52 protein-coding genes, 1 pseudogene and 3 other annotated features (1 of these 56 running past the window's edge) are annotated in these 57,671 nt (G+C 45.6%); of the genes and pseudogenes, 10 read left to right on the forward strand and 43 right to left on the reverse strand.

The genetic code is table 11. The features are described 5' to 3' along the window. Positions 1 to 43 precede the first annotated feature (43 nt). The 7 genes from P22_RS17855 to P22_RS17885 all read right to left on the reverse strand — a co-directional run bounded on the left by P22_RS17855 (position 44) and on the right by P22_RS17885 (position 5,767). Complete coding sequence (locus P22_RS17855) at positions 44 to 664, reverse strand: superoxide dismutase (RefSeq protein ID WP_054261596.1); 621 nt, start codon at positions 662 to 664, stop codon at positions 44 to 46. 242 nt (positions 665 to 906) lie between these two features. After that, on the reverse strand, positions 907 to 1,539 hold the full coding sequence (gene dhaL, locus P22_RS17860) for a dihydroxyacetone kinase subunit DhaL (RefSeq protein WP_054261597.1): 633 nt from the start codon (positions 1,537 to 1,539) through the stop codon (positions 907 to 909). A 17-nt stretch (positions 1,540 to 1,556) separates the two neighbouring features. Further along, positions 1,557 to 2,561: a dihydroxyacetone kinase subunit DhaK gene (locus tag P22_RS17865; RefSeq protein ID WP_054261598.1), complete on the reverse strand. Its 1,005-nt coding sequence runs from the start codon at positions 2,559 to 2,561 to the stop codon at positions 1,557 to 1,559. Between the two features lie 58 nt (positions 2,562 to 2,619). Continuing rightward, positions 2,620 to 3,285 (reverse strand): class II aldolase/adducin family protein, encoded by a 666-nt coding sequence (locus tag P22_RS17870; protein ID WP_054261599.1) that lies wholly within the window; start codon positions 3,283 to 3,285, stop codon positions 2,620 to 2,622. A gap of 89 nt (positions 3,286 to 3,374) precedes the next feature. After that, positions 3,375 to 4,724 (reverse strand): PTS galactitol transporter subunit IIC, encoded by a 1,350-nt coding sequence (locus P22_RS17875; protein WP_054261600.1) that lies wholly within the window; start codon positions 4,722 to 4,724, stop codon positions 3,375 to 3,377. A 246-nt stretch (positions 4,725 to 4,970) separates the two neighbouring features. After that, positions 4,971 to 5,252, reverse strand: coding sequence for a PTS sugar transporter subunit IIB (locus P22_RS17880; protein ID WP_054261601.1), 282 nt, complete (start codon positions 5,250 to 5,252; stop codon positions 4,971 to 4,973). A 53-nt stretch (positions 5,253 to 5,305) separates the two neighbouring features. Beyond that, positions 5,306 to 5,767, reverse strand: a complete 462-nt coding sequence (locus P22_RS17885; protein ID WP_054261602.1) for a PTS sugar transporter subunit IIA — start codon at positions 5,765 to 5,767, stop codon at positions 5,306 to 5,308. A gap of 378 nt (positions 5,768 to 6,145) precedes the next feature. On the opposite strand from P22_RS17885, the gene P22_RS21495 reads away from it, so the two are divergent. Next, entirely contained in the window at positions 6,146 to 8,935 is a 2,790-nt protein-coding gene (locus tag P22_RS21495; protein WP_054261603.1) for a sigma-54-dependent transcriptional regulator, read from the forward strand. 24 nt (positions 8,936 to 8,959) lie between these two features. On the opposite strand, the gene P22_RS17895 is transcribed toward P22_RS21495, so the two are convergent. The 9 genes from P22_RS17895 to P22_RS17935 all read right to left on the reverse strand — a co-directional run bounded on the left by P22_RS17895 (position 8,960) and on the right by P22_RS17935 (position 16,251). After that, the gene (locus P22_RS17895; RefSeq protein ID WP_054261604.1) at positions 8,960 to 9,622 is read right to left on the reverse strand and encodes an energy-coupling factor transporter transmembrane component T family protein; all 663 of its coding nucleotides are present in this window, start codon (positions 9,620 to 9,622) and stop codon (positions 8,960 to 8,962) included. Continuing rightward, entirely contained in the window at positions 9,615 to 10,436 is an 822-nt protein-coding gene (locus tag P22_RS17900; RefSeq protein ID WP_054261605.1) for an energy-coupling factor ABC transporter ATP-binding protein, read from the reverse strand. Before P22_RS17900 ends, P22_RS17895 begins: the two co-directional genes overlap by 8 nt. Beyond that, complete coding sequence (locus tag P22_RS17905; RefSeq protein WP_054261606.1) at positions 10,429 to 11,295, reverse strand: energy-coupling factor ABC transporter ATP-binding protein; 867 nt, start codon at positions 11,293 to 11,295, stop codon at positions 10,429 to 10,431. The genes P22_RS17900 and P22_RS17905 overlap by 8 nt, the downstream gene beginning before the upstream one ends. Then, a complete protein-coding gene (locus P22_RS17910) occupies positions 11,283 to 11,852 on the reverse strand; it encodes a tryptophan transporter (protein ID WP_054261607.1) in 570 nt (189 codons plus the stop codon). The genes P22_RS17905 and P22_RS17910 overlap by 13 nt, the downstream gene beginning before the upstream one ends. Positions 11,853 to 11,912: 60 nt before the next feature. Continuing rightward, positions 11,913 to 12,179: a binding site (T-box leader), on the reverse strand. A gap of 84 nt (positions 12,180 to 12,263) precedes the next feature. After that, the gene (locus P22_RS17915) at positions 12,264 to 13,064 is read right to left on the reverse strand and encodes an aminotransferase class IV (protein ID WP_054261608.1); all 801 of its coding nucleotides are present in this window, start codon (positions 13,062 to 13,064) and stop codon (positions 12,264 to 12,266) included. Positions 13,065 to 13,074: 10 nt separating this feature from the next. Further along, entirely contained in the window at positions 13,075 to 14,442 is a 1,368-nt protein-coding gene (gene pabB, locus P22_RS17920) for an aminodeoxychorismate synthase component I (protein WP_054261609.1), read from the reverse strand. Then, entirely contained in the window at positions 14,423 to 15,028 is a 606-nt protein-coding gene (locus P22_RS17925; RefSeq protein ID WP_054261610.1) for an anthranilate synthase component II, read from the reverse strand. Before P22_RS17925 ends, pabB begins: the two co-directional genes overlap by 20 nt. A 303-nt stretch (positions 15,029 to 15,331) precedes the next feature. Further along, the gene (locus P22_RS17930) at positions 15,332 to 15,799 is read right to left on the reverse strand and encodes a GNAT family N-acetyltransferase (RefSeq protein ID WP_054261611.1); all 468 of its coding nucleotides are present in this window, start codon (positions 15,797 to 15,799) and stop codon (positions 15,332 to 15,334) included. 122 nt (positions 15,800 to 15,921) lie between these two features. Further along, a complete protein-coding gene (locus P22_RS17935; protein ID WP_054261648.1) occupies positions 15,922 to 16,251 on the reverse strand; it encodes a YnfA family protein in 330 nt (109 codons plus the stop codon). Between the two features lie 200 nt (positions 16,252 to 16,451). Between P22_RS17935 and murI the strand changes: the two genes are divergently transcribed. Beyond that, entirely contained in the window at positions 16,452 to 17,246 is a 795-nt protein-coding gene (gene murI, locus P22_RS17940; protein WP_054261612.1) for a glutamate racemase, read from the forward strand. Between the two features lie 7 nt (positions 17,247 to 17,253). Here the strand turns inward: murI and P22_RS17945 are convergent, their stop codons facing one another. Next, positions 17,254 to 18,042, reverse strand: a complete 789-nt coding sequence (locus tag P22_RS17945; protein WP_054261613.1) for a histidinol-phosphatase HisJ family protein — start codon at positions 18,040 to 18,042, stop codon at positions 17,254 to 17,256. 628 nt (positions 18,043 to 18,670) lie between these two features. On the opposite strand from P22_RS17945, the gene P22_RS20780 reads away from it, so the two are divergent. Next, a complete protein-coding gene (locus P22_RS20780) occupies positions 18,671 to 19,132 on the forward strand; it encodes a hypothetical protein (RefSeq protein WP_054261614.1) in 462 nt (153 codons plus the stop codon). A 267-nt stretch (positions 19,133 to 19,399) separates the two neighbouring features. Continuing rightward, on the forward strand, positions 19,400 to 21,043 hold the full coding sequence (locus tag P22_RS17955; RefSeq protein WP_054261615.1) for an AsmA family protein: 1,644 nt from the start codon (positions 19,400 to 19,402) through the stop codon (positions 21,041 to 21,043). A 166-nt stretch (positions 21,044 to 21,209) separates the two neighbouring features. Here P22_RS17955 and P22_RS17960 read toward each other — a convergent pair whose 3' ends face one another. From P22_RS17960 to P22_RS17975, 4 genes are all read right to left on the reverse strand, one after another. After that, positions 21,210 to 21,641, reverse strand: a complete 432-nt coding sequence (locus tag P22_RS17960) for an energy transducer TonB (RefSeq protein WP_172675874.1) — start codon at positions 21,639 to 21,641, stop codon at positions 21,210 to 21,212. Positions 21,642 to 21,877: 236 nt separating this feature from the next. Beyond that, positions 21,878 to 23,092, reverse strand: coding sequence for a hypothetical protein (locus P22_RS17965; protein WP_069972864.1), 1,215 nt, complete (start codon positions 23,090 to 23,092; stop codon positions 21,878 to 21,880). 6 nt (positions 23,093 to 23,098) lie between these two features. After that, positions 23,099 to 24,085: an acyl-CoA dehydratase activase-related protein gene (locus P22_RS17970; RefSeq protein ID WP_082378555.1), complete on the reverse strand. Its 987-nt coding sequence runs from the start codon at positions 24,083 to 24,085 to the stop codon at positions 23,099 to 23,101. Positions 24,086 to 24,098: 13 nt separating this feature from the next. Next, positions 24,099 to 25,076, reverse strand: a complete 978-nt coding sequence (locus P22_RS17975) for an acyl-CoA dehydratase activase (RefSeq protein WP_054261616.1) — start codon at positions 25,074 to 25,076, stop codon at positions 24,099 to 24,101. A gap of 382 nt (positions 25,077 to 25,458) precedes the next feature. Between P22_RS17975 and P22_RS17980 the strand changes: the two genes are divergently transcribed. Then, on the forward strand, positions 25,459 to 26,043 hold the full coding sequence (locus tag P22_RS17980; RefSeq protein ID WP_054261617.1) for a helix-turn-helix domain-containing protein: 585 nt from the start codon (positions 25,459 to 25,461) through the stop codon (positions 26,041 to 26,043). Between the two features lie 68 nt (positions 26,044 to 26,111). Here the strand turns inward: P22_RS17980 and P22_RS17985 are convergent, their stop codons facing one another. The 3 genes from P22_RS17985 to ahpC all read right to left on the reverse strand — a co-directional run bounded on the left by P22_RS17985 (position 26,112) and on the right by ahpC (position 30,090). After that, on the reverse strand, positions 26,112 to 27,590 hold the full coding sequence (locus P22_RS17985; protein WP_054261618.1) for an Lsa family ABC-F type ribosomal protection protein: 1,479 nt from the start codon (positions 27,588 to 27,590) through the stop codon (positions 26,112 to 26,114). A 394-nt stretch (positions 27,591 to 27,984) separates the two neighbouring features. Further along, positions 27,985 to 29,514 (reverse strand): alkyl hydroperoxide reductase subunit F, encoded by a 1,530-nt coding sequence (ahpF, locus tag P22_RS17990; protein ID WP_054261619.1) that lies wholly within the window; start codon positions 29,512 to 29,514, stop codon positions 27,985 to 27,987. Positions 29,515 to 29,526: 12 nt separating this feature from the next. After that, positions 29,527 to 30,090, reverse strand: coding sequence for an alkyl hydroperoxide reductase subunit C (gene ahpC / locus P22_RS17995; RefSeq protein ID WP_054261620.1), 564 nt, complete (start codon positions 30,088 to 30,090; stop codon positions 29,527 to 29,529). 323 nt (positions 30,091 to 30,413) lie between these two features. On the opposite strand from ahpC, the gene P22_RS18000 reads away from it, so the two are divergent. The 3 genes from P22_RS18000 to P22_RS18015 all read left to right on the forward strand — a co-directional run bounded on the left by P22_RS18000 (position 30,414) and on the right by P22_RS18015 (position 36,343). Next, a complete protein-coding gene (locus tag P22_RS18000) occupies positions 30,414 to 31,445 on the forward strand; it encodes a glycosyltransferase family 9 protein (RefSeq protein ID WP_054261621.1) in 1,032 nt (343 codons plus the stop codon). Positions 31,446 to 32,520: 1,075 nt separating this feature from the next. Further along, entirely contained in the window at positions 32,521 to 35,115 is a 2,595-nt protein-coding gene (locus P22_RS18010) for a response regulator (protein ID WP_172675875.1), read from the forward strand. Position 35,116: 1 nt separating this feature from the next. After that, positions 35,117 to 36,343: a response regulator gene (locus tag P22_RS18015; RefSeq protein WP_054261624.1), complete on the forward strand. Its 1,227-nt coding sequence runs from the start codon at positions 35,117 to 35,119 to the stop codon at positions 36,341 to 36,343. Between the two features lie 365 nt (positions 36,344 to 36,708). On the opposite strand, the gene P22_RS18020 is transcribed toward P22_RS18015, so the two are convergent. From P22_RS18020 to P22_RS18055, 8 genes are all read right to left on the reverse strand, one after another. Continuing rightward, positions 36,709 to 37,140 (reverse strand): EamA family transporter, encoded by a 432-nt coding sequence (locus tag P22_RS18020; protein ID WP_054261625.1) that lies wholly within the window; start codon positions 37,138 to 37,140, stop codon positions 36,709 to 36,711. A 55-nt stretch (positions 37,141 to 37,195) separates the two neighbouring features. Then, positions 37,196 to 38,194 carry an ABC transporter substrate-binding protein gene (locus tag P22_RS18025; RefSeq protein ID WP_054261626.1) on the reverse strand — a complete coding sequence of 333 codons (999 nt, stop codon included), beginning with the start codon at positions 38,192 to 38,194 and terminating at the stop codon, positions 37,196 to 37,198. Positions 38,195 to 38,302: 108 nt separating this feature from the next. After that, positions 38,303 to 38,514: a binding site (T-box leader), on the reverse strand. Positions 38,515 to 38,571: 57 nt separating this feature from the next. Continuing rightward, positions 38,572 to 39,363: an ABC transporter ATP-binding protein gene (locus P22_RS18030; protein WP_054261627.1), complete on the reverse strand. Its 792-nt coding sequence runs from the start codon at positions 39,361 to 39,363 to the stop codon at positions 38,572 to 38,574. Then, on the reverse strand, positions 39,364 to 40,194 hold the full coding sequence (locus P22_RS18035) for an ABC transporter permease (RefSeq protein WP_235814716.1): 831 nt from the start codon (positions 40,192 to 40,194) through the stop codon (positions 39,364 to 39,366). Between the two features lie 135 nt (positions 40,195 to 40,329). Beyond that, on the reverse strand, positions 40,330 to 41,325 hold the full coding sequence (locus tag P22_RS18040) for an ABC transporter substrate-binding protein (protein ID WP_054261629.1): 996 nt from the start codon (positions 41,323 to 41,325) through the stop codon (positions 40,330 to 40,332). A 111-nt stretch (positions 41,326 to 41,436) separates the two neighbouring features. After that, positions 41,437 to 41,650 (reverse strand) — a binding site (T-box leader). Between the two features lie 253 nt (positions 41,651 to 41,903). Beyond that, a complete protein-coding gene (locus P22_RS18045; protein WP_054261630.1) occupies positions 41,904 to 42,515 on the reverse strand; it encodes a DNA-3-methyladenine glycosylase in 612 nt (203 codons plus the stop codon). Positions 42,516 to 42,623: 108 nt separating this feature from the next. Next, the gene (locus P22_RS18050) at positions 42,624 to 43,370 is read right to left on the reverse strand and encodes a Fic family protein (RefSeq protein WP_054261631.1); all 747 of its coding nucleotides are present in this window, start codon (positions 43,368 to 43,370) and stop codon (positions 42,624 to 42,626) included. Next, positions 43,358 to 43,630, reverse strand: coding sequence for a helix-turn-helix domain-containing protein (locus P22_RS18055; RefSeq protein WP_054261632.1), 273 nt, complete (start codon positions 43,628 to 43,630; stop codon positions 43,358 to 43,360). The genes P22_RS18050 and P22_RS18055 overlap by 13 nt, the downstream gene beginning before the upstream one ends. 142 nt (positions 43,631 to 43,772) lie before the next feature. Between P22_RS18055 and P22_RS20965 the strand changes: the two genes are divergently transcribed. Beyond that, the gene (locus P22_RS20965) at positions 43,773 to 44,099 is read left to right on the forward strand and encodes a hypothetical protein (RefSeq protein ID WP_072169827.1); all 327 of its coding nucleotides are present in this window, start codon (positions 43,773 to 43,775) and stop codon (positions 44,097 to 44,099) included. Between the two features lie 242 nt (positions 44,100 to 44,341). Here the strand turns inward: P22_RS20965 and gndA are convergent, their stop codons facing one another. The 6 genes and pseudogenes from gndA to P22_RS18080 form a co-directional block, all read right to left on the reverse strand. Continuing rightward, positions 44,342 to 45,748: an NADP-dependent phosphogluconate dehydrogenase gene (gene gndA / locus P22_RS18060; protein WP_054261633.1), complete on the reverse strand. Its 1,407-nt coding sequence runs from the start codon at positions 45,746 to 45,748 to the stop codon at positions 44,342 to 44,344. Between the two features lie 127 nt (positions 45,749 to 45,875). Continuing rightward, positions 45,876 to 46,907 carry a 2-hydroxyacid dehydrogenase gene (locus P22_RS18065; protein WP_054261634.1) on the reverse strand — a complete coding sequence of 344 codons (1,032 nt, stop codon included), beginning with the start codon at positions 46,905 to 46,907 and terminating at the stop codon, positions 45,876 to 45,878. 11 nt (positions 46,908 to 46,918) lie between these two features. After that, complete coding sequence (locus tag P22_RS21300) at positions 46,919 to 47,731, reverse strand: xylulokinase (RefSeq protein ID WP_255351816.1); 813 nt, start codon at positions 47,729 to 47,731, stop codon at positions 46,919 to 46,921. Beyond that, a pseudogene (locus P22_RS21305) lies at positions 47,705 to 48,424 on the reverse strand (L-fuculokinase); the annotation flags it as partial. The gene P22_RS21300 and the pseudogene P22_RS21305, both read right to left, overlap by 27 nt. An 18-nt stretch (positions 48,425 to 48,442) precedes the next feature. Then, positions 48,443 to 49,537, reverse strand: coding sequence for a zinc-dependent dehydrogenase (locus P22_RS18075; protein ID WP_054261635.1), 1,095 nt, complete (start codon positions 49,535 to 49,537; stop codon positions 48,443 to 48,445). 17 nt (positions 49,538 to 49,554) lie between these two features. Then, the gene (locus P22_RS18080; RefSeq protein ID WP_054261636.1) at positions 49,555 to 50,874 is read right to left on the reverse strand and encodes a gluconate:H+ symporter; all 1,320 of its coding nucleotides are present in this window, start codon (positions 50,872 to 50,874) and stop codon (positions 49,555 to 49,557) included. Positions 50,875 to 51,219: 345 nt separating this feature from the next. On the opposite strand from P22_RS18080, the gene P22_RS18085 reads away from it, so the two are divergent. Beyond that, entirely contained in the window at positions 51,220 to 52,083 is an 864-nt protein-coding gene (locus P22_RS18085; RefSeq protein WP_054261637.1) for a MurR/RpiR family transcriptional regulator, read from the forward strand. Between the two features lie 641 nt (positions 52,084 to 52,724). Here the strand turns inward: P22_RS18085 and P22_RS18095 are convergent. From P22_RS18095 to P22_RS18115, 5 genes are all read right to left on the reverse strand, one after another. Next, positions 52,725 to 53,561: a helix-turn-helix domain-containing protein gene (locus P22_RS18095; RefSeq protein ID WP_054261639.1), complete on the reverse strand. Its 837-nt coding sequence runs from the start codon at positions 53,559 to 53,561 to the stop codon at positions 52,725 to 52,727. 305 nt (positions 53,562 to 53,866) lie between these two features. After that, a complete protein-coding gene (locus P22_RS18100) occupies positions 53,867 to 54,340 on the reverse strand; it encodes an HIT family protein (RefSeq protein WP_054261640.1) in 474 nt (157 codons plus the stop codon). Between the two features lie 129 nt (positions 54,341 to 54,469). Next, on the reverse strand, positions 54,470 to 55,024 hold the full coding sequence (locus P22_RS18105) for a flavodoxin family protein (RefSeq protein WP_054261641.1): 555 nt from the start codon (positions 55,022 to 55,024) through the stop codon (positions 54,470 to 54,472). 22 nt (positions 55,025 to 55,046) lie between these two features. Next, complete coding sequence (locus P22_RS18110; protein WP_054261642.1) at positions 55,047 to 55,682, reverse strand: O-methyltransferase; 636 nt, start codon at positions 55,680 to 55,682, stop codon at positions 55,047 to 55,049. Positions 55,683 to 56,131: 449 nt separating this feature from the next. Next, a protein-coding gene (locus P22_RS18115; protein ID WP_235814713.1) for a DHA2 family efflux MFS transporter permease subunit crosses the window boundary here: on the reverse strand, positions 56,132 to 57,671 show its 3' portion. It continues 11 nt past the right edge of the window; only the last 1,540 of its 1,551 coding nucleotides appear in the window; its start codon lies beyond the right edge, outside the window; the stop codon is at positions 56,132 to 56,134.

A 57,671-nucleotide genomic window follows, 5' to 3' on the forward strand; every position in this document is an offset into this window, starting at 1 on the left:
CCGAGATACTCTCTTCTAAGATTACCGTTTTACGTCATTCTCTTTACCGAACCGACAGCTCATAACGCTTAGCAACTTCCTGCCAGTCAATTACTTCAAAAAAGGCTTTGACATAATCGGCCCGCAAGTTTTTGTATTTCAAGTAATATGCGTGCTCCCACACATCAATCCCCAGAATAGGCGTCCACTTCCCGGCCGATTCCATAAGCGGGTTATCCTGATTGGGCGTTGAAGTAATTGCCAGTTTACCGGCTGCATCGCTGGAAAGCCAGGCCCAGCCGGAACCGAAGCGTCCGATAGCGGCAGCCGATATTTTTTCCTTAAATTCAGCAAAACTGCCAAAATCACGTGCTATCTGTCCGGCCAGTGCCCCTGCCGGCTCTTTACCGCCACCAGACGAAATGGTCGAGAAGTACAGATTATGATTGTAGAAACCGCCCCCGTTGTTTTGAACGGCCGTCCGCAGTCCGGCATCGGTAATCACGTTCAAATTCGCCAGGATTTCCGTATCGGTTTTACCGGACAACTCCGGCAGTTTTTCCAGCGCCGCATTAAAGTTATTGGTATAGGTCGCATGATGCTTTGTATAATGTGTCCGCATCGTCAATTCGTCAATAAAAGGCTCCAAAGCCTCAAAACCATATTTTAATTCTACCTGTTTCATATTGCAAGCCTCCTTCATTTCTGAGTATTTAACTCTTTATTTGCTTATATCATACTATTTTAGTCGGAAATAATCAACCTATTTTTTCTAAAAAAGTAAATTTTGTTGATAATAATTATTTTTTGTAGTAATGGTAGTAATTATTTCCTTGACTAAATAAAAACTCCTGCCAAATCCCTACCATAGGATCGACAGGAGCCTTATTCCGTTTCCACTGTTATGCTTACTACAAAACAGGCGGTTTAGCTTAAATTCTTAGTCATTCCTTTTATAATAAACATAACCGCCGAAGCACCCGGATCAGGGCGCCCGATCGACTTTTCACTATAATACGCCGCCCGGCCGTGAACAGATTGCAGGGTCTTCGTTTTCTCCACTCCGGCACAAGCTGCCTGATAAGCATCCACACCGGCATCACGAACGGATTTCTTACTTTCCACTGCCGCTGCCAGCGCTTCCACCGCCGGTGCCAGCGCATCCAGCATGGTTTTATCGCCTATCTTGCTTTGCCCCCGCTCCATCACCCCCTGTATGGCGGCACGGCCCATTTCAACAAGGTCCGTTAATGCCAGCGCCTCCTTACCCTTGGCTTTCGCTGCCGCTTTAATAAAACAGGTGGCTATCAGCGTCCCCATGGTAGAAGGTACAACGGAGTTCATTTTCATGCCCAGCTTCATAAAAATTTTGCCCATATCGGTTTCTGCGATTTGATCAACTTCCTCATAAACAGCCTGAAACCCGGTACACATGGTAAGTCCCAGATCGCCATCACCCATTGAACCATCCAGTTCAATTAAATAGTCTTTTTCGGTTTTCAATACCTCTACAATTGCGCCAAGCACCGGTTTTAAAGATGCTTTCGTAATTTTCTCCATAGTTGGTTCACCTCTTTCTATCGTGACTGTGCAAAAAAGGGAGAATAGCAGGGTGCATCGATGAATTCCTTTAATTCTTTGTCTAATTTCAGCAAGCTAATGGACATCCCCGCCATTTCCAGTGAAGTCGCATATTCTCCGATATACTTCCGGTAAATGGTGATTCCCCGTTCTTTTAGCAGTTGGTGCGCTTTACGATAGGCTAGATACAATTCTTCTTTCGGTGTCCCGCCAAGACCATTTACCAGTACCGCAACTTCATCACCGTTCTGATAAGGCAAATCTTCTATGATCTTATTGACAATATTGGTTACCACTTCATCAATCGATTGCAGCTTGGTTCGGTGAATTCCCGGTTCCCCGTGTATTCCCATACCGATCTCCATTTCGTCCTCACCAATAGAAAAGGTTGCTTTTCCGGCTTCCGGAACAATACAGGGAGTTAAGGCCACGCCCATCGTCCTGGTGTTGTCCACTGTCTTTTGGGCAATTCGGGTTACTTCGGCTAACGAAAGCATCTTTTCCGCAGCCGCACCGGCAACCTTATAGGCAAAAAGCAGTCCGGCAACGCCGCGGCGCTTATCCTCCCTGCCTTTCGGCGCGGAAGCGACATCATCGGTCACCAAAACTTCCGTGACTTCAATGCCCTCCATTTCATCCAAATCTTTGGCCATGCCAAAATTCATGATATCGCCGCCGTAACGCCCATAAAGATGCAATACGCCGGCGCCGGCATGAATGGCCTTATCCACTTCATGCATGGCTTCCGCGCTGGGGGACGCAAAAACATTACCTATGGTTACCCCGTCTGCCAAACCATACCCCACATAGCCCAGGAAAACCGGTAAATGACCGGAACCGCCACCGGTGGCAATAGCCACCTTGCCTTCCTTGGGGGCATCGGCCCGCACCAGGCAATGCCAACTGTCATTCACCATCTTTAAACTCTCCGGATGGGCAAGAACAATGCCTTCCACTGTTTCGCGCGCAAAATCCTCCGGTCTATTAATTAACTTTTTCATGGTTTTGCTCCTTTGCTCTTAAAAGTATTTGACAGTGCCGACGGGCATGACCGTCCTGTTATTTTTTCAGCAGTTTGATTTGTTTAGGGTATTCCCACTGCTGCAATTCCGCCAATGGCACAACGGGAGGTTCTTTGCCATTGTTAAGCATCAGTGTCCTATAGTAAATCTCGGCCAGTTCTTCCACGTAATGTGCTTTTAGCAAGGCTTCTTTCAACACTTTATCCACTGCAATAACACCGTGGCTTTCCATTAAGGCAACATCGGCAATTTGCAAAGGTTCGACAACACTTTGCGCCAGTTCCGGCGTACCGGGACGGCCATAGGGAGCAAGGGGAACATATCCTTTTTTGCAGCCAAGCCCGGCTACTTCATAAACAATGGCCGGTATTTCTTTTTTCAATACCGCAAACGAAGTGGCAAACCGCGAATGGGTATGGGCAACCGCGTGTACGTCCGGTCTCGACTTATAGGCTGCCAAATGCATTAACGTCTCACTGGTGGGCCGTAAGCCGGTTTCCGCTTCAATGACATTGGCTTCCAAATCGATGACAATAATGTCATGATAGCTGAGTTCCTCCCGGTCGACACCGGTCGGAGTAATACATACGTAGCCACTTTCCGGATCGCGGGTGCTGAAATTTCCAGCCCGGTGCTTGCACAATCCGGACCGGTCCGCACTCAAAGCATACTTTACCACCTGTTTCTTCAATTCTTCCAGCATGACTCTCACTCCAGTTCTGTTATTAGTATGAGTTTTCATTTTTTAGCAAAGTTTCACAAAGATCTGTCAAGTTCTACATTCACTGCCCGCTATTTTGTTTCCTCCAGCTTCGCATTAACACTTTGCATATATTTGTAATACCAGGCAAAGGCTGCTGCAAACAGCACCAGTGCTGCAATGCCTGCCATCTCCCCATTAAACGCATGGGCCAGTGCCCAGCGGAACTCGGGTGCCTCCAGTTGAATCCAGGTAATAAACTGCCCGGCATTCACCTGAAGCGTACCGGTGGAAACAGCCATTTTGGTAATCATCGGGGCAAAGCTGGTGGCTACCGCCAGATACATCGGCGTAGCAATCGCCGAGATAATAATCATTCTGAACAAATTGCCGCCGGCCACAATTAAAGCCGGAACGGCCACGCAGACATTGATAATGGAAGCCAGCGGAATGACGTTATTCATGCCCATTTGGCTCATAACCAGCGCTAAAATGAGTTCGATCGGTACCAATACGATGGCTGTTACCCAAATTTCATTTTGCCCGGCAAGAAACGGCCAGTCCAGCCCGACATAAAAATCTCTTCCCTTAAACTTGTTTTTCATGTAACTGCCGGTTGCGTCCGCGATCGGCGCCAGGGCCTGCATAAACAATTTTGCCACCATAGGAAACAATACCATCGCGGTAGATACCTGTACGGCGGTTATTAATATTTCCTTAACGGCATAACCGCCCATAAAGGCAATTAATGCACCGACAATAAAACCCATGACACTATTTTCACCGAAAATACCCAGTTTGTCTTTTAGCTCTTTGGCATTCATATTGACTTTATTAATGCCCGGCACCCAATCCAGCATGCGGTTTATTATGCCTAAAAATGCACCCTGCAGCATCATCGGATGAGTGCAGGTAACTCCGGGGATCCCGCTGATACGATGCAACTGTTTTTGCATAAGGTCGGCATTGAGCAGTTCCAGGACAATTTGTACGGCGGCGGCAATATAACCCAATACCAAACTGCCGGAAAGATATGATACCATACTGGCCACAAAAATCTTTCCCCATACATTCCATAAATCAACATTCAGACAATTCGTCCATTTAAAACCCAGCATAAAGAGATTGATAGCAATCTGTATCGGGAACAAAACAAGCGCATACGGCCAGGCCCAGGCAATCGCAGCGATTGGCGACCAGCCTACATCAATAGCGGTCAGTTCCAAACCAGTCCGCTTGACTAAAGCGGCAGCGGCCGGGCTGATGGCGTTAAACATAAAGCCTAACACCACATTCATGCCTGTAAAGGCAATACCCAAAGTCAAACCGGCAATAATGGCTTTTTTCAGCTTCATTTTCATTAACAGGCCAAGAAGAATCATAATAACCGGTAAAAAGATTGCAGCACCCAAACCCAATATATAATTTAATACTGCTTCCATCTCGCTCATCTCCCAATGACTTATTTTTTCTGACAGGAAATACCGGCACTAACGGATACCACGCCAAACAAAATTCATTTGCCGTTGTGCCGCGTGACAAAAACGTTAGCTTACCATAATGGAAATTGTCGATCAGCTTACAAATTAATGGCTGAGATGATATAATAATTGTGTGTGATTTTTCTTAAGCTTCTTTTGCTTTTCGGCAAAGAAGCTCTTTTTATTTTTGTATCCGGCAGGAAAGGCCTATGACTTAAGAAGTTCTTTTAGTTTGGCAAATTCTTCATCCATGCCGACACCGGTTAAGAATGGAATCCCGCTGATGGTAGGTACATTCCAGTTGTTGGCACCGCTGGACACAATGGATACATAAATATCGCACTGATCAATGATGCTTTCCAATGATTTGATATCCACGGCTTCAACGGCTACATCCAGTCCTTCATCTTCACACATGCTGCCTATTTTTGATGCCACCGTCTGCGAGGTTGCCACTCCTGAACCACAGGCTACGTAAATTCTTTTCATACCTGAACACTCCTTTTCATTATATTTAAATTCAGGATACGGATATCCGGAATTTATGCCAATATGCTGTTAAGCTTGGTAATGATCTCCTGTTTAGTGGCCGACTGATAAAGATCCAGCAGTTTTTCCCTGTCGGAAAATATGCCCATTAGCTTGCTTAACGTCGACAAATGCTCTTTGGGATCAGTGACAGCCAGCATAAATACCAATTCAGCGTCTACATCCTTTCCACTGTTGCCCATTTCTTTGAACGTGACCGGCTGCAACAGCTTAGCCACTAAAATAGCAGCTTGCTTTACATGTTCCGGGTTGGTATGCGGAACAGCCACTTTTATACCCAATGTATTTAATCCGGTCGGGAATGCCTCTTCCCGTTCTACAACCGCCTGGGCATAGCTGTCTTTAACATACCCTTTATCGTGCAAAATAGCTGATAATTTTCTAATCAAATCTTCATTCCCTTCGGCTTCATAATCTAAAAGAACCAGTTCTTCATGCAATAACGATGTACTCATCACGACTACCTCCTTTGACTTCGAGTTAATTCACTTATACTTAAATGCAAATTTCATGCCAGGTTAGTGCATAATACTCCAAGTGCTTGAAAATTCATACACTCTCCCCATACCTTATGCACTTCGGAAGGATTCCCTGATCAGTGCATGATTTTTTTCGTTTTGGATCTACTTTTCATCGCCACGTTTTTTAGTGCATAGTCCAGGCTTTTTTGTTACATTCTGAGCATAGGCCCTCCGATTCCGCTATTACTGTACTTTTATTACGCATAGACAAAACGGAATCGATTCGCTATGCTGTAAATAGCAGAAGTTGGACAGCCATACAATGCTTATGCACTAATTTCCGAGCAACGAAACAGACAGGGAGTGATCTCTATGAAAAAAACCGATCTGATTATGCAGTTTATTGAAAAGACCGTTTCTTACGAAGACGTTCTGACAGCCATTCAGAACGATGAAAATCCGGGAATTGACGCCCTATGCATCCAAAAAAACCTGGGCATTGTCCGGAATAACGCCAGCACCCTGTTAAACGATCTCTGGAAACAAAACGAATTAATCAAAATTAACAGCCGCCCCGTTACTTTTTTACCCCATTCCTGCCTGCAGCCCTTACACGCCTCCGGTTTACCGGAAGGAAAGAACAGCTTTACGCTGTCCGAATTAAAAACTGCGATAAACGATACCAGGCTTACCGTTCAGGAAGACCCTTTTGCCCGCTTGCTCGGCAATAACGGCAGCTTAGTCAACCAAATCGGGCAGGCGAAGGCAGCGATCATTTACCCGCCTAAGGGGCTGCACACTCTGATCCTGGGAGAAAGCGGCGTTGGAAAAACTACCTTTGCTTCGGCCATGCACGAATACGGCCTGCTGGCAAAAAATAAAAAGGCGGAAAGTTTTCCCTTCATCACCTTTAACTGTGCCGATTATTTTAATAATCCGCAACTACTGCTGTCCCAATTATTCGGCCACGTCAAACACGCCTTTACGGGAGCCGACCAGGACAAGATCGGACTGGTGGAAAAGGCCAACGGCGGCATTCTCTTTCTGGACGAAATTCACCGTCTGCCGCCCGACGGGCAGGAAATGCTGTTCCATCTCATGGACAAGGGTGAATACAATCGCCTGGGTGAGACGGGCGGCAAACGGTTTAGCACGATCCTGCTGATCGGCGCGACAACCGAAGAACCCGGCAATGCGTTACTGGCGGCCTTTATTCGCCGCATTCCGGTAACTATTACCCTGCCGTCCTTTATTGAAAAACCGATTAGCGAAAAAGTGGAGATCATTGATCACTTTTTTTATGTGGAAGCGATGAATCTTAATCAGCAGATTATGATAACACCCGAAGTTTTAAAAGCATTGGCCATCTATGATTTTAAAGTGGGCAATATCGGCCAGCTGCGGTCTGAAATCAAATTGTTATGCGCCAATGCCTTTTTACTGCATTTACAGAATCATCAACCCATCCGGATTGAATTCTCCATGCTTGCCAAAGACATCCGCGAGGGACTATTTGACTACGCCAAGCAGGACAGTACCGTAAAAAATTATTTAAATGTGTTTTCCGAGGATATCATGATTTCCCCCACCAAAAATCATGATGTATATCCCTTTGAACTGAAAAATGATATTTATGAACTGATATCCAGCAAATTAAACGATTTAAAGCGTCAGGGTCTGAGCAATGAAAATATAAACGAGTCCCTAAAAAATGAAGTAGACCAGTATTTCAGCGGTATTATGAAAAATTTTCATAATGTACATGCCAATATTTCTACCCTGTATAAGATCATCCCGAAGGAAATCGTCGATATCACGGCCGAATTAATCGAATTTGCCCAGCACTATCTTATGATCACATTTAATAATAAATTTATTTTTGGTCTGTCCTTCCATATCCAGGCCCTGTTAAAGCGTATTGAAGAGGGTAAAACCGTGCAAAACCAGCACCTTTCCAAAATAAAGCGGGAAAATCCCAAAGAATTTCAGGTAGCCAAAGAACTGGTTAAAATTTTAGGCGAAAAATTCGGCCTGATTATCCCCGAAGATGAGAAAGGCTTCCTAGCGCTCTTGCTGGCCCATAATAAACTGGAATCCCCGAATGATGAGAAAATCGGCGTCATCATTGTCTGCCACGGCGACAGCACGGCTACCAGCATTGCCAATGTCTCAAATTCGCTCCTCAACACGGAATGGATCAAGGCAATCGACATGCCGCTCACCGCCACCATCAGCGAGACCTACAACAAGGTTAAAAGCGCCGCCATAGCCATTCACCGCGGCAAAGGGATCATCCTGCTGGTAGATATGGGTTCTTTGTTGACCTTCGGCGAAAAATTAATGAGCGACACCGGTATAAAGACAAAAACGATTGATTACGTGTCCACACCACTGGCGTTGGAAGTGTTACGCAGCGTTTTATACAAAATGGACGATTTAGATACCGTATACGAAGCCTTGTCCGCCCAAAAGGACAGTTTGGCCGTGAAGGCAAAAAAAATACAAACAGCAATATTGTCTGTTTGCATCACCGGGCAGGGTTCCAGTATTATGGCCAAAAATATTCTCGAAGAGTTAATTCAAAGTCACTACCAGGAACAGGTGAAAATCATCACCGTCAACTATCTGGATGCCAAAAATAAACTGAAGCAAATCCAGCAGGACTATAACGTCGTTGCTGTCGTCGGCAACATTAATCCCGATCTTGATCTTCCCTATTTTCCGATTAACAAATTACTGGACTCCGCTTTTCAAAAACAATTTCTCCACCTCTTAAACAGCAACCTGGAGCCCGCCTTTCCTGCTGCCCCTGCCGCAAAGACCGTCTATGAAACTGCCAAAGACATGCTGGAAAAATACGTTAAGTATGTAAATCCGCGCTTTGCAGTTGCCGATATCAAAAAGTGTGTCGCTAAGCTTCAGTATGCTCCCCGGAATCAAGACCTGCTTTTGGATCTGATTGTTCATATGGGTTGCATGCTGGACCGTTGTATTCATAAAGACGCCATTGTCTTTGAAAACATTCATGCTTTTAAAAAAGAAAACCAGGCGGATTTCGAACAAGTACGTAAGGTGATGGATGAGCTGGCCAAGACTTACGATACGGTGATTAATGATGATGAAGTCTGTTATGTGGTCAAGGTCATCAAATTCCGGATTTAATTCCGCTGAAACCCGGTGCGCTCTTTACAAAAATATTCCCGCTGTAACCGCCGCCATACCGGTAAGAGCAGCATAGTCGGACAGACCTAAGGCCACCTGGGCACTGCTGTTGCGCCTTTTGCTGCCGAAACCGCGCAACTCCATGCTGAGAGCCATGGTTTCCGACCGGCTGACGGCACGCAATACCAGAGGTTTGACAATCGCCAGGTAATTGATCAGCCGTTTCACCACATTGCCTTTGGTGCTGTAACCCCTGCAGGCCTGCGCTTCCTGAATCGTCCGGCTTTCACTCAAGAAATCGGGTACAAACCGCAGCGCGGTGGTAAACATAAAGGCATATTCATAGGGAATGCGGCATTGGCTGACCAATGCGGCGGTTAAATCCTGCACCCGGGTGGTGGCCAGGACCAAAATGAACACCATGGCCATTGCCATCATTTTCAGCCCGGTTACCAGAGCCAGCTGCATATCCTGTACAAAAACATATTGCAGCAAAAATAACAAGGCGGCGAATAAGGCCAGAAAAGCAGTCGCCTTATACGTTTTTACCTCTACCCGGCCCAGTATCATCAATACCAGCTGAACCCCAACCAGAAAAGCCAGAGCCCAAACGGAGGTCAGGGCAACCGCCCAAACCGAAACCAGTACGGTAAATATTATCTTTGTCAGCGGCGCTATTTTACCCATTCACATTACCGCCTTTCTTGGCCCGCAATGCTTCGACCAGTCCCGCTACCGTCGGCGAAAAGGCGATTCCGCAGGGAGCCAGGCTATGGGAAACCTTTACGGCCACAGGCCGTTTCAGTCCCCAGTCTTCAACAGGCTGCTGCCGGAAAAGCGCAACGGTCGGGCCGTCATATACTTTACTGCCCGCAGACATCACGATGGTTCTGGCTACTTTTTCCGCCAGGATGTGCATATCATGCGTAATCAGCATAATCGCCAGGCCTTCCTGATGCAGTTCATCCAACAGCGTTAAAAAAAGCTCCTTATCGTTTTGGTCCTGACCGCTGGTCGGCTCATCAAGAATTAACAGGCGTGGCTTCATAGACAATGCCGAAGCTACCGCCAAGCGCTGTTTCTGGCCTTTGGACAATGCGGCCGGATAGGCTGTCTCCAAGCCGGCAAGCCCCACCTTGGCCAGCGCTTCCCTGGCCTGTGTCATTGCCTCTTCCCTGCCCGTTCCCATTTGCAGGGGGCCAAACGCGGCTTCTTCGACAGCCGTATCGTGAAACATCTGCCGGGAAGGATTTTGAAACACATAGCCTACCTGCCGCGCCATAGCAGCAGGAATATATTTTTTGGTATTTTCACCGTCAAAAAAAATGTTTCCCGTCACCGGTTTTACCAAACTCATGATCAGACGGGTTACAGTGGTTTTTCCGCTGCCGTTGCGGCCAACCACCGCGACATACTCTCCTTCTTGTACGCTAAAAGAAAGCTCGGACACCACCGGACAATCCTTCTGATAAGCAAAACTAACACGATCAAATTCAAGCACTTTTTCCGTCCTCCCGGCTATCCAAGCGCCGGCTCAGTTCTTCCGACGCTTCCTCGTCCGTCTTCCAGTCGCCAAAACACGAAAAATGAGTCTCCAGCCCCAGCTTAAGCTGCCATAACGGCGGCAAACTGCACGCATACTGCCGGTTAGCGCCCATATACCGCAGAACGTCGGCCGGAGTCCCGTCGACTGCCACACGGCCGTCGGCTAAAAGAATAAACTGCGAGGCATACGGCAGCGCCAGCGACAAATCATGTTCTGCCACCAGAATGGTCAAGCCGTGCTCCTGATTCAGGCGATAAAGAAGTTCATACAACTCCGCCGCCCCCTCGGGATCAAGGGCCGAAGTCGGCTCGTCCAGCACCAGAATCTTTGGCTTGGCAGCCAGCACCGAGGCAATCGCCAGCCGTTGTTTCTGACCGCCGGATAAGGCCGCCGTCTGCTGCCGCTCTTTCCCCGATAATCCTACCATAGCCAAGGCCTCCTGAACTCTGCGGGTAAGCTCCGGCCGTTCCACGCCCCTATTTTCAAGTCCGAAGGCAACCTCTTCCTCCACCGTCAAGGTAACCAACTGGCTTTCATAATCCTGCATGACCAGTCCCACAATATCGGCCAGCTCGCAAATCCCGGTTTCGGCTGTCTTGAATCCCCCGATAACCACCTGTCCGGCCATGGCCCCGCCAAAATAATGCGGAACCGCTCCGGCAATCGCCAGGCATAATGTAGTTTTCCCGCTGCCGTTAAACCCCGTTAGCGCCGCAAAAGCACCATTTTCCAGCTTGAGCGACACCTGCTGGAGGGACGGCCTGGCTGCCTTGGGATAAGTATAGCTTAAACCGGAAATGACTACTTCTGACATGACTGGCCTCCCTTGGCTTCAAACAACCGCTGCGCCGGGAAATACAGCAGCTGCGTAATCAGGCAGTTGATCGCACCGGTGATAAAAACCACGGGAAGCATACCGTACAGATAAGCCTCCAGCGGCAGGGATAATACGATTTTTAAAATGCCGGTAAAAACCAGGCCGCTGCTTACTGTACTCACAAAACCGGACACGGCAGGACGTACATTCAGCTTGCCGATTTTCATGTCCACAACCGTACTGACAATCAGCGTACAAACAACGGCTCCTACCAGTTCGCTGACTAAATTCCCATAAGGAAAGGCCGATTTGGAAAAGGGGATGTTAACCGCCCCTGCCACCAGACCGATACCGACTGCCTGACCTAACCGGGGCCGGATAAGATTGATGGCAATGCAGTACATGGCGATGGTCCAGTTGGGCGTTACCCCCGCTACGCCCGGTGTCACCATCTTCAGGATGGCACCAATTGCCAGCAACAATGCGGTCACAGCTACCCAGCGGTATTTCCCCCCCTTGGCCTGATAGTAGACAACTTCTTGTTTCTGTTCCATACCCTTTCCTCCTTTGATTTCTGACGTCAGTAATACAAAAAACCTCCCGCCGCTACGATTCGTAGGGACGAGAGGTTATGATGACTCACGCGATACCACCCTGATTGGCTATGAAAATAGCCCGCTCATGCTAAGATACAGGACAACCGTGTCCGATACCTTCTTCCCATGTAACGGAGGAAGCTTCCGGCAGCACCTACCCCAAACCCTTGGCTCGGACTGCATCTCCCAGGCCCATTCCACACACCGAGAAGTGCCAAACTTTCACCGTCATTGGCTCGCTAAGACTCTCTTGTTATGTGTACTCTTCCTGATCATTGACGATATCATATACTTGTAATTCAGTATACGATTATTTTAAAACAAATGTCAATGATTTTTTGCCAATAAGTCCCCCGCTAATCAGAAAGCTTACAGACTTTCTCTGTCCAAAATGGTGTTAACCCGTCTGACAAAAGACTGGTCGACGGAGTAGCACCTATTATCAATCCTGGAAACAGGCATTGCCCCATACAGTGCATTAGTCAGCAGCACCGCTTCCGCCTCTGGCAGCATGTCTTTCTGAAGAGGAATCTCCCTTGCGGAAATACCAAGTTTCTTTGCCCCACCAAGCAGCTTTCCCCGCATAATTCCGGGCAGCAATCCTTCCTGAACAGGAGATGTAAGTAATTCTCCCTTCCGAACAATAAAAAGATTGGCTGCCGTACATTCGGTAACGCTCCCTTCCCCATTCAAGAAATAGGCATCGTCATAACCTTCCCGGAGAGCTTGCCGGCGTTCAAGGTAGTTTTCGAAATAATTCAGTGTCTTATGGTAAACCAGCATACTTTTCGGATTTCGCCGGGACACTGCCTGGTGCAAGGCAAACCCTTGCTCATAGTGTTTTTTAGTATAGGTATATGGTCTTAACAGGAGCAAAAAATTCCATTGATCTTCTTCGCAGTAAGCGACGACTTTTAAGACTTCGTTTTTCTCTTGACGCTTATCCAGGGAAAGCAAAACCGTTCCTTTTAGCTGACCTGCATCAAATGAGCAGCGCCCCTCAGCATCCAAGTGTTTGATACTCTGCAATAAACGCCGGATATGATCATCTAAATCAGCTGGTATCCCCCCCCGGACCAGCAAGGTTTCAAACAACCCGAACCCGTATTGAAATGCCAGCGTTCCAAACAACTGCGGAGCCTGCCAGCATCCATTTCGCCATACCTTCATAGTTACCCTCCTACAATTGCAGAGTTTCCATCAAAGCCCGGGCTTTGATTAAACTTTCCTGGTATTCTTTCTCCGGATCAGAATCCCAGACAATTCCGCCACCCGCCTGAAAGTAGGCACGGTTGCCTTTGATGACAACGGTCCGGATAACAATGTTAAGATCCATATTCCCGTTGAACCCCAGATAGCCGATTGATCCGGTATATACCTTCCGCTGGGTCGGCTCTAACTCATCAATAATCTCCATAGCCTTGATCTTTGGCGCCCCGGTTATTGAGCCGCCAGGAAAGGCGGCCCGGACACAGTCAATAAGATCGCAGTCCGGACGAAGCTCAGCGGTTACAGTTGCCACAAGATGATGCAGCGTTGCATACGTTTCCACTTTAAAAATTTCCGGTACACGAACGGTACCTGTTTGTGCGATACGGCTAAGGTCATTTCGTTCTAAATCTACAATCATCAGAAGCTCAGCACGATCTTTTTCGCTTTGTGATAACGTGTTACGTTTTTCCTCATCTTCCTTGCGCGTTTTCCCCCGGGAAATCGTCCCTTTAATCGGTCGCGTCTCTATTGTACCGTCCTGAACTTTCATAAACCGTTCCGGCGAACTGGAGACTACGATCCCTTCCCCGGTATCAATATACGCGGCAAACGGCGCCGGATTTCTTGAACGTAAAGCGGCATAAAACGAAATCGGATCTCCCTCAAATGCACATTCAAAACGCTGGGTGAAATTAACCTGATAAACATCCCCGGAGCGGATATACTCTTTAATACGATGAATTGCACTTACGTACTCTTCCTTTGTCATATTGGTATAAAAAGACGCCGGATTCACGTTATGATAAGCAACCGGCCGCTGCTTCACCACGTTTTGCAGCCAGTCCTCCAGCCTATGCAACTTTTCCTTTTCCGGGCAATCAATCCCAAGCGCAACGATATCTACCGTACCTTCCAGATGGTCAATGAGGTAAATACCATCATAAAATCCGAAAAAACAGTCCGGCATGGTTACATCGTCTACCGCTTTGTGCGATGTTTTTTCGATAAAACGGCACATCTCATAGCCAAAATAACCAACCGCTCCGCCAATAAAAGGCAACTGCACTTTTTCTGGAATTGTATATTGTTCTAAAAGGCTGCGCAGCAGTTCAAACGGATCGCCCGTTTGCATTACCGCCGGTTTACCTGTGCGGGTTATGTGGCACTTGTCCCCTTTACAGGAAAAGGTCAGGAACGGATCAGCACCAAGAAAAGAAAAACGCCCCAATCCTTCTGGGTCCCTCCCGCTGTCTAACAGAAACGGATGCCGCTGATTACGCAGCGATAAAAAAATATCAAACGTCGTAAGATCGGTTTTAATCGTCTTGGTTAACATGATGTTCCTCCCTGAACTTCCGGGCAAACCTGACAAAGTTTTCCAGCAGCCTTATACCTTCTTCTGTAAGAATGGCTTCCGGATGAAACTGAACGCCTTCAACCGGATACCGGGTATGCCGGATTCCCATGATTTCACCAGAAAAAGTTTCGGCTGTGATCCGGAGATCGGCCGGCAAAGTGGCCTTTTCAAGGACTAAAGAATGATAGCGGGTTACATTCAGAGGGTTCTTAATCCCTTTAAAAACCACTTTTCCATCGTGCCGGATGGCATGTACTTTCCCGTGAACCGGTTCTTCGGCCCGTACAACTTTAGCACCGAAAGCCTGGCCTATCGCTTGATGACCAAGACAAATTCCCAGTATGGGGATACATTCCTTAAACCGCTCTACAACTGCCAGACTAATTCCGGCACGATCCGGTGTGCACGGCCCCGGCGAAATGACAATCATCTCCGGATTAAGTTTTGCAATATCCTCGAGTAAGATCGCATCATTGCGAAACACCGTAACCTCAGCATGCAGTGCCAGCAAATATTGCACCAAATTGTATGTGAAAGAATCGTAGTTATCGATCATCAATATCATTCGGCATGCTCCTTATAGTACAACATATCTTTTTTTACTACCTGTTCTATTCTGCCCGGTGGCCGAAAAAACCTTTTCACAGGAAACTAACTGCCTGCCAGGTATCCAGAACCACAGGCTATATCGGCAACCTTCCATCATTCTCCTCAACGGCAAAGCTTTCGGCAGCTCCTGACCAAATCCGAAAAAACATGGACATAAATACATCCCTTAGACGCTAGGTATATGTTATATCATACTCCATCGTTTAAGGGGCAGCGTACTACTTATTTTCTGTTTTTTATTTAATTTGATCACACCAAGTCAATTGTATCCACTCCACTCAGTTTTTTCTCTTCCCTCAACCAATTCCATGGATAAAACAGGATAATGTTTTCCTGCTCCATCATACTCGGAACGACCGACTATCCTAAAACCCATATGCTTATAGAATCCAACAGCCTGTTTGTTTTGTTCGTTAACATCCACTCGCCTGACTTTTTGTTGATTAATCGCATAAACAAGCAGTTTTCTTCCAATCCCCTTGCCCCGTTCACTGGAATCAATAAACAACATTTCCAGTTTATCGTCCACGATTCCCATAAATCCATCAATTTTTTGCTTGCCACCTTTATGGCAGAATAAATTCACTTTATGAAAATAACTTTGTAAAATTAACGGCTTATAAAATTGTATATCTTCTTCCTTCAAAAAGTCATGGGTTGCCCGAACCGAATTCTCCCAAACCATTATCAGTTCTTTATACTCATCAACGGACGGCTGCATAATCATGCAAGCATCTCCTCTCTAAACCGGAATTTTTCACCTTTATAGCTCAAAATTTTCAACATTTCTTTTATGTAACGCTGCTCAGTGTTATAATCACAGAGGGAGAAAAGAACCCTGCCCAACTATCACGTTCGTGGCCAATGCATGATGATGAGAACTCCTATTAAGCAGATTATTCCGCCTATCACGTCAAACCTATCGGGGACAACCTTATCGACACCCCATCCCCAAAGAATCGAAAGGACCACAAACACACCGCCGTAGGCAGCATAAACACGCCCAAAGTTAGCCGGTTGTAATGTTGGCACAATACCGTAAAGAATTAGGATAATGGCCCCCAGGATTGCATAGGATACGCCTCTGCCTTCTCTTAACCAAAGCCAGATTAAATAACCACCGCCGATTTCCAGAATGCCGGCAAGAAGGAAATAGGCTATTGACTTCCAAAATTCCATGTTAACTCCCTTGTCATACGCTTTGATAATCATTGTCATTATTATAGCGCAGAACCATCTCTTCCGTCGACTTGGGAGAAATGGCATTGTATGTAATGATAACAAGCTTATGTGAAATAAATAAACTATGCTATTATAGTATAATTAGGCTGTACTTATGTTACATTTACATATAGATTCTATTTATCGGAGGAATAGAAATGCAAATAGGCTTTTTTGATTCCGGCATCGGCGGTATTACCGTATTACACGACGCAATAAAACTGTTGCCTAAGGAGGATTATATATATTACGCGGATACAGCAAATGTTCCCTATGGGCCAAAGCCCAAGGAGGAAGTAAGAAAATATATTTTTCAGGCTATGGAGTTTATTATCCGGCAGCAGGTTAAGGCAGTGGTCATTGCCTGCAATACGGCTACCAGCGTTGCTATCGAGGCCTTACGGTCTACCTACAACATTCCCATCATCGGCATGGAGCCTGCTGTAAAACCGGCCGTTGAACAAAACAGGCATGGAAATAAACGGGTTCTGGTAACGGCTACTGCTTTAACGCTGAAGGAAGAAAAATTGAAAAACCTCATTACGCGCTTGGATAACGAACATATTGTTGACCTGCTGCCGCTTCCCGGGCTGGTCCAATTCGCGGAGAGCTTTGAATTTAATGAAGGCGTCGTACTACCTTATCTTAAGGAACAGCTATCCACCTATGAGGTAAACAACTATGAGGCTATAGTTTTGGGCTGTACCCACTTCTCTTTTTATAAGGATATGTTTCGCAAGCTGCTTCCGCCCGGTACCAGTATCATCGACGGGAACCGGGGTACTGTAAACAATCTGAAAAGGACCCTGGGAGAAAGGAACGCTCTAAACGAAGGCCGTGGCAATATTATGTTCTATCATTCCGGCTGCCGGGTTACAGATACGGCCAAACTGGCTCAATACCGCCGCCTGTTTAAAAGATTAGAGGCGATAAATGCTGTACATTCTCTGTAAGGAAAGTTTATAGCTCATGAAAAACCGGTTTCATTCGGTCAAAGGTACAAAACTGCTTAAACCCGATCTTCTTTAATTCCTCTTTCGCCTGCGGCAGGCGGTTGCCTAAATGGCTTTCTTCATGACAGTCGGAGCCGATGGTGAGTATATTGCCGCCCAGTTCATAATACCAGGTTAAAATGGTGCGCGAGGGGGTAAGATCCGGCAGTCCGTAGCGAAAACAGGAAGTATTTACTTCCAGGCCCTTGCCGTCTGCAATGGCCACTCTTAAAATATTCTTTATCAGCTCTTCATTAACCCGGTCAGCCAGTGTGCCCTCCCGGTCGTAGCGTTTAATCATATCCAGATGCCCTAAGACACTGTAGCTTTTAAATACTGAAATTACATCCAAGATGGCCTGATAATACTCCCGGTTATATTCCAACTGTGTTTTCCCCTGCTGATACTCGCCAGTCCAAAATTCCTTATCGTCCACCTGATGGTTCGACAGGATGACGAAATCAAACGGATAGGCCGCAACGTCACGTTCAAAATCTTTAATGGTATGCATTTGCACGCCGAATTCAATACCAAACTTAACGGCAATCCGATCTTGATATTTGGCCTTCAGGCAACGGTATTCGTCTAGATAGGCCTCATAATGAACCATGTGCGTGAAATCATTTCTAAAATAGTCCATATGTTCCGTAATGCAAATCTCGTCCAATCCCAGCCGGATTGCCTGCTGAATCATCGCTTCCATAGGATAGGACGAATCATTGGAATGCCGTGTATGAATATGATAATCGGCTAACATGTTTGTTCCCCTCCCCCGCAACGCTTCTTGTTTGCCGCGCTTGGCAAACACTCTCCCGTTACTGCTTTTTTCTTTTCTAGTACTATTCCCGGCAATAAAAGAAAACCCTGCCGAACGAATATCCTTTTGGTCAGGGCTTCTCCTTATTCTTCCTTTCTTATCGTCCGCACTCACAGTTATTTTTTTACCGTCTGTGAAAAAAATTTACTTGTACGGCGCTCTTTGCCTTGCAATTCACCTGAAACCAGCTATAATTAGAAATAGGTGGGAATTAAAAGGTCGCCGTGACTTGAAAGTGTTACGAGCACTTCCAGGCACGCGCAAGGTGTAGAGGCACCTACACCCTACACGTAACAGCCAGGCTGTCCACGACGACAGTTCTATTATACAACGGGTTTCTGCGGAAACACAAGCGGAAGGCCCCGGTGTCATAGACATTGCCGGCGGGCTGTGTGTGCGACTTGCTGCAGCAGTGATTCATCTCTATTCCAATATACATTGCCAACGGAAGGCCAACCATGGTACTGCCATCTGCCGCCTTTTGGTTGCAAACCAGATAATCCGGTTTATTGGTATTGGGAATATTGTAACCGACAAAGCCAGGCGCATGTGTAGGGGTAACCCTCGCATGCGCCTTTTTATTTCCCCCCTGAAAAAAGCCGCGGCAGCGCTTGCAGCGTTCCTGCCGCAGCCAAGTATAGGGGGTATAGCTGTTGTGTTGAAAAGCATTTTACATCAGGCGTTTGACCAGTATGTTTTTGACAGGGTGAATGATATCCTGCTCACAGCCGGCACTGCGGATGCAAAGTACGGTAAAGCCGCAACGGAAGTCCGCAATACGCTGTCACAGCTCATGGAACTTGCCCATAAACTGGAAGGGCAGCATCCGGAATTGTTCGATCTGATCATGGATTTTGAGTCCGGGCTTGCGGCTGAAATTGCCTACCGGCAGGGGCTGAGGGGCAGCGGCACCGTACGCCGGGAGTTCAGCTCTTTTATTCAGGAGCAATACGACTTCAGTGAAAAACCCGCTCTGCCGGCTGACGGGAATGTGAACGCGTCAGTACGGCAGGCAGACAATGCGGAGTAACCCTGCTGCCTTTTTCACGTCTGACGGTTCATCTAAAATCCTTTATTTTACAAAGGCTCGCTAAGAGCCAAAAGGACTCCTGCCCGTCCTGCATAGGTTCCGCCAGAGCTTACTGCCATTTTTCGCCGCTGCCGGTGGCACCGTTATCCATATCGGCGATAACGGCAGGAAGCCCCCGCTTGTCCAGTTGCCGCCGACACCGTATAATATTCATAGAAAGCAGCAACAAGTCCGTTGGCAATCTTCACAAAAACCGGAGGCTGATCTATGAGTGAACAACAACCAGAAATAAGAATAAAGCCCAAAATAACCTGGACCAGGAAAAAGATAGGCTTGCTTATTTTTGCCGCCGTTTTGCTGGCAGGAACGCTTCTTTTCCAATTTGCCGCAGGCAAGGTACGGCAGGCGGCGGAGCAAACGCTGCTGGCCAAAGCCAATGCGGCTGTTAACGGTCAGGTCTTAGTGGGCAGCATCAACTTGTCGGTCCTGGGTTATGTGGAGGCTAAAGACGTCCAGGTGCTGAATGCGGCGGGCAAACCTCTGGCCAAGATCGAACGGGTACATATTCGCTATAACTGGAGCGATTTACTGAAAGGCCAACTGGGGCCCCAGCTGATAACCGGTGTGACGGTGGAAAAACCGGAGCTTTGGCTGGCCTATCAGCAAAATCAATTGAACTGGGATGGCTTGCTCAAGCCCCAGACAGAAGAACCCTCCAGCTTTTCCGGGATCGTGAAGATCCTGGACGGCCAGCTTCATCTGGAAACCGATATGTTTAGCAAAACCGTAGATCAGTTAAGCGGGCAGCTTGATTTTCAGCAGGCCGGCCAAATCGGACTGGCCGCCGCCGGTAAAGTGGATCAAGCCGCTCTTAACCTGGACGGTCACTGGGGAACCCAGGCTGCTTCGGACATCACCTTGACGGCTAAAGGACTGGAACTGACCAAACTGGGGCTGACGGCGGCCGATGCCCCCATTCAGATCACCGGCGGCATTCTGGATGAATTCACCGTCCAAATCGCTAAAGAGGGACCGGCGGATACCCCGCTGCTGAAAACGCTGGGCGGCCGCTTTACCGGTGTTGATACCACCGGGGCTTTGGTCTTGAATCAAGTCAGCGCCCAATTTGAAAAGCAGGGCAATGCTCTCCGCTTTACCAACGGGCAGGCACTTTATAAAGGGCAGGCGATAACGGCCACCGGCCAGGTGTTAACCGCCCCTTCCCCAGCCAATGAGCAAACCCTTGACTTTGCTGTCCAAATGCCCTCCGGCAACCCGGCGGCGCTGCTGCCCGGCCTGCAAACCGGAGGAACCCTGACGGCGCAGGGTAAATTGACCGGTTCGGTATTGTCACCGGTGCTGTCCGGCAACTTCACCCTGGGCAGCCTGCAATTCGGCAGTATGGCGGTTAGCGGCATCAGCGGCACCTTCTCCTATGCAGGGAAAACCTTAAAATTATTGACGGCTACAGGCACTACCATCGGCGGCACCGTATCAGCCAGCGGCGACATTTATCCGGATACCGAGCAGTATACCCTGTCGATCTCCGGCAGCGGCCTCGACAGTTCTAAGCTTACGGAAAAGGATGTCAAGGGTCCCTTGTCCCTCACGGGAACGGCGGCCGGCACTTCGGCGGAAGCGGTAGTCCAGGGCAGCTTCACGATTTATGACGGCAAGGCCTATGGCCTGTCTTTTCAAACCCTAGCCGGCAATTTCATTAAACGGGGCTCGGCCGAAGCCGAAGTAAGCAATCTGGCCATGAAGACGGAACTGGGCGTCTTGTATCCCGAACAGCTGAGCCAAAGTGTGATGGAAAGGCTCCAGCAGCGCAACCTGCCGACAACACGGGCCGAAGCAGAAGAAAGAGTGACAAAGAAAATTACGGAAAAGGTATTCGAAAAACTGTTTTGATAAAAGTTATCCTGTACAAAAACAAGGCCTCGCCGCCCAATGACGCAGCGGCGAGGCCTTGTTCTGTTTTAAAACGAAGCGCAGGAACAACCTGACAATACTTGTCACAGCAGAATCTCAACTGTGTCCTTACATGCTGCGTTACATTCGCCCAAGTTCCGTGACTTTAGCGGGCCGGCTCCTGTCCGGCCTCAGTAGCCGCCGGTTCTTCCGGCACATATTTCTCCACCTTGACGCTCAATGGTAAAACGACGGAGCTGGCTACGGCCTGTCCGTCACCGGCATGGGCCGGTGTAAACACTGAATTCCGTATGGAATCAATCACGGCTTGATCAAATACCGCGTCGCCGGAACTGGTGATGACCTGAATATTGCTGTCCACCGTTCCGCTTTCAGTAATCGTCGCCTTGAGTTTAACGGTTACTGTTTGCTCCGAATACTTTTCCTGCAACTGGGGGGTAAGAGCCACCGGCGCCAGGCTGTCAATCTTCGGCGGCGTTACGGAGGCACTGGCATGACCCCCAACCGGTACCGCCGTATTTAACAGCACCATAAGCATGGCTGCCGCCAGCCACTGCCATCTGAACCTATATTTCATGTGCAACACCTCTATTTTGTCTTCTAATGTAAAACTTCGGCAACAAGAGCCGAATTCCTGCATTTTGAGAAACATTCTTATTTATAAAATAAACTTTCAGACAATGGGCAGGGTGCATAAGGAAGCAAGTACCAAACAGAAAAACGGCGAGAAAGGCAGTCAATGGACAGGTAATGTAAAGACGGATACCAATAGGTGTCCGTCTTATTTTGCATATGGGAGTACGACAAAGGTGGCTATGTTGCCGTTTCCTTCGAACCGTTCTTTCTATTCCGGCGTTTTAATAACATATTACCACCTCTATTAATATAATTTACAAAACCATGCCAATTAAACATCCATGCCAAATTTAATATCCTATCCGGCGTCCCGGCTTTTCTTTTTCTTTCAAGCATATCAATAAACGCTTCGACTCTTGTCATATAGCCTGCTTCACCTGTCATTTCATCCAGTATCAAGGTCATTATCGGAACGCCATATTTGTTTTGTATCTCGTTAAATGTGCATTGTGCAATGATTTCGGGCATACAGGTAAACGGGTATAAATGGATAATGCCGTCGTACCTGTTCCTGCTGCATAATACTGCGTTCCCTATAGTCTCAAGGCCATGCCCCCCGATGTCATCAGTCTTCATAAATTCTTTGCCGGCTTCATGAGATGTGTCTTTTGATTTTACAGGCAGGTTCCTTTTAATAAAATGCTCCATTATCCAGTGGGAGACACTGAGCTTGTTATGTACCTCCACACCCATATTCCCCAGCTTTTTTTCTATATCCAGGTTAGCATATGGCTCAAGGGCAACATATAATTCACCCACGATGGCGACTTTTAAGGGCTTTGCTTTCTTATCGGTTTTTATTGTTTCCAAAGTCCATTTCGCCCAATTGATTTCTTTTATTATTGCTTTGAAGCCCCTGGCGTTTTGCACTCTGTGGTGAAACTGCTTCATGGTATTATCCGTACAGCCTTTTACAACCTCTCTACATCGGGTATAGCTTGCAAGCCTGTACAGCTTATCCACCCTGAAGACCGTCCATATTGCACAGGCTATGCCTCTAAGGATTTTCACCGGGCTTTTGCCTTCCGTCAGCGGTTTTAATTTCTCTACAATCTCCCTGACGGTCAAAAATGTTAAGTCAATGCAAATGAATTTTACATTATGGCCGATGCTTTTTAGTATTTCTGCCTGTAAATCCCCGTAATATCCAAGCCTGCACTGGCCTAAGCCGCCGCAAAACAATACCGTGTCCGCCCCGTTTTGTATACCGTGTATAAAGTCGCCCAATATGATTTTAAAGGGCATGCAAATAAATTCCGGAGAGTGGGCTGAGCCACACTCCAGCGTCTTTATATTGCATAAGGGAGGCATGACATAATCAATCCCGATCGTTTCCAGCAGCACTTTGATGGGTATATACATATTACCCGTGTGCGGAAAAGTTATTTTCATAAAAAATCACCCTATCATATCCAAAAATGCTTCAACTCTTGTGTCAAACCCTGCCTCTCCCGTATGCTCGTCTATTATCAGCTTCAAGAAAGGTACTTTATAGCAGTCTTTAAACCGCCTTTCAATGTATTCGATAATGAAGGCATCGACTCCGCAGGCAAACGGCGACAAATAAATAATGCCATTCATATTTTTATCCTGTGCATATGTAAACGCACTTCCCAGATTTTCAAACCCCACCTCCCAAAAGGCCCTACCCTGGTAGGGGTAGGCATTATGCCTTTTAGTTTCATGGTCAAGGTTTACAGGGGTATATACGTCAATATCCTTTTCTTTCAGCTTTTTTATAAGCTTCATGCTTAAATAGCTGTCGTATATCACATAAGGATGCCCCAATACGGATACCGCACGCTTGTTTAGGTCCCTGACCTGATTATAGCAATTCACCCTTGAAAATTCCCGTTTTTTTTCATGAAATAACTCTAATGCTGTCCGGAAAGCTTCTACAGTATCATGATAGCTTACACCCAGGGTCTTGGCGATTTCCTTCAAGCTTTCAAAGGTAAGGCCGGTATCCTTGTCTATATGCAGCTTAACCTCCAAAACCTTTATTCTGTTTTTCAGGTTCAAGAGAGCCATATCCGGCAGACCGCAGAACTTTGGGCAGGTGTACTCGTTTTTATCAAGGCTTGTATATCTTGGAATAAATATATAATCAGCTTTGTCTTTAAGGCTGTAAACATGTCCGTGAAAAACCTTTACAGGCAGGCATGTTTCATTGCTGCAGTGAATAATCCCGTAATCTAAAATTTCTTTGTTGGTATCCTCTGAAACTACTACAGGGAAGCCCAATATTTTAAAAAAGCTTTCCCAAAGCACGCGGTGTTCATAATAGAATAAGCCTTTGGGAATCCCTATTACCGGAAGGGCTTGGCTGTTACAGTATCCTTTGTCATATGCAAGTTTACCAGCATCTGCTAATGATGTTAACATTCTCTCACCTCACCTATACAGCATTGGTCATCTGCGACCACTTGCCGCACCTGTCTCCCCAACGGGCCAGAGTTTGACTGTTTGATAAAATTTCTATGATCTCGCACATGTTGGAGCAGCCCTGACACTCATTGCTTTTGGCCTTATAGTCGCTTTTTGCAGCATCAAAGCCATAAAAATTGGTTGCAGCGTTATTCCGAGACATTTTTTCTCTTGCTATTATTGCCGCCCCATACGCTCCCATAACGTCATGGTGCTTCGGAATTATTATTTTTTTATCCAGCGCCCTTTCAAAGGCTGCCATAATACCTACATTGGCAGCAACTCCTCCCTGGAAGACAACAGGCTCTTCAAGTTCTTTGCCTTTTGCCAGATTGTTTAAATAGTTCCGTACCAGCGCTTCGCACAATCCATTGACAATATCCTCAACATTGTGACCTGTCTGTTGCTTGTGTATCATATCCGATTCAGCAAATACGGCACATCTCCCTGCTATTCTTACAGGTGAGCTTGAGCGAAGGGCATAGCCGCCGAATTCCTCAATAGGGATTTGAAGCCTTGAAGCCTGCCTGTCAAGGAATGAGCCTGTACCTGCCGCACAGACGGTATTCATGGAAAAATCGCTCACCACTCCATTTTTAAGAATTATGAGCTTGGAGTCCTGTCCTCCAATCTCTAAAATAGTTCGTACACCGGATACTAAGCTTTGTGCCGCAACGGCGTGAGCCGTAATCTCATTTTTAACAGCATCTGCTCCCACAATTACGCTTGCAAGCTGCCTGCCGCTTCCCGTAGTGCCGACACCTTTTATAACGATGTCCTTTCCAAGCTTTTCCGATATGATTTTCATACCATTACACAGAACATTGATCGGCTGACCGCTGGTTCTCAAATAAAGCCTCTCAATCACATTGTCGTCTTCATCAATAACAACCAGGTTGGTACTGACAGATCCGACATCAATTCCCAAATAATATCCTTTTTCCTTCAAATGTTTTTCTCCCTTCCGATGAATAAAAATAGTAAAATATTTACATTTTAATTTTTAATTGGTTTAACAACATTTGCAGAAAAGTATTTCATGAATTTATATGAAATCATATATTGGGTATTACCAATACCTCAAAGGATATTATTACCATTTTCGGTCTTATATATACCATCCAGGATAAAGTATCGAGCATCCTGAATAAGCTCTCTTTATTGTTCTATAAAATGATTCCATTAAGGCATTATCGTAGGGGCTCCCTTTCCTGCTGGCTTTTGATATCGCTCGCATAGAACTTCTCCCCTTTGATTCGCTCAAAACTCTACGGTTCGTTTATTGATAGTATGTAACATATACTCTAAACTTAATTTCGGAGGTGCTGCTAGTGGATTGCGATAAAATCGGCAAATTAATATATAATTTGCGGAAAGAAAAGGATATGACGCAAAAGCAATTGGCTGATTTAATGAATATCAGTGACAAAACCATAAGCAAATGGGAACGCGGCCTCGGCTGTCCGGATGTATCATTACTTCCAGAACTGTCACAAATACTTGGAGTCAATATTGAAGATATCCTGTCAGGTACAATTGAGTTAAATGAAACAATTGGAGGAAATATGAAGAAACTAAAATTTTATATCTGCCCGCAGTGCCATAATTTCATGACCGCAACAGGCGATGCGACGATTTCCTGCTGCGGAAAGAGATTGGAAGCATCAGTTGCGGCAAAAGCAGGCGAGAGCCATTTATTAACTATAGAACCTATGGAAGACGAGTTGTATGTTTCATCATCCCACGAAATGAGCAAAGAGCATTATATATCTTTTGTTGCTTATGTTACTGGAGATCGAGTCTTTATTGTAAAACAATATCCTGAATGGAATATGCAATTTCGCTTTCCTAAGGTAGGACACGGCAAACTATATTTTCATTGTTCCAATCACGGATTATTTTATCAATTGATTTAAAGGCTGCGATCAAAGCCAAAGGGAGCGCGAAGACAGTCTTCGCGCTCCCTGCCTCTTATCTGCCAAGCTTAAAGTTCAACAATCTTTGTTGCAATATTCTGGCAAAATTCACTGTCATGCTCTACAAATAGAATCGTTGGCGAGTATTCCAGAAGCAATTCTTCTATCTGCATGCGGGAGATAACATCGATAAAATTAAGCGGTTCATCCCAGATATATAAATGAGCTTTCTCGCAAAGGCTTTTGGCAATCAGCACCTTCTTTTTTTGTCCGCCGCTAAAATCAGCTATATCCTTTTCAAATTGAACTCTGGAAAAATCAAGTTTTCGTAAATTGGCTTTGAAAATACTTTCGTCAATAGCATTCTCCCCGGCATAGTCGGTTAAGCTGCCCCTAAGGTGGGAAGTATCCTGCGAAACATAGGATATTTTAAGCTGACTGGCTTTGCGGAAAGCACCCGTATAGGTAATGTCTTCTCCACAAATCAGCTTAATAATGCTCGACTTTCCTGAACCGTTTTTACCGTAAAGCGCTACCCTGTCGCCTTGTTCAATGGTGAAACTGACACCGCCGCAGGCCGCCTTCCCGCCATAGAATAGCGAGATGTTTTCAAGCTCTACAAGGCGGTCCGCGTGAAAGCTGACCGGAGACATTTTCAGCCGTTCAGAGCTTTCTATATTCTTGAGAAGCTTAGACTTGTTTTCAATCGCCGATTGCTGCCTTGCTTCCATGGCCTTGGAGCGTTTCATCATCTTCGCGGACTTGTGGCCTATATACCCTCGATCCGGCCTTAACCCGGAATTCCTGGACCCCAGCTTTGTTTTTTCCACTTTATCCGACCAATCCGACGTACGTTTGGCAGCAGATTCCAAGCGGGCAATATCTTTTCGGAGCTTTTCGTTTTCTGCAAGCTCAAAATTGTCCTGCATTTGTTTGTTTTCCCACCAGGAGGAAAAGTTCCCCTTCTGAATTTCAATATTTGTCTTGTTGATGGAAAGAATATGGTCAACACAGTTGTCCAGAAATGCTCTGTCGTGGGATACCAAAATAAAACCACGTTTAGAGCGGAGATAATTGCTGACAATTTTTCTTGCCTTCATGTCAAGGTGGTTCGTCGGTTCATCAATCAGCAAGAAACTATTTTCTTTAAGAAACAAAGCAGCAAGCAGTACCTTTGTCCGCTCTCCGTTGGAAAGCGTAGCAAAAGGGCGATACAAAACGTCCTCAGAGACTTGCAGCAAGGAAAGCTCGCGTACAACCTGCCAATGAAGGTATTCCGGATAGATGCCTTCAATTACATCAAGGGTACACTGTTCCGTGTCAGTGATCGCAAAGGGAAAATATTCAAAGGTTATAGTTGCTGAAATAGTACCTCTGTATTCATATTTGCCAAGTAACAAGTTGAGAAATGTAGTTTTGCCTCTGCCGTTTCGCCCGGTGAAGCCCAGTTTCCAATCCGTATCGATCTGAAAACTCATGTTTTCAAATATGTTATCATAACTGCCGTCATAGCCAAAGGTCAGATGTGCAACATTGATTAAAGACATAAAATATCCTCCTGTATAAACATGATAAAGCTGCAAGAAAGAACATTCTTGCAGCTCAACAATACAGCAAAGCCAAGCCCCTATTGGACATGACAAGGATATATGTTTGAGTGAAAAGAATTTGTATCTTTCTTGCATAAGCATAACAAAACAAGAGGCATTTTCCGCTTCCAATTTATTATGCTTTTAAAATTAGCAAGAAAGATTAAACATCTTTTCAACTCCAATCACTTCATTTGTACATAGTATAGCATACTGCTTTTTTAAACTCAACAAGCAGAACCTGGGTTTACCGTTTTCCCCCGCTGCGCTAAAAAGCCCGCTATAGCCCGGCAGCCCCCTGGCTGTCCCTGCAAAAAGACGCAAAGGCTTTTTGACCCTTGCGTCTTCAACATCAATTCCGTATCAAGTAGTCAAATGCGCCCAGTGCCGCATTTGCCCCCGATCCCATAGCAATAATAATCTGCTTGTACGGACTGGTTGTGCAGTCTCCCGCAGCAAACACTCCCGGCACATTGGTCGCGCCGCGGCTGTCTACAATGATCTCGCCGGCACGGTTGCGTTCTACCGCGCCACTCAGCCAATCGGTATTCGGAACGAGACCGACCAGGATAAATACCCCCTGAAGTTCCAGATGATGGGTTTCTTCTGTAGTGCGGTCAATATAAGAAAGGCCATCGACCTTATCCGTACCGGTGATTTCTTTGGTTTGAACATTTCTCAAAACCGTTACATTCGGCAAACTGTAAAGACGTTCCTGCAATACGACATCCGCTTTCAGTTCCGGCAAAAATTCCAGCACAGTTACATGCTCGACAATGCCGGCCAGATCAATTGCCGCCTCAATGCCGGAGTTGCCTCCGCCGATAACGGCCACACGTTTTCCTTTAAATAAAGGACCGTCGCAATGCGGGCAGTAAGCCACGCCTTTATTTTTAAATTCGAGCTCGCCCGGTACGCCAATGTTGCGCCAGCGGGCTCCGGTGGAAAGAATCACCGCTTTGCTTTTTAACACAGCACCATTTTCCAGCTCAATTTCGATCAGGTCTTTCTTCGCCAACCGTTTGCCGCGCTGCAGCTTCATTACATCAATCGGATATTCTTTCACGTGCTCCTCCAGATTTGCCGCCAGTTTAGGACCTTCGGTATATTTGACGCTGACAAAATTTTCAATCCCCAGAGTATCCTTAATCTGCCCGCCAAACCGTTCGGCAACAATCCCCGTGCGAATGCCTTTCCTTGCCGCATAGATAGCTGCGCTGGTTCCAGCCGGTCCGCCTCCCACAACCAGAATATCAAACGGCTCTTTTTCCTCAAATTCGGACACATCCGAACCATTACCGAGTTTGGCAACAAATTCCTCAACAGTCATAAGACCACTGCTAAAAAATTCTCCGTTCAGATAAACCGCGGGCACCGCCATAATATCTTTCGCCTGCACTTCTTCCTGAAACACGGCACCATCTACCATGGTGTGGGTAATATCCGGATTGAGAACACTCATCAGATTCAGGGCCTGGACAATCTCCGGGCAAATATGGCAGCTTAAGCTGACATAGGTTTCAAACCGCTGCTTCCCTTTAATCGCTTTAATCTGATCGATGATTTTTTGCTCAACCTTCGGCGCTCTGCCGCTGGCCTGCAGCAGGGCCAACACCAAAGAGTTGAACTCATGTCCCAAGGGAATGCCGGCAAAGGTGATCCCCATATCCTCTCCCGCGCGCTGGATGCTGAAACTAGGCGTCCTTGGCAGCTCTGTTTTCTCAATGGCAATCCGGGGAGACATGGAGGCTATTTCATCCACCAAAGCAATCATGTCACTAGATACACTATCGCCGCCTGCGCTGACCTTAATCAGCACATCGCCTTCCAGCAACTGAAGATATTGGGATAATTGCGCTTTTATGTCCTGATCTAGCAACATGGAGACCACCTCTTAAATCTTCCCTACCAGATCCAGGCTTGGTTTCAGGGTGGCTGCACCTTCCCGCCATCTGGCCGGGCAAACTTCGTTAGGATTTTTCCGGATATACTGGGCGGCTTTAATTTTATTAATCAGTGTGCTTGCATCACGGCCGATACCGCCGGCATTGATTTCAACCGCCTGCACGATGCCGTCCGGATCGATGATGAATGTCCCGCGGTCAGCAAGGCCTTGGTCTTCAATCAGCACTTCAAAGTTTCTTGACAATGTATGCGAAGGATCACCAATCATTGTATAGGTGATTTTTTTGATCGTTTCCGAGCTGTCATGCCATGCTTTATGAGTGAAATGAGTGTCTGTGGAAACAGAATATACTTCTACACCCAGTTCTTGAAAAGAATCGTATTGGTTTTGCAAATCCTCAAGCTCAGTCGGGCATACGAAGGTAAAATCTGCCGGATAGAAGCATACGACACTCCATTTGCCTTTAAAATTCTCTTCTGTAACCTCAATAAACTTTCCATTGCGATAAGCCTGTGCCTTAAACGGCTTTACCTCAGTTCCAATTAACGACATAATCCATAACCTCCCAGTGTAAATTTTTTAACTAATAATTATCATCTAGTCGATAATACTCACTAAATAATAATTATTATCTTTTGATTTATATTATCTTATATATTTTATTAAACGTCAATAGCCATATGAAAAAAATTTTATAAATCTTGGAAGCAAAAAAATAAGCAAAGGACCGGTTATTTGATACTAACCGGTCCTTTGCTTATTAGTTACAAGGCAATACCACCGTTTCCGCGACCGTCCTGCTGGTTATAACACCCAGGGAAATTAGGACAGATTATTGGAACAATAGTATTGAACAACCTGTAGGGGGGATATATTTGTTGTTAGATCAATTTCTTAGACAGCAAACGTTACCAAGAATCCTTATTATTCGTTTAAGTTCCATTGGTGATGTCCTGCAGGCTTCACCCGTCGCCCGTGAACTCCGCAAGGCGTTTCCTTCTGCCTATATATCCTGGCTGGTAGAGTCGAAATCACAGGAAGTTATTGAAGGTAACAGTAATCTTGACAACGTTTTTGTGTGGCCCCGCAAGGAGTGGATCAGCGAGGCTGAAAAGTCAAGCGACTATCTTGCTTTAGTGAAAAAAAATCTGGCTCTCGTCAAACAGCTACGCAGGGAGAAAATTCAGGTCAGTATTGATCTGCACGGAATGCTTAGGAGCGGGTTGCTGAGTTTTCTCAGTGGCGCTGCATACCGGCTTTGTTTACCTGATCCACCGGAGCCTGCCGGACATTTTGCTAACGTTAACGTAAAGGCGGAATATTTTCCAACCGTATTTGCGCGGTATCTTAGTGTTCTGAAAGAATGCGGCATACCTAAGGCCGAGCCGGAAATGGAAATGCCGCTTTCATTATGCGACGAACAGTTTGCTATGGACTTTATGGTAAAACACGCACTTAAAGAAAGAAATTTCTTTATACTTAATCCTGCGACAAGTAAGCCAAGTAAATGCTGGCCTGCGGATAACTATGCCAAGTTGGGAGATATGCTGGCAGAAACCTATCGCTCCCCCATACTACTCTTTGGTGCACAAAGCGATTCCCCTCTCACGCAAAAGGTAATAGCCGGGATGACCCACGAGCCCATTGATGTTACCGGATTAGTAAATCTAAAACAGTTGGGCGCCATAACCAAACGGGCGCGTACATTTATCTCGGGTGATACAGGGCCCCTCTATATCGCTCAAGCATTGGGGACACCTACTGTTGCTATATTCGGACCGACTAACGCTGACTACTACAGCATAGGGAGAAATAATCATATTTTTATTCAAGGAAGGGATGGACGCACGGATAATGTAACTGCTCTCGAAGTTTATCATGCTGTAAAACAGTTAAATGCTTATTAATTCTCCTTTGGGCGGACCGGTAAATCCTATTCTGCCAAAAACCCATATCTTATAAAAGGCTCTTGCCTCCCTGCCGGTTCTTTTACTTTTTGTAATATAGGTGTACATGATTGCCCATAAGGCAATAGCCAAAAACTTTATATTCGCTTATCATTTCATACCAATCAAGTATTTCCATTGGCTTATGTTTACCTGCAAATATGCTTTGCCGGTTTATTCTTTGCAATATGATATGATATATCCCAATTTTACTTTTTTTTCTCGCTTTTCTCGCCATACTGTCACCCCTGATTCCCTTCTTCAAGCAATGTGCCCGTCCTATGCTTGCGAAAAATTTTTAAAATCATGAAAGCAAAAAAAACGAGGCAAAGAAATAGTTATTTGAGAATAAATTACTTTATCCGTTGCATGTATTTCTTATTGCCTCTCAAAAACTATCTCATTAGGCTATCATAAAAGCACTGACCGGAATCCGCCAATTACTGCAAAGCAGGTTTACGATACGTAGAATTAGCGGATTTCGTTTTTGATTACACTTTTCTCCAAGTCCGTATTTCAACATAACTGATTGGCTTTTGGAATAAACTTTTTTGGGAATTGATTTTTGAATAAACATATCGTAGTATCAGAAACAATGCAGTCAACCCTAATAAAATAATATAAACGGTAAATAGCGTTTCCATGGACATATCCATAAAGTCCTCCTGTAACTAGTTTTCATGAGAAACCTGCGACAGTTTTTCATTGCCCTCACGCAATAAGGATTTACCTGATTCAGCTATACCATTATTGTTCCTCAAGCTTATCTTCTATCTTTCCAGTAAACAGAGTCATTTGTTTTTTGAGGAAATGATTGCATCAGTAAAAAATTAATCGAAAAAAGAATTTTTCTGGAGTATTTACAAAAATCTTATCATACATACTATGGTTTGTTAATTATCCAACTGGATAAAATGCTTTATCCAGTTGGATAATTAACTTGTATAAAACTACTTCAAATTGCTATTACGGAGTATAATTTCGATTAAAAACTATCATCAGCAAGAAAGGTAACTGTCGAAATATGACTTATCATATGACTAAAAAAACAGTGCTATTTTTTATGCTGCTTGTGTTTCCTTTATTACTTCTTTATCTTGTAATCGAATTTTCTTCGTATGAAAGTAACCCCCCTACAGCGCAACAAGGAGTTTTAGATCTTAGCGGTTGGAATTTTGAAGAAAACGGTGCTGTACCGTTAGACGGTGAATGGGAATTCTATGGGAATCAGCTTCTAACCTATCAGGATTTTCACAACGGAACCGGCCTGCAAAAAACCTACGCCGCTCTTCCCGGCACCTGGAATTATTATGGAGATAACTTGCCAGTGTCCCGCTATGCGACTTACCGGTTAAAGATAAAAACGACTAATCCGGATTCAATCAAAGGACTAACAGCCAAGACAGGGTTTACTTCCTACACGTTGATGGTTAACGACTTAGTTGTAGCCGGCAATAGGATTGCCGGTAAAAATACGGAATCCTATTTTTCCGGCTCGAAACCGCCGATCCGCTTTTTCAAGACAGATCAAAATGAATTTGAAATCATTCTCCAGGCCGCCGACTTTGTTTATGGCCGTGGCGGTCCCGGCTATTCCATTTATCTGGGGACCGATCGTCAAATCATGGCATTATGGGGAAAAAACCAACAAAAAGGCAGCTTTCTATTAGGCGCTATTTTTATCATGGCCTTATATCATACGGCAATTTATCTTTTGCAAAGAAAAAACCATGATAAAGCCGGGTTATATTTTGTATTTTTTATAGTACTATGTTTCATAGATATTGCCCTCCGTGGCAGGTATGCTATTCTGAATGGGTTCCTTTCACCAAGCATCCACTGGCTTGTAGGTGTCCAGTATACGGCAAAGTACTGGATCTCAGCAGCTTGGGCAATGTTTATGCAGGAACTGTACCCAAAAGAGTGTTCCGTACGGCTGACGAAATTGATAGTCGCTAATTCCTGCTTTCTTACCCTGCTGACATTCCTTACTTCGATCGCTCTTTATCCAAAGTTCACCCTGTATTTGCAGATTCAGTTGCTTACCGTTGCATTGTATTATGCTTATATTGCCTGGACAGCTTTTATCAGAAATCGAGCCGGCGCCGCCTTGCTATTCAGCACATTAATATTTTCCATCGGCGCTTTTATCCTGGACAGCTTATATCATTGGAAAATCTATAGCAAAAACTGCGAGGAAGTGTTTCCCCTCGTCAGCCTTATCTTTATTTTCGTCCAGGCCTTCATTTTAGCACAGCGATTTTCCGCCGCCTTCTCTGATGTCAACAGTTTGTCCCAAAAGCTTCTTTCTTTAGACAAGGTAAAGGATCATTTTATAACTGCCATTTCACATGAACTGCGAACGCCGCTCCATGGAATGATTACGATTACGGAATCGGTTTTGGAATGTACTGCAGGAGTTTTATCCCGGCAACCAAAAGAAACTCTGAATTTGGTGGTATCCGGTGGTAAAAGATTAACCACTCTTGTCAGCAATATATTAGATTATGAAAGACTAAAATCCGGGAATATTCATCTGAACCAGCAAAGCATGAATATCCAAGAAGTAAGTTATACCAGCCCACCCCGGACTATGTTATTTAAAACACCGGCAGTCTTCAGGCAAAGCGGAGACTTTACCGTTTTGCTTGTCGATGATGATTATGGGAATTTACAGGCGCTTATCAACATTCTGGCAGCGGAAAACTATTCGGCAATTGCCGTTGCAAACGGAAATGAAGCCTTAGAAGTATTGAAACAAAACAAAGACATTGATCTGGTGATTCTGGATAGTATGCTGCCTTACATGTCGGGGTACGAAGTATGCCGAAAAATCCGGGAAACCTATTCCCCTCTTGAGCTGCCGGTGTTAATGATGACGGCGCAACACTCAGCCGACAGCATGTTGTCTGGTTTCGCAGCAGGTAGCAATGATTTTTTAAACAAGCCTTTCCATTCCAGCGAATTAAAAGCGCGGATGAAAACGCTTCTGCAATTAAAAAAATCCGTCTGTCAGACGCTACAAGCCGAAATGGCCTTTTTACAGGCACAAATAAAGCCCCATTTTCTCTACAATGCCCTCAATACGATTATGTCTTTTTGTTGGACGGACGCCGAAAAGGCCGGACAGCTGCTCCTTGCTTTAAGCAGTTATTTGAGAAGCAGCTTTAACTTTAATACGATGAGCCAGTTTAGTACCTTGGAAAAAGAACTGGAATTTGTTGGGTTCTACCTAACGATTGAAAAAGCACGCTTTGAAGAAAAGCTGAATGTTCAGTACGATATAGCCGTTTCGCTGCAGACCATAATCATACCGAACCTTATTATCCAGCCAATTGTAGAAAATGCGATAAAACACGGCATCCTGCCTAAGAAGGAAGGAGGAACAATCATTATTTCTATTAAGCAGGAAGCGCCTTATATTCTGATAACAATACAAGATGACGGTGTCGGCATTTCTCAGGATACATTATCCCAGCTATTAACTAATTCTAAGAAAAAAGGAGTGGGGCTTGCGAATATAGACCGCAGACTAAAACGCTTGTATGGGCATGGCATTCAAATTATCAGTAAAGCCAATGCCGGAACTACTATAAATATTAAAATTCCCGCTGCAAGAAAGGAACCGTAACATGCTGCGAACTATATTAGTTGATGATGAAAAACCTGCATTGAAGGCCTTGGAACACCTGCTCAAACCATATTCTGATCTTGAAATTGTCGGAATGTTTACCGATATTAACCATGCTCTAGATCTAATCAGAAACGATACTATTCAACTGCTGTTTTTGGATATTGATATGCCTAAGTTTAATGGAATCGAGGCGGCAAAAAAAATATTTAGTAATCATGCTAATATCGGGATTATCTTTGTAACGGCCTATAGTCATTTTGCCGTAGAGGCTTTTGAATTAAACGCAATTGATTATATTATGAAGCCCGTGTCTCCTAGCAGACTCCGTAAGACAATTGAGCGAATTATACATTTTAAATGGAACACGCTCACGGTGCAACAAAATAAAAACGAATTTTTAAACAGTTTGATCGAAAAAAAGATGGCTGATCCGGATGATACTTTGCAACAAGCAACGTTAATGAATATTGATTTTACACGATCATTTTCACTTTTTTTCCTGCTGATCGCAAATACAAATAACCAGATCATGTGGGAACCGCCGGATGGGACAAGCACGGCAGTGAATACACTCATTAAGGAACTTTCGAAAGACACCGGGCTGGTAGTCTGGCAAACATACCAGGGCATCGGCATTCTAGATTACACCATTACTGCTTCGGTTGACTGCAAAAGCGAAGAAATAGAAAGTGCATCCAGCTTAAAGGCTATTGCAGCAAGGCATTTTCCTGATAAAATAGTTGCTATCGGCATAGCGAAACGTTATCCTAAACTAGAAAATTTTTCCGAACGCTATGTACAAGCCCGCAACGCAGCAATAATCGGAATTCGCGTGTTGCCAAACCTGGGTATTTATCACATTACCGACAGTAAATTCCTTCCGGTTTTAAATCAATATGTCAATAAACAAAGCATCGACACCCTGATTGACAGTACGATTGGTAAACTTCTGGAACATGACCGGGTAGCCGGTACCGATCTATTCCATACTATGGAAACAATTATCTTGAGTAATAATTTGCAGGCTGTCGCCAATACGCTGTTTATCCATTACAAAACGGTTCTTTTCCGCAAACAGACCATTGAAAGGATACTGGGAATTTCTATGAATTCTTTTGCCGGACGAACCATATTGGGCATCGCTCTGACTCTTTTTTACTTGCGTGACATCCCTACCATAAACAGTGAACATAATAGCACGGCAAAGACAGATATGCCATCCTAAGATCAAGTCGCGAGAAAAGTCATAATGCTTAAATTGATGAAACAAGGGGGAACAAGTCATTGTTTCAATCGGAGCCACAGGAAATTTTATGTAAATAAAAAAACAAGAGCAATGGATAACGCTAACAGCCAGTTGTTTCAAAAGGATAAACGTTATTTAGTAGCCGCCCGCTTAATGAAGGGTCTTGTGATGCTTCCTGTTCATGTCATTACAATTTATGTAGTCTGTAGACGCATCATCGGGAAACTAAAGTAAGGGACTGCCCTCATAGCAGCCCCACCTTCATAGTAATTCTTTCTCATAAATGACCTTGCCGTGCGTCCCGTTTTCGTTTTTTATTATTCCTTAGTACGGGACCGGCATAATCAGCTTAGCGCGACGATGATCGCGCCAACAGCGATGAAAGCGATGCCGACGCCATTCCAGAACGCCACTTTCTCCCCGAGAAAGACAACCGCGAAAATGACGGCCAAGACCACGCTGAGCTTATCGATCGGCGCCACCTGCGCTACCTTGCCGAATTTGAGCGCCAGAAAATAAAACAACCAGGATGAGGCGCCCGCAATTCCGCTCAAGGCAATAAAAAGCAGGGCTTTTTTATCGTTGAAAAGCGCAAGCACCTGCTGATAGCTTCCCTGCACCGTTACGACTAAAAATAAAAATACGGTCATGATGGCTGCCCTTAAAGCAGTGGCGGCATTGGCATCTACCGCCTGCAGCCCGATTTTGCCGAATATGGCGACCAGTGCCGCAGCGACCGCGGACAGCAAACTAAAAACCAGCCAGAGATTTTCCAAAGACAATGCCCTCCTCTAGTCACTGTTCCTTTCGAAAGGACCGTTCCCCCTGCTCTTAGTCAATCGTTTTCAGCAGTTCCTCCGGTATGATTAAGCCAATCGCCTTAGCGGCCTCTTTATTGATAATGACCTTCGCCTCTTCCTGCGAGGCGATTGGCATATCGGCCGGTTTTGCTTTGCCGGACAAAATGTCGGCGGCCATTTCACCGGCCTGAAAACCAAGTTTATAGAAGTTTACCGAAACGCCAGCCGTTGCACCGCCGGTCTTAACCGGGGCTTCATCGCCAATGAATACCGGCAGTTTGGCCGGCTCCGCTATCTTGGCAATATTGGACATAGCGGATGCGATAATATTATCGGTCGGGCAATAGATGAAGTCCGCTTTGCCAACTAAGCTCTGCACTGCCTGTTGAATGTCGTTTACGTTCGTAACAGCGGCCTCCAGCACAGTCAAACCCTTTTCTGCGGCGTATTCTTTCATTGCCTTGACTTGTACCTGAGAGTTTGCTTCACTGGAGGTATATAAGGCCCCCACCGTTTTGGCCTGCGGGATCAGTTTAAGTGCCAAGTCAATCTGCTGCTTTGGGGGAATATAATCCGTTGTCCCGGTCACATTGCCGCCGGGTTTGGCATTGGACTGAACCAGTTTTGCCGCCTCGTAATCCGTAATCGCCGATCCCACAATCGGGATCGTTTTGGTTTCATTCGCCACAGTCTGCGCCGCCGGCGTCGCAATGGCGTAAACTAAATCCACTTTGTTATTCACAAACCGCTGGCTGATGGTTTTTAAGTTCGACTGATCGCCCTGGGCGTTCTGCTGATCGATTGTAATATTTTCACCGTTTCTATAACCCCTGGAAGCCAGTCCGTCCACAAAACCCTTGTTAGCATCGTCCAAAGCGCCATGCTGCACCAATTGGAGTACGCCGATCCGGTAGCCCTTGTTTGCTCCCGCTTCCTTCTTTTCACCGCTGCAGCCGGCAATGGCGCCAGCCGCCAGCACGATTCCCAGGCCTGCGGCAATCATTTTTTTCTGAAGCAAATTTTTCAACATACCGCTCACTCATCCTTTTCTAATAAAAAATCGTCCCTGCCAAGGGACGACGGACGTGCATCGCGGTACCACCCTAGTTATCCATTCGAAAATAAAAAGAGCGCTACCGCAAGGGACGGAAAGTTCCGCGGTACCACCCTCATAATCTCGAATCAGATCAACTCATAGCACAGTAACGAATGCCACCCCGGCCCGGCCTACTACCGTTCAGCCTCGCAGTTCAGGAAGGTACTTCAGCATATGTCACCAACCGATTCGCACCAACCACCGGCTCTCTGTCTAGTGCCCATAGACCTACTTTTTTCCGTCATTACTATTTACAATTTTGATATTGATATGATTTTACTTGTAGTACCATCGTTTGTCAATACCTAGTTTCAGCTAAGCAACATTCGGTCGCTGACATCTTCACCGCCCGAATGCTCGAAAGCGTCCAGCAAATCGTGAACTGTCATTTTTGATTTTTCTGCTCCATGAATGTCTAACAGGATTTTTCCGTCATCTAACATAAGCAATCTGTTGCCAAAACGTAATGCATCCCGCATGTTATGTGTGATCATCAGGGTCGTTAAGCCATTTTCCTCCACGATGTTCTTCGTCAGTTCCAATACTTTTTCTGCTGTTTTGGGGTCCAACGCCGCAGTATGTTCATCCAATAAAAGCAGCTTGGGCTTCCGCAAGGTCGCCATCAGCAGGGTAATCGCCTGCCGCTGCCCGCCGGATAAGGTGCCTATTCGATTTTTCAGCCGGTCCTGTAAGCCAAGATCTAATCTTGCCAGTTTTTCTCTGAATTCGGTAAATTCATCCTCGTGAAAGCTCCAGCGCAAGCCAAGCTTTTTACCCCGCCTTGCGGCAATGGCCAGGTTTTCTTCCACCATCATATCCGCAGCCGTTCCCAGCATGGGGTCCTGAAAGACTCTGCCGATGTAAGCGGCCCGTTTATGCTCGGCCATATTGGTTACATCCATATCATCAATATAAATTTTTCCGCAATCCACTTTAAATACGCCGGCAATGGAATTCAACAGAGTACTCTTTCCTGCCCCGTTGCCGCCGATGACAGTAATAAAATCACCGGTCTTCATTTCCAGGCTTACGTTTTTTAAAGCCAGCTTCTCATTTACCGTACCGGCGTAAAAGGTTTTACTGATACCATCAATTTTCAGCACTTAGATCCCCGCCTTTCTGCTGTCCAATTTGGTTTTAACTAACGGCAGGGATAAGGCAATCGCGACCAAAAGAGCGGTGAATAGCTTCAGATCGTTGGGCGGCATGCCCAGATATAATACAACCGCGATGACAATACGATAAACTATGGAGCCAAGCACAACCGAAATCAAGGCATTTTTAACACTTCTGGAGCCGAATAACACTTCGCCGATGATAACGGAAGCGAGACCGATTACAATAGTGCCCACACCCATGCCAACATCGGCAAAGCCGTTGCTCTGGGCGATAAAAGCTCCCGATACGGCTACCACTCCGTTGCTGATCACCAGTCCCAGCAGAATCATATTATCGGTGTTAACGCCCATTGCCCGTATCATTTGGGGATTATTGCCGGTGGCCCGCAAAGCCAAGCCGATTTCCGTACCAAAAAACAGATAGAGCAAAGTCGGACATACTACGGCAACGATAAGGCCAACCACGAACGTAGTCATATTCGGTGATAACTGTAAAAATGCTAAAGAGGTATATACCGTATCGGTATTTAATAACGATACGTTGGCCTTGCCCATCACTCGCAAATTTACGGAATACAAGGCAATCATGGTTAAAATACCTGCCAACAATGCGGGTATTTTCAGTTTTGTATGCAATAAACCGGTGGCGGCGCCTGCCAGCATACCGGCGGCGCCTGCTGCAAAAATAGCGGTTGCAGGGCTGTATTCCCCCTCCAGCAGCACCGCCGCAACGGCGGCTCCCAGCGGGAAAGTGCCCTCCACGCTTAAATCCGCAATTTGCAAGGTGCGGAAAGTCAAGTATACGCCTATAGCCATGACGGACCAAAGCAGTCCCTGGCCTATAGTAGAAATGATCAAATCACTCACTGCTTGTTCCTCCATGTGTTGTGCACGCCGGACTGGCTCCGGTAAAAGCGCTGCCGGGGATGGCACATAAATTCGCTATTCTTTCTATTTGGCTTCTTTCAGCAGTTCTTCCGGTATGAGTAAGCCAATTGCCTTGACGGTCTCTTGATTAATAATGACCTCAACGTCTTCCTGCAAACCGATCGGCATATCGGCGGGTTTTACTTTTCCGGATAAAATATCGGCGGCCATTTGACCCGATTGATAGCCGAGTTTATAATAATTTATCGAAATTCCCGCTGTTCCACCGGTCTTCACCATGGTTTCATCACCAACAAAAACCGGGAGCTTTGCCGGTACCGCGATCTTGGCAATATTAGCCATGGCGGAAGCAATCGTATTATCGGTCGGGCAGTAGATGAAATCCACTTTGCCAATCAGGCTCTGCGCAGCCTGTTGAATGTCGTTTACATTCGTAACGGTAGCTTCCAGCACAGTCAAGCCCTTTTCAGCCGCGTATTCTTTCATCTCCTTGACCTGTACCTGAGAGTTTGCTTCACTGGAAGTATATAACGCCCCCACCGTTTTGGCCTGCGGAATCAGTTTAAGCGCTAACTCAATCTGTTTCTTCGGAGGCGTATAATCCGTTGTTCCGGTCACATTGCCGCCGGGTTTAGCATTGGACTGAACCAGTTTTGCCGCCTCGTAATCCGTAATCGCCGATCCCACAATCGGGATCGTTTTGGTTTCATTCGCCACAGCCTGCGCCGCCGGCGTCGCAATGGCGTAAATTAAATCCACTTTGTTATTCACAAACCGCTGGCTGATGGTTTTTAAGTTCGACTGATCGCCCTGGGCGTTCTGCTGATCAATTGTAATATTTTCACCGTTTCTATAACCTCTGGAAGCCAGCCCGTCCACGAAGCCTTTGTTAGCGTCATCCAAAGCGCCATGCTGCACCAATTGGAGTACGCCGATCCGGTAGACCTTGTTTGCTCCCGCTTCCTTCTTTTCACCGCTGCAGCCGGCAATGGCGCCAGCCGCCAGCACGATCCCCAGACCTGCGGCAATCATTTTTTTCTGAAGCAAATTTTTCAACATACCGCTCACTCATCCTTTTCTAAATAAAAATAACCGTCCTCTCCAAGGGACGACGGACGTGCATCGCGGTACCACCCTAATTATCCATTCGAAAATAAAAAGAGCGCTACCGCAAGGGACGGAAAGTTCCGCGGTACCACCCTTATAATCTCGAATCAGATCAACTCATAGCCAAATAACGACAGCCACACCGGCTCAGCCTACTTGTATTTTCAGCTTTGCAGTTCAGGAATGAACTTCAATCTATACCGCTAACTGATTTGCACCAACCACCAGTTCTCTGCATAGCAAGTATACATTTACTTTTTTCCGTCCTCACTTTTATGAATTTAGTTATCGCTGTTATTGTACTAATTGCCCAATGCTTTGTCAATAACTTCAGAAAATACTCCAACAATTTTCATATTATAAAACCGAATATCCTGCAAAGCAAAAAAATAAACGTAGGGATTCCGGTGAATATAGCGTGAATCACTCTCACCTTCTGCCCTAGGGCCCGACTAACCTCAAAATGGCGGAATCGTAGCCTACGGGCGATCGGAACACGGCATATTAAAACATTCTCTTTTTTGATGCAGTTATTTTACCGACACATATGGATTATCTTCTATATAAAATCTCCAGGGATAATCCTTAGCCTCCTCTGCATAATCAACGCCTATGCGTGTAGAAGACACTATATTGAATTTCTCATTTTCTCCGTCTTCTACATATAGCGTATTGCCACATAAATCTTCTCCATTTAAACTTTTATCAATTAATAGTGCTCTACATAATTTTCCCGGCCCATTAGTTAAGCCCTTTATTTGGCTCTTAATTAACTGACTACATGTCTTTTTGAATCTATGTTGAGCCATTAAATCAAATCCTTCTACTGGCTCAGCAGCCCTTATCAAAACGGCTTGGGGATTTCCTTTTTCCCTAGTAACGATATTAAAGCAATAGTACATACCGTAAACAAGAAATACATAAGAAACTCCCGGCCCGCCATACATAACCTCGACTCTCGGTGTTCTTCTTCCACCATAGGAATGGGCAGCTTTATCTGTGATGCCCATGTATGCTTCCGTTTCAACTATTTTTACAAAAATCTTCTGCCCGTTTATTTCACGCACAAGCACCTTCCCCAAAAGTTCTTTCGCAACAATTAACGAATCTCTATTATAAAAATCTCTGTCCAGTGTTTTCATTTTATTACTACTCCTTGTTGCTTAGTAGGAAGATCCGTGTATAAGAACTGGAAAAAATCGATAATCACATTTCCAAACATTGCCATTAGCAGATTTCTGGTTTCCTAGTTACGGCAGACGCAGCAGGCAAATATAGTCGCGCTGGGCTTCTAAAGCCTGTTCCGTAATATACTCAAAAAAGATGTTATTCTGGGTATGGCTTTGCTCTAATGCCTGTATATACTCGTGTTTGAAGGTTGGAGAAATAATTACCGGGGGATACCCCGATGAAAGCAAGGCATGGTTCATTATTAACCGTGCTGTCCGTCCATTACCATCTTCAAACGGATGAATTACGATAAAATCCCTGTGTAATGCAGCCGCGTAGACTACCGGATGCAGTTTTTTTCTTTTATCCGGTAATTGCTGTACGAAATTACGCATATGCACCGGAATATCTTCATGCAGGGAAAATTTATCATTATGTGCTGAGCCGGTAATAACAATATCGACTTTACGGTACTGTCCGGCTGTTTCACCCAATTTAGGCTGAAAACATAGTTTATGCAGTTCTTTTATATCCTGCTCTGTAATGTCAGGCGTTTTGGCTAGCTCCCAAAGATAATCGAATGCCCGGGCATGTCCAATGGTATCCAAATGATCTTTTAACGATTTGCCGCCAATCGTAATGCCGTCCTCAATAACCACTTTTGTTTCCGATTCTGTCAGCGTGTTACCTTCCAAGGCATTGGAAGAGTAAGTAAGGCCGATCTTAAAATACTCTTTAAGATTTTTAACCTGCGCTTGGTCTAACGGTCGCGCCTGATTTATTCGTTTTTGGTTTTGTTCTATTTTTTGCAATATTAGATCCAGCATTGCTCCCCCAACTTTCTGGTTTTAGTTGGTTTCCTACTTATCTTCTCAATTTTAGGCATCCCATCTTGTATCCGGTTCGTCCATTTTTCTTTGCCGTATACCCGTTCCATCCCTTGATAGGTTATCAGCCAAACGCTTCCAGACTTGCGAGTTTCGCTATTCGTGAATTTCCCTTTAATACAAGCGTAGCGCAACGTAGAAACATCCAAACCCCAGCGTTCAGCAGCTTCGGTCACTGTCATAACGTCTGTTAATTCCATGGAAACACCTCATGTTCCAGACAATCCAATCTGATATTGTATCTATTCTTTATTTGGATATAATATAGGTGTGAAGGTTGTTTGTGTCAACCTTCACCGGAAAGCACCTGCAATTAACGCCCCTTTCCCGCACAGGTACATAATGTATATACTTGGATGTAGGTGCTCGACACCTACACGGGAACGGGAACGGGAACGGGAACGGGAACGGGAACGGGAACGGGAACGGGAACGGGAACGGGAACGGGAACGGGAACGGGAACGGGAACGGGACATAAGCAATCTAGAAATACCAGACAACACTGAAAAAACCACAAATCATTATTGCCTATCCATATGTTTATTATATCACGAAATCGTGAATGTTACAAGATGGAGTTATCATTTTCTACCAAATTTTCTTGGGGCAACCGCAGGTTTAGGTGGATTTTCCGGGAAAAGACAAAAACCGATTAGATGTATTGTTTAGCACATGTTTGATGATTCTAAAATTCCAAAACCACGGACAGATTGTACGCTAATCCCCAACAAGTAGTTAGGCTCTTCATCCTCTTCCAATGAGTTATATTTTATACCGTAGCAGCTATTTTTCACCTTTGGAAAGTTATATCACCTCTTCGATATCTCAACTCTAAAAGAACAGCTTTTTTATAAATCAGCAGGAAACCCTCCGTCTTTGCAAGCCATCGTTAGAGGATTTCCTGTTTCTTTTTATTCTTCCCAGTTATGATGGAAGATGCCTGCCTTATCGTTTCTTTCAAAAGTATGGGCTCCAAAATAATCCCGCTGGGCCTGCAGCAGATTAGCCGGCAACTCGGCAGCGCGATAGCTGTCAAAATACGACAGGGAACTGGTAAAGGCCGGCACAGGGATTCCTGCTTGAATGGCGGCGACGACCACCTCCCGCCAGTCTGTCTGATACACCTCGATGCTGGCCCGGAAATATTCATCCAGGAACAGGCTGGGCAAGTCCTGCTTTTTATCATAGGCATCCTTGATTTTATTTAAAAACTGTGCCCGGATAATACAGCCACCGCGAAAGATCATCGCGATACTGCCCAAATCAAGATTCCAGCCATACTGCCGGGAAGCACCTGCCATCAGGCTGAACCCCTGGGCATAGGCGCCGATTTTGCTGACGTATAGCGCCCGGCGGATGGACTCGGCAAATGACGTCGGCCTGAGATGTGGTTGTCCTTCCGGTCCCGCCAAACGCTTACTGGCTTCCACCCGTTCCTCTTTCATTGCCGAAAGATACCGTTCAAATACAGCCGTTGTAATCGACGGAATCGGTGCCCCTAGGTCCAGCGCAACCTGGCTGGTCCATTTGCCGGTACCTTTCTGTCCGGCTTTATCTAAGATAATATCCACCATGTATTGTCCTGTTTCCGGGTCGGTTTTACCTAAAATATCGGCGGTAATTTCGATCAAATAACTGCTTAGCTCTCCCTGATTCCACTCGGTAAAAATATCTTTAATTTCCCTTGGCTGCAGTCCCAGCAGTTTTTTTAGTAACAAGTATGCTTCGCAAATGAGCTGCATGTCGGCATACTCAATCCCGTTATGCACCATTTTGACAAAATGGCCCGCCCCGTCATTGCCAATATAGGTGCAGCAGGAATCACTTCCTACTTTAGCCGCTATATCCTCAAAAATATGTTGTACCAGCCTATACGCCGCCGGGTCACCGCCAGGCATAATAGCCGGCCCTTTTAAAGCCCCTTCTTCACCGCCGGAAACTCCGGAACCGATAAAATAAATTCCTTTGGCAGCAAGCTCCTGAGATCGGCGAATGGTATCTTGATAAAAGGAATTACCTCCATCAATCAAAATGTCCCCCTGCTCTAAATAGGGCAATAGCTGTTCAATAGTAGCATCCACCGGACTGCCAGCCTTTACCATCATCAGTATTTTTCGCGGCCGCTCCAGCGAAGCGGCCAGTTCCTGAATTGAATACGCTCCGGTCAGGTTTTTTCCGGCTGCTTCGGCAAGTAGTTGCTTCGTTTTATCGTCCGAACGATTATAAACAGCAACAGCATATCCGTGATTTGCCATATTGAGCGCTAGATTTTTCCCCATTACGGCAAGACCGATAACCCCGATCTGACTCTTACTCATGTTGATTCCCCCTTATTTCCATTCTCTTTGGATATTAGCAAATTCCTCGAATTGGCCTTCCAGTTTACGGTATATTCGCTCATAGACGTCAAACAACACTCCAGATTTCTGCAATACTCATTGGGGCTTATTTTACAAACCAAGCCGAATTTTCGGAGTGAACTACTACTTTTTTCAATTCTTCCAGTAACAGATACGGCGTCATGCGGAACGTATCATTGGTTGCCCCTGCCAAATGGGGGGTAATCGTTACATTATCCATCGTCAGCAGCGGATGATTTTCGGCAATCGGCTCTGTCCAGAACACATCCAGTCCGGCACCGCCAATTTGTCCTGTTTGCAGTGCCGCAACAAGCGCCTGTTCATCAACCAATCCGGCTCTTGCCGTATTAATAAGATAGGCCGTGGGCTTCATGAGTGCAAATTCCGCTTTGCCGATGAGGCCTGCCGTTTCCTGGCTCAGACGGGCATGGATGCTGATAAAGTCGGACTGTCTGCATAATTCTTCAAGTGAAACCTTTTCGACATGGTATTCCTGCAATAGCTCTTCTTTAACAAAAGGATCATAGGCAATCAATCGCATTGCAAAAGACGACAATTTTTTTGCTACCAGCTTTCCAATATAGCCGAATCCGACCAAACCAACGGTTTTCCCCTTCATATCCCCCATAAAGCCGGAATTGGGATATTTTTTCCTCCATTCGCCCTGTTTTAAAGCGGCATGTCCCCGAGTCAGATTTCTTAACTCCGCTAGCATCAACGCAACGGTAAAATCGGAAACTGCTTCGGCATTTCTGCCCATCGTCCTCATGACTTGAATGCCTTTTTCCTTAGCTGCCGCGACATCAATATTTTCCACACCTGCCCGGCACACCCCAATGTACGATGCCTTGCTTCTGCGGATCAACACGCCGTTTAAGGGCGTATGATGGGTAATCACCACATCCGCATCTTGAATGGCCCGCGTTAGCTCTACCGGCGGCTTACCGGCATCGGGTCCGAACTTTTCCACCTGACTCCGCAAATACCAGAATTCTTCATCATTGGCCGGTTTCCAATCAACGCCGTGTATTTGGGCATCACTGCCAAAGGTGTCACGTACGGCCTGGCCTAACGTTTCTGATGAAAGCATGGGATCGCCCACTACTAAAAATTTCATTGTTTTTCCTCCTACTGTTTATACAGTTCAATCGTATGGTTCAAATCTTTTACACAAAGATACAGCTGTTTATAAACACCTTCATATATACGCCGGTATTGCCGGTGATTTTCCATGTCAGGTTCATATACGACTTCCTTGCGGTCAATTTGCTGCACCATATCCGCCGAATCTTTATACACGCCGGCTCCCAGTCCTGCCAGCATGGCCGCTCCCAAAGTGACCACTTCCGGAATATCCTGGCAAATGACTGTTTTTCCTAAAATATCCGCTTTCATTTGCATCCAGAACGGCGACTTTGTCGCGCCGCCCACGACATGGACGGACTTTATGAGCTGTCCGGTAATCCGTTCCATTTCCTCCATAATACCGACCGATTCAAAACACAGTCCTTCCAAAACGGCCCGGCTCAGGCAAGCTCTGGAATGAGCCGTTGTCAATCCGAAGAAGGCTCCCTTCGACAGGGGGTCTGCCCCCGGCGCATATTTCCCCCGGAAATGGGGCAGCATGAACACCCCTGCCGAGCCGAGCGGAGCGGTTTGAGCCTCCTCGGTAATAGCGCCATAGCTTTCTTGGGCAATTTGCTTGCAAAACCATTCCAGCACACAGCCGGCTGAAATAACCTGGCCGGCAACATAATATTTATCGTCAACAACATAATTTACACAGGTAAGATTGCTGCCGATATATTGCGGCTGGGTAATCGGCTCATCGACAACCATCAGGATCTGCTCACTGGTGCCGATGGCACAAAGCACATGACCGGCCTCCACCGTACCGCTGGCCAAGGCGCCGCACACATAATCCAGGCCGCCGGTAAACACCGGAGTTCCCGCCGGAATTCCCGAAAGCTTTGCCGCCACCGGAGTCACCCGGCCGACAAGGCTGCCTGAGGCCTTAAGCTCCGAGCAAATATCCGGCAGAATATCCGCATGGGATAAAATATCCCGATTCCAGCAGCGGTTCCGTAAATCGACCGCCATCGTCCGGCAAGCCACTGAGTAATCGACAACGGCGTTGCCGGTTAAGCAGAAACCGATATAATCCTGCATAGAAACCCAATGCCTGACTCTTTTAAAATCTTCCGGCATTTTATCTCTGATCCATTGCACCTTGGTAATTCCCGCCATAGGGTTTGGCACAAACCCGCTGATTTCATAGACCCGTTCGCTGCCGAAAGTATCTTTCCACCATTGGGCCTTTTCCTAAGTCCGGGTAACGAACCAGGCGATGGAGCGGTGTATCCAGCGCCCATTTTCATCCAGTAGCACCCCGGCGGCGCCCATGCTGGCAACGGCAATCCCGGCAATCGGTGCACCATCCATTTCGGCAAGTACTTCGCACAAGGCCTCCTGCACAGCCTGCCAGATCTGGTCAGGATCAAATTCCGCCTTACCAGGCTCTACATGGTGAGTCACTGTCGGACGGGAGGCAATCATCTGCAAACTTCCATCAGCCCGGTAGGCTGCCGCTTTACAATTCGTTGTCCCTACATCAATACCGATTAAATAGGTCACTGGCTTTTCTCTCCTTAGCTAGCGTTGCACCTTTACATCCGGAAATTGCGCAAATTCCGCTTCCAATTCATCCAGACACGGGCTTACTGCCACCCGCATGGCACTGCGGTCGTCAATGCAATCCATTCCGGTACGGATTTTTTCTAGCGATACAACATGAGTCAATAATTTTTTTGCAGAGACCTTGCCGCTACGAATCATTTCCAATGCCAGGGCATTATGGCGCGGCGCTGAAGAGAACGTTCCATAAATAGTGATCTGGCGGTAATGAATATAATTGGCATCCAATTCAATGGTCGGGTTGCTTTTCGGCAGACCGGCAAACAGGCAAACCTTACCCATTTTTCTTGCCAGCGAAATGCCAAGTTGCTGCGCCTCAGCCGTCCCGGCCGTAACAATCACCACATTGGTGCCAATCCCACCGGTCAGATCCATCACTGCCTGGAGTCCGTCGGTCTTACTCAAATCAATGTAAGCATCAAAGCCAAATGCCTTCGCCGCCTCCAGCCTTTTGGCGCTGCGGTTGATCAGGAATACCCTGCCTGCTCCCCGTGACCGAGCCACCTCGGCATGCATGCAGCCGATGGGACCGGCTCCGATCACAGTCACGGTGTCGCCTAACCCAATATTCATAGCCTCCTGACCATTCAATACACAAGCCAGCGGTTCCGCTAAAGAAGCCTCCAAATATGTTAGCTCCTCCGGAATACGGTTGATATTATTAGCCCGCACGGCACCGGCCGGAATCAGCATATATTCGGCAAAACCGCCATTATAATGATGGGCAATCGTTTTTCGGGAATAGCACATATTCTGCCACCCGGAGGAACAATAGCTACAGGCAGCACAGCCAATTCCCGGAGCCACGATAACCCGTTCACCCACCCGGAAACCGGTTACATCCGCTGCCACTTCAACAATTTCGCCGGCCGTTTCGTGGCCCAGCACAATAGGCGGCTTAATGGCAGCATGTCCGTGACGGAAAGTACTCAGATCTCCGCCACAAATCGCACAAGCTTTTACCTTCAGTAAAATGGTGCCCGGCTGTACAACCGGTTTTTCCATTTCCTCTATATCCATTTCCTCTATCCCTTTATAAACTGCCGCTTTCATATCCTTCCTCCTAAATATTAATGAATAAACATATCAATAATCAAAACCCCGATCAGTCCCATGCAGGCAATAATAGTTTCCATAATGCTCCAACTGCGCAGGGTTTCCTTTACGGACAAATTGAAAAATTCTTTAAACATCCAGAACCCGGGATCATTGGGAGGACCTGCGTTCAAACTGCCGGCGCCGCACGCCAGTACCATGAGTTCGGGACTTGTGCCGGTGGCTGCAACAACAGGAGCCATAATCCCGCCTGCCGTAAGCCCGGCTACCGTAGCAGAACCAACTGCAATCCGCAGGATCGAAGCAATCAGCCAGCCTAAGAGAAGCGGCGACATGTTGACGCCTTCCATTAAATGAACGATATACTGGCTTACACCACTGTCAATTAAAATCTGTTTAAAAGCGCCGCCGCCGCCGACAACCAATAAAATCATGGCAATAGCCAAAACCGACTCCTGAATGACATCCATAACTTCTTTCATGCTCTTGCCACGATTCAAGCCAAAAGTAAAAATACCAATAAATACGGCAATTAATAATGCCATATCCGCATTGCCCACAAAATCAAAGAAAACAGCCAGCGGGTCATCTTTAGGCATAGTCAGCTTCGTAATGGAGGCTGCCGCCATCAAAAAGACCGGCACCAGGGCAGTAAATACGCTAATTGCAAAACCTGGCATTTCTTCGTCGGAAAACTGCTTGGAACTATACAAACCTTCCGGCATCTTGGGCTTCAAGTCTTTAATCGTGTTATAAAACCACGGACCGGCTACCAGTACGGTAGGAACGGCAATAATAATACCGTAGATTAAGGTCAGGCCAATATCTGCGTGCAGCAGTACACTTAGTGCGGTCGGGCCTGGATGGGGCGGCAGGAAACCATGGGTAACCGAAAGGGCCGCAACCATCGGCAGTCCCACTTCCAGCAAAGAAACCTGGGCGGCTGCAGCAACCGTAAATACTAATGGTATTAACAGAACAAAACCGACTTCATAAAACAGAACAATGCCAACAATAAATCCGGTCAGACAAAGTGCCCATTTGATATGTTTCCGGCCGAATTTTTCAATTAACGTCATGGCAATGCGCTGCGCTCCGCCACTGTCTGCCATCAGTTTTCCCAGCATAGCACCAAAACTGATAACCAGGGCCAAATGCCCCAGCGTCCCGCCAACACCATTTTCAATCGAACCGACAACCTTCATGATCGGCATCCCCTCAGCAATGCCTACCCCTAAACAAACTAACACCAAGGACAAATAACTATTGAGCCTGACACCGACAATCAAAACGAATAACGCAATAATGCCCAAAGCTAAAATGATTAATGGCATCTTTCAGACCTCCTGCATGTTATTTTTTTGTTTCCGGCCCCATTAAGCAATTGTCTTTCTTTCTCACCGCCATTTCCTGTATTTTTGCTTGTATTTGGCTAGCCAAGCTATATAATCAACTAAATAGTTGATTCATCCTAATCATGTGATAATTCTGATTGATTTCTATCAAAATAAGTTTAAATATTTAAAATAATTTTCACAATGTCATTATATATGCCACCATCCCTATTTGCAATATATTTTCAAAAATATATTATTTTTTGAAAATATATTTCGTTTTTTTGTATTAGTGTTTCTTCATTGAATAAATTTGTTATAATACAGATAGTTAGGAGGATTACTATGTCAGAAACTACTTCATCGCCGGCACCCTGTCTGCCCGTTCTTCGCAGTATGTATACCGAATTAACCAAAGCCGAACAAAAAATAGCTGATTTTATCTTTGAGCATTCATCTGATGTAATATACATGACCATTTCCGAACTGGCTGAAGCAGCCTCAAGCGCCGAGGCCACGATTTTCCGCTTGTCGAAAAAGCTGGGCTTCGCCGGTTTTCAAGGTTTAAAAATTGCCCTTGCCGTTGACCTGTTCTCTCCCTTAGAATCGGTTGAACGCGAAGTGGACCCCCATGATTCGGTGGAAAGCTTCCCGCAAAAAATCTTTCACAACATTACCGAAGGCCTGCAGGACACTTTAAAAATCCTGGATCACAAGGAGCTGGAAAAAGCCATCGATGCGCTAAGTGCCACCAAGCATTTATCGGTATATGGGTCCGGTGGTTCAGCCATTATTGCCGCAGATATTGAACACCGCTTTATGCGTTTTGGCTTTGCCGTACGCGCCTATGCAGACCCTCACTTGCAATTAACTTCAGCCACACTGCTGAAACCAGGAGATGTCGTCATTGCCATCTCCCACTCCGGAGCCAATATCGATGTGCTAAACTCTGTTGATCTGGCGAAAAAATCCTCGGCAACGATTATTGCCATAACCAGCTACATGAAATCACCGCTGAGCCTGGCTGCCGATATTTCACTGCACGGAATGGCCAGGGAGATCCGGTACCGTTCCGAAGCCATGGCTTCCCGCCTCATTCATTTGGCTATTGTTGATCTATTGTATACAGGTATTATGTTAAAAAATCCGAACCAGCTAATAGAAAATATGAACAAAGTCCGCCTTGCCATATCCAGTCGCCGGCTATAGGGATATCAATCAGCTAAACAAAGTGGTTTTATTTTTCGAACTTATCCTGCCCGTCAACCGGTTTCCGATTCAGAATAAAACAAGGGCCCAATCCTTAAAACTAAGGATTGGGCCTTTGTTTTATTCACTATTCAACGTCAGATTGAACGCTTTGGCCCCGTCCGTTTTTTTTGCCTGGGGCAAAGTCTGATCAACCCGTTTAACAATAAGCTGCTGTCGGGACAGTCCATCAAAAAAATCCCCCGAAATGGATAATAAGCCGATTCGGGGGATTGCTATTTTAGTACAATTTTGTCGATATTGTAACATGGCTGTAACAATTACCTTTTAAAATAACGGCTGAGCAAGCAAAGGCTGTAGATGACGCTCTTAAACCGCCTGCACCGCCCAAAGGCTGCCCTAAAAGATTTGACGGTCCGAGAGACTTCTAAACATACAAAGCCTCGGAATCAGCGTAACAGCTGGCTCTGAGGCTTTGTATTGCCCCCTCGAGAACTGCACACAGAAAAAGTGCATAAAGGAGAGGCTGGAAATTAAAATGGATTAAGAACCTGGAAAATCGTCGTTGGACAGCCAGAAGAAAAGCAGGCTTTAGTGTTGACCTTATACGGTGAACAACTACTGCAGCAATTTCAAGATTTCTAAGCTTCTATTTTCCTGGCAATGACGCAATTCACTGCATGGCGGTGTGGTATCCCCGCTGAATTGCAGTCGATAATTTTCTCCTCGCATCGCAAAATTTCCCAGTCATGATAATACCTGGCCAGTTCACCCGACTGATAGAACCATTCGTTTTTCTCCCAATCCGGTGCCAGCTTAACGAATGGTTTTTCAATAAAAATAAGATGAGCGTTCAAGCCGCCGATCTTTGTCCGCTGTTTGTATTTGTCAAAATGCTTCTGTCTTTGCTCCAACGGTAAGAATTGGAGCGAGCCGTGAGAGTAAATCACATCATAATCTTCATACAGCCCGTATCCAATCATATCGGCATGGAGAATATTAACCGCATAACCCGCCAACTGACTATATTGTTTAATTTTTTCTGCACCTGGAGTAGAAATCTCCAATGCATCCACCTGAAAACCGCATTTGGCAAAGTAGATGGCATCCCGGCCTTCGCCGCTGCCAATGTCTAATAAACGTTTATTCGCTGTATCGCCCTGTAGAATATCTACAATTTGTTCGGCAAGCTCTGAAGGCTGTATTCCCCAGTAGAATGTTTCTTTCTGATATTCTCCATCATACGGCCCTGCTTTGCCCACAGAACTTTCTCCTGTCAGCAGGTAATCAATGGATACGTTGAGCAGTTTGGACAACAGCGGCAGCAGCAGGGTATCCGGCAGTGCATTGCCTTGCTCCCACTTGGAAACGGCTTGTGGTGTAACATTCAACAGGGAGCTAATTTTCTCTTGCGTATAGCCTTTTTCTTTTCTCAACGAAGCAATTCGCCGCCCAAATTCTTTATAGTTATTGTACATGGTATCTTCCTTTTTGAGATGTTCAGTACTGACAATCTCATTGTAAGCTAACCATGCTTCTAAGTCCAGCGAACCATAGTTGCGAGTATCCGAAGAATGCTCAACTGGCAGTTGTTTTTTAGCGAAACCGGATTATGGGAATGAACTGTATAAATCATCAAGTTTCCCAGTCATTTTAGCCATTCGCGGCGTTCAACAATGTAAAGTAAATGACGCATTGATTTTCCTTGATACTGTTTTGTAAATTCGCCTGCCACTTTCATACCCAATTTTTCCGCCACTTTTCATGAGCGCAGATTGGCACCTCATTGCATGCATTGTAATTGACTTTTTATAAAAGCGATCATTTTATTGATTTCAGGAATTGTTTCTAGTTCACTGGTCTTATTTCTATTCCTGTAATAACTGAATAACTTAGCTCCATCCAATTTTTCCGCTGAGAATAAAGCAACATTCGATTTATCTATCATCCAACGATAGCGAGGGAAAATATGAAAGTGGAAATGACTTGTTTCCTCTCCCAAGTTTAATATATACACCTTTTCAACATCTGGCAGCTTATGAAGAATACTCACCATGATTTTTATCCCCTTTGCCATTGCCATCAACTCTGCATCGGTTAACTCTTGATACCCGGTGACATGCCTTATCGGCGAAATGACTAGATACCCTGGTACATTGACATCAATACAATGATGTATGATGATCCTGTCATCCTTGTAAAGCAGCCCTCCAGGCAGGGTCTTTTTTCCTTCTATAACGCTGCAAGTTATGCACATAACCATAACTCCTTGTTAAATATATCTTTCATTTTTGTACTTTACCATATAAATATACAAAACTCCTGCTAAATCCATATGGACCAGCAGGAGTTCTCTGTATTTGCAAAACTTCATTAGTACATTAAACTAACTTAATTTCTTACCCATTTCTTCAGCTTCTTCTAGAATCTTAGACCGCCGTATAATGTCATCTTTTTCTTGTAAGTTACCGACAACAATATTTCCGGCATTTTCCATACCAAAGTAACCGAAAAATTGATTGAAATATTCCGTCACATTGCTGAATGCTGCCGCCGGCGCGCCGCTGCATGTCACTGTTATATATTTTTTCCCCGGCAAGTGCTTGGCAGTTAGATCCGGCTTTAAAAACGGCCGTAATCTGTCAAGGAAATTTTTTGTTGCTCCGCTAACTTGCAGCATATATATCGGCGTTCCCACAATAAGGTAGTCCGCTTTTGCTATTTGCGGCAAAAGGTTTGTTAACTTGTCATCAATTAAACAAAAATCAACCTTCTCTAATTGACATGCATCGCATGCGTTACATCCCATATTATCCATTTCCGATAGATTGTAAATTTCAACCTCATGACCGCTTTCTTTCGCGCCTTTACAAATAGCATTTACTATTTTTGCGGTATTTCCATTCTTTCTGGGACTACCGATAAATGCCATTATTTTCATGTTAATTCCCCCTACTTTTTTCCTACTCTCTTTTTACCGCTACCGTAAAACCATCGCCGATCGGCAATAGCGTGCTTTCAAGCAGCGGGCAGTCGGCTACTTTTTTATTAAATTCAGCTAAGGCTTCTCTCATTTTTACCCATTTAAAAACCGGAAACAGTGTAACCGGAAAAAGCGTATCCTCAGCCACCAGCAGTCCAGCTGGTTTAAGCAATCTGACACAGTCATCAAACAGCGCAGCATACAGGTTCTTATCGCCGACATCCTGAAAGATTAGATCATACTCTTCGGTCAATATCGGGATAATTTCGCGCGCGTCGCCGATTCTGACCTCTATCTGGCCTGCTACCTTCTCGCGTTCAAAATTCTTGATGGCTTGTTTGGCCACTTTCGCATCAAATTCAATTGTAGTTATTTTACCACCATAAGACTTCACCGCTTTGGCCATGGAAACAGTTGAAAAACCCACGCTTGTTCCGATCTCCAGAATTCTTCGCGGCCTGACCAAGGTGATTAACACTTGCAGCATTCTAGCCACATCATCATCGATAACCGGTCCAAAATCTTTTAATTCCGTAGTCTCGATATACTGTTTCTGAGTTAACTTTCTTTTTTCATATAAGCTTTCGATGTAGGCGCTAGCCTTTTTAAAGTCCAAATTTCTGTTCCTCCTCAGGTTGCAAATATTGGCGGTGGCATCTGTCTACTGGATTTCGGCCAAACCCATAAAAGTCCACATCTTATTCACTTCCTTTAAAAAAGTTCTAGAATGCTGACTAGATGTACTAGGTATGATGAAAGCTACAAACCAACGTTTATGATAATCATTGTTTTGCTCTAGGGTATGGTTTAACACGTTGAGCTATTTTTGCTGCTCAGTGCAACATATGCGGCCGCTATATGTTTGCAGCAGCGATTGTGTGAACAGGTACATTTACAATGCCTCCAGAGAATTGCACCGCTGTCATCCAGTTTTAGAGTAACGGTATAATTTTCTTCAATAGCAATCATTGCCTGATAGGTTGTTGCCTCATTTTTGTTAATTGATTTACTGCACCGTTCCAATAGTAGTCAAAGCCTTGCACAATGAGCTTATCGTGCATGTGATTAGGTATCCTCCTGTTTATTTAGGTTTTTACTAGGCAAGAAAAGAGCAGTGATACTCAATACAAATAGAATGGCAGCGACAATATTAAATGTGTCCCGATACGCAAGTATGCTGGCTTGATGCAGGAGTTCTTGATATATTTGCCCCATGGCTTTAGAGGATGTTTCTGCTGCCGGTATCCCTAAATTTTGTATGGTCTGTATATATGTTGAAAGTGAAGTACTATAGCCAGGAGCGGCGGTTGTCAAGTGTTGCACCAGATTCGATTGCTCCAGTTGTCGATTATATATAAGGGTACTTGTAGCTAATGAAATGCCGATACTGCCACCTAAATTCCGCAGTAGGGACACGATGGCCGACGCGTTGCTGCTCTTTTCCCTGGGAATTTTTGAAAAGGCTAAGGTAGTTGCCGGGACAAACAGGAAAGGTAGGCCTGCCGTCTGAAAACACCGGGCGATAGCAAAGGTAGTATAATCGGTTTGCGGTGTGATTAAGCTCGTTAGCCACATGCCAATGGCATTAATAAACAGGCCTAAAGAAATGAGATAGCGGGTTTCAATCCAATTTACCATTTTCCCTACAAATGGCATCATAAATAGCGGAAATATAGCGCTGGGCGAAAGAACAAGTCCCGATAAAGTCGCATTATAACCAAAATTCTCTTGTACCATCATCGGCAGTAATGCGGTAGCGCTCCACAGGGTAAAGCCAACAAAGAAAAGTATAATGCCAGGCAGACTAAAACTGGGGATTGCCAGCAGCTTCAGGTCGACGATCGGCTCTTTTTGATGTAAGAGCCAATAAATCGCCAGGAGAAGGCTTATAAAGGAGATACAGAATAAACTTATAATAAAAGTACTAGCAAACCAATCTTCTTGCTGGCCTTTATCCAGCACAATTTGTAAAGCGCCTAAGCCTATAGCAATGAGTCCTAGTCCAATATAATCTATAGTGCTTTTCATTTTTTTCGTGTTTTCAGGTTCTTGAACAAGTACCTCGACTAAAAATAGCGTTACTATGCCGATGGGCACGTTAATTAAAAAAATCCAACGCCAGCTGTAATTGTCCGTTATAAACCCGCCCAGTGCCGGTCCTATGATCGGCGCCAGAACCATGGATAATCCGGTAATGCCGAAGGCTATTCCTAGCTTTTCCGGCGGAAAACTGTCTCTGATAATGGCTTGCTGAACAGGCTGCAAGCCTCCGCCCGCAACACCCTGTAACAGGCGGAACAGGACCAGCATGGGCAACGATGTGGAAATGCCGCACATGAATGAAGTAAAAACAAAACCGCCGATACAGAGCATAAAAAAGTTTTTCCGTCCCATAACGCCTGATAACCAGCCGGAAATCGGCATGACGATGGCATTCGAGATAATATATGCGGTCAAAACCCACGTGCTTTCTTCTGATCCGGCCCCGAGTGAACCGGCTATATGCGAAAGGGCAACATTGGCAATCGTTGTGTCAAGCAGTTCAATAAAAGCGGCTAAGCTGACAACAATGGATACTAAGTAGGGATTCATTTTTACAGAAGAG

This window comes from Propionispora sp. 2/2-37 (assembly GCF_001298735.1).
Classification (GTDB): Bacteria; Bacillota; Negativicutes; order Propionisporales; family Propionisporaceae; genus Propionispora.

Coding starts and splice junctions, on each gene's coding strand:
- P22_RS17970 (WP_082378555.1), bottom strand. CDS start 24,085: ATGTTAACATCATTAGCAGATGCTGGTAAACTTGCATATGACAAAGGA.
- P22_RS17915 (WP_054261608.1), bottom strand. CDS start 13,064: ATGAAGGTATGGCGAAATGGATGCTGGCAGGCTCCGCAGTTGTTTGGA.
- P22_RS18050 (WP_054261631.1), bottom strand. CDS start 43,370: ATGCTGGATCTAATATTGCAAAAAATAGAACAAAACCAAAAACGAATA.
- P22_RS17865 (WP_054261598.1), bottom strand. CDS start 2,561: ATGAAAAAGTTAATTAATAGACCGGAGGATTTTGCGCGCGAAACAGTG.
- P22_RS17875 (WP_054261600.1), bottom strand. CDS start 4,724: ATGGAAGCAGTATTAAATTATATATTGGGTTTGGGTGCTGCAATCTTT.
- P22_RS18040 (WP_054261629.1), bottom strand. CDS start 41,325: ATGTTGAAAAATTTGCTTCAGAAAAAAATGATTGCCGCAGGTCTGGGG.
- P22_RS18065 (WP_054261634.1), bottom strand. CDS start 46,907: ATGAAATTTTTAGTAGTGGGCGATCCCATGCTTTCATCAGAAACGTTA.
- P22_RS17985 (WP_054261618.1), bottom strand. CDS start 27,590: ATGTCTTTAATCAATGTTGCACATCTGACCTTTGGCTATGACGGCAGT.
- P22_RS18085 (WP_054261637.1), top strand. CDS start 51,220: ATGTCAGAAACTACTTCATCGCCGGCACCCTGTCTGCCCGTTCTTCGC.
- P22_RS18105 (WP_054261641.1), bottom strand. CDS start 55,024: ATGAAAATAATGGCATTTATCGGTAGTCCCAGAAAGAATGGAAATACC.
- P22_RS18080 (WP_054261636.1), bottom strand. CDS start 50,874: ATGCCATTAATCATTTTAGCTTTGGGCATTATTGCGTTATTCGTTTTG.
- P22_RS18045 (WP_054261630.1), bottom strand. CDS start 42,515: ATGAAAACACTGGACAGAGATTTTTATAATAGAGATTCGTTAATTGTT.
- P22_RS20780 (WP_054261614.1), top strand. CDS start 18,671: ATGCGCCTTTTTATTTCCCCCCTGAAAAAAGCCGCGGCAGCGCTTGCA.
- P22_RS17910 (WP_054261607.1), bottom strand. CDS start 11,852: ATGGAACAGAAACAAGAAGTTGTCTACTATCAGGCCAAGGGGGGGAAA.
- P22_RS17855 (WP_054261596.1), bottom strand. CDS start 664: ATGAAACAGGTAGAATTAAAATATGGTTTTGAGGCTTTGGAGCCTTTT.
- P22_RS17955 (WP_054261615.1), top strand. CDS start 19,400: ATGAGTGAACAACAACCAGAAATAAGAATAAAGCCCAAAATAACCTGG.
- P22_RS18100 (WP_054261640.1), bottom strand. CDS start 54,340: ATGTGCATAACTTGCAGCGTTATAGAAGGAAAAAAGACCCTGCCTGGA.
- P22_RS17945 (WP_054261613.1), bottom strand. CDS start 18,042: ATGTTAGCCGATTATCATATTCATACACGGCATTCCAATGATTCGTCC.
- P22_RS17885 (WP_054261602.1), bottom strand. CDS start 5,767: ATGAGTACATCGTTATTGCATGAAGAACTGGTTCTTTTAGATTATGAA.
- P22_RS21495 (WP_054261603.1), top strand. CDS start 6,146: ATGAAAAAAACCGATCTGATTATGCAGTTTATTGAAAAGACCGTTTCT.
- P22_RS17925 (WP_054261610.1), bottom strand. CDS start 15,028: ATGATATTGATGATCGATAACTACGATTCTTTCACATACAATTTGGTG.
- pabB (WP_054261609.1), bottom strand. CDS start 14,442: ATGTTAACCAAGACGATTAAAACCGATCTTACGACGTTTGATATTTTT.
- P22_RS17870 (WP_054261599.1), bottom strand. CDS start 3,285: ATGCTGGAAGAATTGAAGAAACAGGTGGTAAAGTATGCTTTGAGTGCG.
- P22_RS20965 (WP_072169827.1), top strand. CDS start 43,773: ATGTATATACTTGGATGTAGGTGCTCGACACCTACACGGGAACGGGAA.
- murI (WP_054261612.1), top strand. CDS start 16,452: ATGCAAATAGGCTTTTTTGATTCCGGCATCGGCGGTATTACCGTATTA.
- P22_RS18075 (WP_054261635.1), bottom strand. CDS start 49,537: ATGAAAGCGGCAGTTTATAAAGGGATAGAGGAAATGGATATAGAGGAA.
- P22_RS17965 (WP_069972864.1), bottom strand. CDS start 23,092: ATGAAAATAACTTTTCCGCACACGGGTAATATGTATATACCCATCAAA.
- P22_RS18095 (WP_054261639.1), bottom strand. CDS start 53,561: ATGTACAATAACTATAAAGAATTTGGGCGGCGAATTGCTTCGTTGAGA.
- P22_RS17930 (WP_054261611.1), bottom strand. CDS start 15,799: ATGATTATGCAGCCGTCCGTTGATGAGTATAAAGAACTGATAATGGTT.
- ahpC (WP_054261620.1), bottom strand. CDS start 30,090: ATGTCGTTAATTGGAACTGAGGTAAAGCCGTTTAAGGCACAGGCTTAT.
- P22_RS18035 (WP_235814716.1), bottom strand. CDS start 40,194: ATGGCTATAGGCGTATACTTGACTTTCCGCACCTTGCAAATTGCGGAT.
- P22_RS17960 (WP_172675874.1), bottom strand. CDS start 21,641: ATGAAATATAGGTTCAGATGGCAGTGGCTGGCGGCAGCCATGCTTATG.
- P22_RS17935 (WP_054261648.1), bottom strand. CDS start 16,251: ATGGAATTTTGGAAGTCAATAGCCTATTTCCTTCTTGCCGGCATTCTG.
- P22_RS18055 (WP_054261632.1), bottom strand. CDS start 43,630: ATGGAATTAACAGACGTTATGACAGTGACCGAAGCTGCTGAACGCTGG.
- P22_RS17880 (WP_054261601.1), bottom strand. CDS start 5,252: ATGAAAAGAATTTACGTAGCCTGTGGTTCAGGAGTGGCAACCTCGCAG.
- dhaL (WP_054261597.1), bottom strand. CDS start 1,539: ATGGAGAAAATTACGAAAGCATCTTTAAAACCGGTGCTTGGCGCAATT.
- P22_RS18025 (WP_054261626.1), bottom strand. CDS start 38,194: ATGTTGAAAAATTTGCTTCAGAAAAAAATGATTGCCGCAGGCCTGGGA.
- P22_RS17905 (WP_054261606.1), bottom strand. CDS start 11,295: ATGTCAGAAGTAGTCATTTCCGGTTTAAGCTATACTTATCCCAAGGCA.
- ahpF (WP_054261619.1), bottom strand. CDS start 29,514: ATGTTGCTAGATCAGGACATAAAAGCGCAATTATCCCAATATCTTCAG.
- gndA (WP_054261633.1), bottom strand. CDS start 45,748: ATGAGTAAGAGTCAGATCGGGGTTATCGGTCTTGCCGTAATGGGGAAA.
- P22_RS17895 (WP_054261604.1), bottom strand. CDS start 9,622: ATGGGTAAAATAGCGCCGCTGACAAAGATAATATTTACCGTACTGGTT.
- P22_RS18015 (WP_054261624.1), top strand. CDS start 35,117: ATGCTGCGAACTATATTAGTTGATGATGAAAAACCTGCATTGAAGGCC.
- P22_RS18010 (WP_172675875.1), top strand. CDS start 32,521: ATGACTAAAAAAACAGTGCTATTTTTTATGCTGCTTGTGTTTCCTTTA.